The organism is Streptomyces alboflavus (assembly GCF_000716675.1).
GTDB classification, from domain to species: Bacteria; Actinomycetota; Actinomycetes; order Streptomycetales; family Streptomycetaceae; genus Streptomyces; species Streptomyces alboflavus.
Genome location: NZ_JNXT01000023.1, coordinates 1 through 56,462, shown reverse-complemented (window position 1 = coordinate 56,462; position 56,462 = coordinate 1). Strand labels below are relative to the sequence as shown.

The 56,462-nt window shown below is 73.0% G+C and carries 52 protein-coding genes, 1 pseudogene and 1 riboswitch (1 of these 54 running past the window's edge); of the genes and pseudogenes, 25 read left to right on the top strand and 28 right to left on the bottom strand.

Going from position 1 to position 56,462, the window contains the following annotated elements; genetic code table 11:
- Together tuf and OO63_RS19365 are read right to left on the bottom strand one after the other, a co-directional pair.
- Positions 1-240, bottom strand: partial view of an elongation factor Tu gene (gene tuf / locus OO63_RS19370; RefSeq protein WP_030358635.1) — the beginning only. 936 nt of this gene lie to the left of the window's left edge; 240 of the gene's 1,176 nt are visible here — the first part of the coding sequence; it begins with the start codon at positions 238-240; its stop codon lies beyond the left edge, outside the window.
- A 334-nt stretch (positions 241-574) separates the two neighbouring features.
- Positions 575-1,279, bottom strand: coding sequence for a DNA alkylation repair protein (locus OO63_RS19365; RefSeq protein WP_030358634.1), 705 nt, complete (start codon positions 1,277-1,279; stop codon positions 575-577).
- Between the two features lie 49 nt (positions 1,280-1,328).
- Between OO63_RS19365 and OO63_RS19360 the strand changes: the two genes are divergently transcribed.
- The gene (locus OO63_RS19360; RefSeq protein WP_030358633.1) at positions 1,329-2,036 is read left to right on the top strand and encodes a TVP38/TMEM64 family protein; all 708 of its coding nucleotides are present in this window, start codon (positions 1,329-1,331) and stop codon (positions 2,034-2,036) included.
- A gap of 251 nt (positions 2,037-2,287) precedes the next feature.
- Positions 2,288-3,160: an undecaprenyl-diphosphate phosphatase gene (locus tag OO63_RS19355; protein WP_030358632.1), complete on the top strand. Its 873-nt coding sequence runs from the start codon at positions 2,288-2,290 to the stop codon at positions 3,158-3,160.
- A gap of 651 nt (positions 3,161-3,811) precedes the next feature.
- On the opposite strand, the gene OO63_RS19350 is transcribed toward OO63_RS19355, so the two are convergent.
- The 3 genes from OO63_RS19350 to OO63_RS19340 all read right to left on the bottom strand — a co-directional run bounded on the left by OO63_RS19350 (position 3,812) and on the right by OO63_RS19340 (position 6,297).
- Positions 3,812-4,393, bottom strand: a complete 582-nt coding sequence (locus OO63_RS19350) for a hypothetical protein (RefSeq protein ID WP_157854015.1) — start codon at positions 4,391-4,393, stop codon at positions 3,812-3,814.
- A gap of 306 nt (positions 4,394-4,699) precedes the next feature.
- Entirely contained in the window at positions 4,700-5,122 is a 423-nt protein-coding gene (locus OO63_RS19345) for a peptidase inhibitor family I36 protein (RefSeq protein ID WP_051810996.1), read from the bottom strand.
- A gap of 155 nt (positions 5,123-5,277) precedes the next feature.
- Entirely contained in the window at positions 5,278-6,297 is a 1,020-nt protein-coding gene (locus OO63_RS19340; protein ID WP_030358629.1) for an ATP-grasp domain-containing protein, read from the bottom strand.
- A gap of 618 nt (positions 6,298-6,915) precedes the next feature.
- Here OO63_RS19340 and OO63_RS19335 point away from each other — a divergent pair.
- Positions 6,916-8,514 carry an NBR1-Ig-like domain-containing protein gene (locus OO63_RS19335; protein ID WP_051910168.1) on the top strand — a complete coding sequence of 533 codons (1,599 nt, stop codon included), beginning with the start codon at positions 6,916-6,918 and terminating at the stop codon, positions 8,512-8,514.
- A gap of 39 nt (positions 8,515-8,553) precedes the next feature.
- Here the strand turns inward: OO63_RS19335 and OO63_RS19330 are convergent, their stop codons facing one another.
- On the bottom strand, positions 8,554-9,096 hold the full coding sequence (locus OO63_RS19330) for a GNAT family N-acetyltransferase (protein WP_030358627.1): 543 nt from the start codon (positions 9,094-9,096) through the stop codon (positions 8,554-8,556).
- 209 nt (positions 9,097-9,305) lie between these two features.
- Between OO63_RS19330 and OO63_RS19325 the strand changes: the two genes are divergently transcribed.
- The gene (locus OO63_RS19325) at positions 9,306-12,122 is read left to right on the top strand and encodes an alpha/beta hydrolase family protein (RefSeq protein ID WP_030358626.1); all 2,817 of its coding nucleotides are present in this window, start codon (positions 9,306-9,308) and stop codon (positions 12,120-12,122) included.
- Here the strand turns inward: OO63_RS19325 and OO63_RS19320 are convergent.
- Complete coding sequence (locus tag OO63_RS19320) at positions 12,094-12,705, bottom strand: cupin domain-containing protein (protein ID WP_078619227.1); 612 nt, start codon at positions 12,703-12,705, stop codon at positions 12,094-12,096. The two genes, OO63_RS19325 and OO63_RS19320, sit on opposite strands and share 29 nt — an antisense overlap.
- 147 nt (positions 12,706-12,852) lie before the next feature.
- Between OO63_RS19320 and OO63_RS19315 the strand changes: the two genes are divergently transcribed.
- Positions 12,853-13,725 (top strand): LysR family transcriptional regulator, encoded by an 873-nt coding sequence (locus tag OO63_RS19315; protein WP_030358624.1) that lies wholly within the window; start codon positions 12,853-12,855, stop codon positions 13,723-13,725.
- 3 nt (positions 13,726-13,728) lie between these two features.
- On the opposite strand, the gene OO63_RS19310 is transcribed toward OO63_RS19315, so the two are convergent.
- Entirely contained in the window at positions 13,729-14,415 is a 687-nt protein-coding gene (locus OO63_RS19310) for a TetR/AcrR family transcriptional regulator (RefSeq protein ID WP_033264263.1), read from the bottom strand.
- A 68-nt stretch (positions 14,416-14,483) separates the two neighbouring features.
- Between OO63_RS19310 and OO63_RS19305 the strand changes: the two genes are divergently transcribed.
- The 4 genes from OO63_RS19305 (at position 14,484) to lnt (ending at position 19,058) form a co-directional block, all read left to right on the top strand.
- The gene (locus OO63_RS19305) at positions 14,484-16,067 is read left to right on the top strand and encodes an MFS transporter (protein ID WP_234311176.1); all 1,584 of its coding nucleotides are present in this window, start codon (positions 14,484-14,486) and stop codon (positions 16,065-16,067) included.
- Positions 16,068-16,362: 295 nt separating this feature from the next.
- Positions 16,363-16,542: a hypothetical protein gene (locus tag OO63_RS43625; protein WP_078619226.1), complete on the top strand. Its 180-nt coding sequence runs from the start codon at positions 16,363-16,365 to the stop codon at positions 16,540-16,542.
- A gap of 240 nt (positions 16,543-16,782) precedes the next feature.
- A complete protein-coding gene (locus OO63_RS19300) occupies positions 16,783-17,265 on the top strand; it encodes a nuclear transport factor 2 family protein (RefSeq protein WP_030358621.1) in 483 nt (160 codons plus the stop codon).
- Positions 17,266-17,369: 104 nt separating this feature from the next.
- Positions 17,370-19,058: an apolipoprotein N-acyltransferase gene (lnt, locus tag OO63_RS19295; RefSeq protein ID WP_078619225.1), complete on the top strand. Its 1,689-nt coding sequence runs from the start codon at positions 17,370-17,372 to the stop codon at positions 19,056-19,058.
- Here the strand turns inward: lnt and OO63_RS19290 are convergent.
- Together OO63_RS19290 and OO63_RS19285 are read right to left on the bottom strand one after the other, a co-directional pair.
- On the bottom strand, positions 18,982-19,887 hold the full coding sequence (locus OO63_RS19290; RefSeq protein ID WP_030358619.1) for a Gfo/Idh/MocA family protein: 906 nt from the start codon (positions 19,885-19,887) through the stop codon (positions 18,982-18,984). The genes lnt and OO63_RS19290 overlap by 77 nt on opposite strands.
- 10 nt (positions 19,888-19,897) lie before the next feature.
- Positions 19,898-21,136, bottom strand: coding sequence for an FAD-dependent monooxygenase (locus tag OO63_RS19285; protein ID WP_030358618.1), 1,239 nt, complete (start codon positions 21,134-21,136; stop codon positions 19,898-19,900).
- A gap of 114 nt (positions 21,137-21,250) precedes the next feature.
- On the opposite strand from OO63_RS19285, the gene OO63_RS19280 reads away from it, so the two are divergent.
- Positions 21,251-21,865 (top strand): TetR/AcrR family transcriptional regulator, encoded by a 615-nt coding sequence (locus OO63_RS19280; protein WP_030358617.1) that lies wholly within the window; start codon positions 21,251-21,253, stop codon positions 21,863-21,865.
- Positions 21,866-22,014: 149 nt separating this feature from the next.
- Positions 22,015-22,545, top strand: a complete 531-nt coding sequence (locus OO63_RS19275) for a hypothetical protein (RefSeq protein ID WP_234311175.1) — start codon at positions 22,015-22,017, stop codon at positions 22,543-22,545.
- Between the two features lie 117 nt (positions 22,546-22,662).
- On the opposite strand, the gene OO63_RS19270 is transcribed toward OO63_RS19275, so the two are convergent.
- From OO63_RS19270 to OO63_RS19240, 7 genes are all read right to left on the bottom strand, one after another.
- A complete protein-coding gene (locus OO63_RS19270; RefSeq protein WP_030358615.1) occupies positions 22,663-23,157 on the bottom strand; it encodes a hypothetical protein in 495 nt (164 codons plus the stop codon).
- 224 nt (positions 23,158-23,381) lie between these two features.
- Positions 23,382-24,065: a uracil-DNA glycosylase gene (ung, locus tag OO63_RS19265; protein ID WP_030358614.1), complete on the bottom strand. Its 684-nt coding sequence runs from the start codon at positions 24,063-24,065 to the stop codon at positions 23,382-23,384.
- Positions 24,066-24,179: 114 nt separating this feature from the next.
- Positions 24,180-25,766: an ABC transporter substrate-binding protein gene (locus OO63_RS19260; protein WP_030358613.1), complete on the bottom strand. Its 1,587-nt coding sequence runs from the start codon at positions 25,764-25,766 to the stop codon at positions 24,180-24,182.
- A gap of 172 nt (positions 25,767-25,938) precedes the next feature.
- Positions 25,939-26,694, bottom strand: coding sequence for an SDR family oxidoreductase (locus OO63_RS19255; protein WP_030358612.1), 756 nt, complete (start codon positions 26,692-26,694; stop codon positions 25,939-25,941).
- Positions 26,695-26,740: 46 nt separating this feature from the next.
- Positions 26,741-27,502 carry a 3-oxoacyl-ACP reductase FabG gene (fabG, locus tag OO63_RS19250; RefSeq protein ID WP_030358611.1) on the bottom strand — a complete coding sequence of 254 codons (762 nt, stop codon included), beginning with the start codon at positions 27,500-27,502 and terminating at the stop codon, positions 26,741-26,743.
- Positions 27,503-27,712: 210 nt separating this feature from the next.
- A complete protein-coding gene (locus tag OO63_RS19245) occupies positions 27,713-28,075 on the bottom strand; it encodes a DUF3037 domain-containing protein (protein ID WP_030358610.1) in 363 nt (120 codons plus the stop codon).
- 86 nt (positions 28,076-28,161) lie between these two features.
- Positions 28,162-28,938: a HipA family kinase gene (locus OO63_RS19240; protein WP_030358609.1), complete on the bottom strand. Its 777-nt coding sequence runs from the start codon at positions 28,936-28,938 to the stop codon at positions 28,162-28,164.
- Positions 28,939-29,036: 98 nt separating this feature from the next.
- Here OO63_RS19240 and OO63_RS19235 point away from each other — a divergent pair, with 98 nt between their 5' ends.
- Positions 29,037-31,424 (top strand): S9 family peptidase, encoded by a 2,388-nt coding sequence (locus OO63_RS19235; RefSeq protein WP_037631258.1) that lies wholly within the window; start codon positions 29,037-29,039, stop codon positions 31,422-31,424.
- A 383-nt stretch (positions 31,425-31,807) separates the two neighbouring features.
- On the opposite strand, the gene OO63_RS19230 is transcribed toward OO63_RS19235, so the two are convergent.
- Positions 31,808-32,452, bottom strand: coding sequence for a cysteine hydrolase family protein (locus OO63_RS19230; protein ID WP_031192529.1), 645 nt, complete (start codon positions 32,450-32,452; stop codon positions 31,808-31,810).
- Between the two features lie 188 nt (positions 32,453-32,640).
- On the opposite strand from OO63_RS19230, the gene OO63_RS19225 reads away from it, so the two are divergent.
- A complete protein-coding gene (locus tag OO63_RS19225; RefSeq protein WP_030358605.1) occupies positions 32,641-33,108 on the top strand; it encodes a pyridoxamine 5'-phosphate oxidase family protein in 468 nt (155 codons plus the stop codon).
- A gap of 51 nt (positions 33,109-33,159) precedes the next feature.
- On the opposite strand, the gene OO63_RS19220 is transcribed toward OO63_RS19225, so the two are convergent.
- The gene (locus OO63_RS19220) at positions 33,160-34,062 is read right to left on the bottom strand and encodes a LysR family transcriptional regulator (protein WP_030358604.1); all 903 of its coding nucleotides are present in this window, start codon (positions 34,060-34,062) and stop codon (positions 33,160-33,162) included.
- Between the two features lie 74 nt (positions 34,063-34,136).
- On the opposite strand from OO63_RS19220, the gene OO63_RS19215 reads away from it, so the two are divergent.
- Positions 34,137-35,171, top strand: a complete 1,035-nt coding sequence (locus OO63_RS19215; RefSeq protein WP_051810994.1) for a DMT family transporter — start codon at positions 34,137-34,139, stop codon at positions 35,169-35,171.
- Between the two features lie 60 nt (positions 35,172-35,231).
- Here OO63_RS19215 and OO63_RS19210 read toward each other — a convergent pair whose 3' ends face one another.
- Positions 35,232-36,572 carry an aminotransferase class I/II-fold pyridoxal phosphate-dependent enzyme gene (locus tag OO63_RS19210; RefSeq protein WP_030358602.1) on the bottom strand — a complete coding sequence of 447 codons (1,341 nt, stop codon included), beginning with the start codon at positions 36,570-36,572 and terminating at the stop codon, positions 35,232-35,234.
- Between the two features lie 77 nt (positions 36,573-36,649).
- On the opposite strand from OO63_RS19210, the gene OO63_RS19205 reads away from it, so the two are divergent.
- Positions 36,650-37,363, top strand: coding sequence for a pyridoxamine 5'-phosphate oxidase family protein (locus OO63_RS19205; protein ID WP_030358601.1), 714 nt, complete (start codon positions 36,650-36,652; stop codon positions 37,361-37,363).
- 7 nt (positions 37,364-37,370) lie between these two features.
- A complete protein-coding gene (locus OO63_RS19200) occupies positions 37,371-38,015 on the top strand; it encodes an FMN-binding negative transcriptional regulator (RefSeq protein ID WP_030358600.1) in 645 nt (214 codons plus the stop codon).
- Between the two features lie 67 nt (positions 38,016-38,082).
- Here the strand turns inward: OO63_RS19200 and OO63_RS19195 are convergent, their stop codons facing one another.
- The 3 genes from OO63_RS19195 to OO63_RS19185 all read right to left on the bottom strand — a co-directional run bounded on the left by OO63_RS19195 (position 38,083) and on the right by OO63_RS19185 (position 41,026).
- Positions 38,083-39,063 (bottom strand): DMT family transporter, encoded by a 981-nt coding sequence (locus OO63_RS19195; protein ID WP_030358599.1) that lies wholly within the window; start codon positions 39,061-39,063, stop codon positions 38,083-38,085.
- 264 nt (positions 39,064-39,327) lie between these two features.
- Entirely contained in the window at positions 39,328-40,353 is a 1,026-nt protein-coding gene (locus OO63_RS19190; RefSeq protein WP_051810993.1) for an EamA family transporter, read from the bottom strand.
- 130 nt (positions 40,354-40,483) lie between these two features.
- A complete protein-coding gene (locus tag OO63_RS19185) occupies positions 40,484-41,026 on the bottom strand; it encodes a Clp protease N-terminal domain-containing protein (protein WP_051810998.1) in 543 nt (180 codons plus the stop codon).
- A gap of 198 nt (positions 41,027-41,224) precedes the next feature.
- Between OO63_RS19185 and OO63_RS43615 the strand changes: the two genes are divergently transcribed.
- Positions 41,225-41,413, top strand: a complete 189-nt coding sequence (locus OO63_RS43615) for a hypothetical protein (RefSeq protein ID WP_030358596.1) — start codon at positions 41,225-41,227, stop codon at positions 41,411-41,413.
- 142 nt (positions 41,414-41,555) lie between these two features.
- On the opposite strand, the gene OO63_RS19180 is transcribed toward OO63_RS43615, so the two are convergent.
- Positions 41,556-42,332 (bottom strand): putative protein N(5)-glutamine methyltransferase, encoded by a 777-nt coding sequence (locus OO63_RS19180; protein ID WP_030358595.1) that lies wholly within the window; start codon positions 42,330-42,332, stop codon positions 41,556-41,558.
- 155 nt (positions 42,333-42,487) lie between these two features.
- Between OO63_RS19180 and OO63_RS19175 the strand changes: the two genes are divergently transcribed.
- Positions 42,488-42,916, top strand: a complete 429-nt coding sequence (locus OO63_RS19175; protein WP_030358594.1) for a type II toxin-antitoxin system Rv0910 family toxin — start codon at positions 42,488-42,490, stop codon at positions 42,914-42,916.
- A gap of 92 nt (positions 42,917-43,008) precedes the next feature.
- Here OO63_RS19175 and OO63_RS19170 read toward each other — a convergent pair whose 3' ends face one another.
- Positions 43,009-43,626, bottom strand: a complete 618-nt coding sequence (locus tag OO63_RS19170) for a PadR family transcriptional regulator (RefSeq protein ID WP_030358593.1) — start codon at positions 43,624-43,626, stop codon at positions 43,009-43,011.
- Positions 43,627-43,916: 290 nt separating this feature from the next.
- On the opposite strand from OO63_RS19170, the gene OO63_RS19165 reads away from it, so the two are divergent.
- From OO63_RS19165 to OO63_RS19160, 3 genes and pseudogenes are all read left to right on the top strand, one after another.
- Positions 43,917-44,531, top strand: a complete 615-nt coding sequence (locus OO63_RS19165; RefSeq protein ID WP_030358592.1) for a DinB family protein — start codon at positions 43,917-43,919, stop codon at positions 44,529-44,531.
- Positions 44,532-44,556: 25 nt separating this feature from the next.
- A pseudogene (locus OO63_RS43610) lies at positions 44,557-44,757 on the top strand (hypothetical protein); the annotation flags it as partial.
- A gap of 51 nt (positions 44,758-44,808) precedes the next feature.
- On the top strand, positions 44,809-45,636 hold the full coding sequence (locus OO63_RS19160; RefSeq protein WP_030358591.1) for a PhzF family phenazine biosynthesis protein: 828 nt from the start codon (positions 44,809-44,811) through the stop codon (positions 45,634-45,636).
- A gap of 55 nt (positions 45,637-45,691) precedes the next feature.
- Here OO63_RS19160 and OO63_RS19155 read toward each other — a convergent pair whose 3' ends face one another.
- Positions 45,692-46,492: a CPBP family intramembrane glutamic endopeptidase gene (locus OO63_RS19155; RefSeq protein WP_030358590.1), complete on the bottom strand. Its 801-nt coding sequence runs from the start codon at positions 46,490-46,492 to the stop codon at positions 45,692-45,694.
- A gap of 201 nt (positions 46,493-46,693) precedes the next feature.
- Between OO63_RS19155 and OO63_RS19150 the strand changes: the two genes are divergently transcribed.
- Positions 46,694-48,469: a substrate-binding domain-containing protein gene (locus OO63_RS19150; RefSeq protein ID WP_030358589.1), complete on the top strand. Its 1,776-nt coding sequence runs from the start codon at positions 46,694-46,696 to the stop codon at positions 48,467-48,469.
- A 102-nt stretch (positions 48,470-48,571) separates the two neighbouring features.
- Here OO63_RS19150 and OO63_RS19145 read toward each other — a convergent pair whose 3' ends face one another.
- The gene (locus tag OO63_RS19145) at positions 48,572-50,092 is read right to left on the bottom strand and encodes a glutamate-cysteine ligase family protein (RefSeq protein ID WP_030358588.1); all 1,521 of its coding nucleotides are present in this window, start codon (positions 50,090-50,092) and stop codon (positions 48,572-48,574) included.
- A gap of 483 nt (positions 50,093-50,575) precedes the next feature.
- Here OO63_RS19145 and OO63_RS19140 point away from each other — a divergent pair, with 483 nt between their 5' ends.
- Complete coding sequence (locus tag OO63_RS19140) at positions 50,576-51,160, top strand: hypothetical protein (protein WP_030358587.1); 585 nt, start codon at positions 50,576-50,578, stop codon at positions 51,158-51,160.
- A 359-nt stretch (positions 51,161-51,519) separates the two neighbouring features.
- Entirely contained in the window at positions 51,520-51,726 is a 207-nt protein-coding gene (locus OO63_RS19135) for a DUF5999 family protein (RefSeq protein ID WP_030358586.1), read from the top strand.
- A 91-nt stretch (positions 51,727-51,817) separates the two neighbouring features.
- On the opposite strand, the gene gcvP is transcribed toward OO63_RS19135, so the two are convergent.
- Positions 51,818-54,706: an aminomethyl-transferring glycine dehydrogenase gene (gcvP, locus tag OO63_RS19130; protein WP_030358585.1), complete on the bottom strand. Its 2,889-nt coding sequence runs from the start codon at positions 54,704-54,706 to the stop codon at positions 51,818-51,820.
- Between the two features lie 188 nt (positions 54,707-54,894).
- Positions 54,895-54,992: riboswitch (glycine riboswitch) on the bottom strand.
- A gap of 205 nt (positions 54,993-55,197) precedes the next feature.
- Between gcvP and OO63_RS19125 the strand changes: the two genes are divergently transcribed.
- Positions 55,198-55,560 (top strand): PRC-barrel domain-containing protein, encoded by a 363-nt coding sequence (locus OO63_RS19125; protein WP_030358584.1) that lies wholly within the window; start codon positions 55,198-55,200, stop codon positions 55,558-55,560.
- Positions 55,561-56,462: the final 902 nt, after the last annotated feature.

Here is a 56,462-nt window from a genome sequence, read left to right as displayed (position 1 = left end):
GACGTGGGCGTAGTGCCGGGTGTCGGTCTCGTACTCGACGTGCGCGATGTTGATGGTGATGCCGCGCTGCGCCTCCTCCGGCGCCCGGTCGATGCGGTCGAAGGGCACGAACGTGCCGGTGCCGCGCTCGCTGAGGACCTTGGTGATGGCGGCGGTCAAGGTGGTCTTGCCGTGGTCGACGTGGCCCATCGTGCCGATGTTGAGGTGGGGCTTGGTGCGGACGTATGCCGTCTTGGACATGGTGGTTCCTTCTCCGGAACTCGAAAGGTGTGGTCCGCGGCACGGACGGCCTGCGGACGGGGACCCCCGGGGGCCTGGCCGACCCTCCCCCTGCGGGGTCCGCCGGAATGTCCGGGGAGGGTCAGCTTCGGGCGCCGTCGGAAGGAAGTGCGGCGAGTACGGCCGGCGGTGCGGGGACCGCGAGCGGAGGGACGGCAGCCTCGACCGCGTCCGCGACTGCGGACGTGTGCGGGAAGGAGGCGTGCCGGAACATGTGGACGATCATTGCCGACACCCTGGTCGGCGTCGAATCATTTTCCGTGACACACCGGCCACACAGGGAAGTTGCGGCGCTTCAGCCCCCGATGTTCTTCAGCGCCTCACGCACGGACAGGGGCGCGAGGACCTCGCGGTGGCGCGCGACGAAGTCCCGTACGGCGTCGGGGTCGGTCTTCGCGTACTCCCGCAGGCACCAGCCGATGGCCTTGCGGATGAAGAAGTCCGGGTGGCCCGCCTGGCGTTCGCAGTACGCGAAGAGGCGGCCGGTGTCCGTGGCGTCCTTGTGGCGCAGCTGGTGGAGGAGCGCGGTCCTGGCCGCCCACAGGTCCTCGTCCTCGATCCAGGCGTCCATGTCGGCCCTCAGCGCGGGGTCGGCGGCGACGAGGCCGCCCACGACGTGCGCGGCGAGCGCGTCGACGGTGTCCCACCAGGGGCGGGTCGTCACCAGGTGGCGGGCGACGGGCAGGAAGCCGGACGAGCACCGCCGCACGTGCCGCCGCAGGTAGCCGACGGCGAAGTACTGGTACTCGCGCTCGGGCAGCTCCCAGCAGCGCAGGGCGATCGCGACGCAGTCCGTCTCGTCGGGGCGCGGGGTCCCGGCGAGGACGTCCCGGTGCAGGGCGCGGCGCACGGGCGAGGAGAGGCCGAGGAACGGCGCGATGTCCTTCATGTACGCCCGCATGTCCGCGGCCCGGACCGGATCGGCCGCCTCCGCGTACCGTGCGACGAGCCGTTCCACGACGGTGTCGGCCAGGGAACTCGGCGGCACTGTGACGCTCATGAGACGCACCATACGGCGATCAGACACATGAGCCGGTTAGTCTCTCCGGATGCTCGACACCGCCGCCGCCCCGACGCCGGGCCTCGCCGTGCGCTGCACCCGGGTGCTCCTGTCACCGTGGTCGCGGCTGTCCCTGCTCGTCCTGATGCTGGCCGCGGCCGGCACGGGCGTGCTGCTCTTCGAGCCGCAGCGGCTGCTCTCGGAGGGCTGGCCGCCGCAGCTGAACGGCGCCGCCGCGGTGTGCGCGTTCGCGCTGGCGTACGGCATGTGCACGGTCGCGTTCGTGCCGCGGCCGCTGCTCAATCTGGCGGCGGGCGCGCTGTTCGGCTCGCAGGCCGGGATTCCCGCGGCGATCGCCGGGACGGTCCTCGGGGCCGGGGTGGCCTTCGGGCTCGGCCGGGTCCTCGGGCAGGACGCGCTGCGGCCGCTGCTCCGGGGCCGCTGGCTCAAGGCGGCCGACGGCCAGCTGAGCAAGCACGGGTTCCGCTCGATGCTGGCGGTGCGGCTCTTCCCCGGCGTGCCGTTCGTCGCCGCCAACTACTGCGCCGCCGTGTCCCGCATGGGCTGGCTGCCGTTCCTGCTCGCCACCGCCCTCGGCTCCGTCCCGAACACGACGGCGTACGTCATAGCGGGCGCCCGCGCGTCGACGCCGACGTCGCCCGCGTTCCTGATCGCGATGGGGTTCATCGCGGTGACCGGTCTCGGGGGCGCGGTGGTGGCGTGGTGCAAGCGGCACCGGCTGCGGGGCAGGCACTGAGACGCCGCTTCCGGCACGTGGCACGGCCCCGTCGGCCATCGCCCGGAGGCCCCGGGCGAGGCCCTCGCACAAGCACTTCATCTTGTGCCGCTACGCTGCCCCCCGTCGAGGCACGTGATCGTCCCTCCCGGCCCCTCGCGCGACCCCGCGCACACCCGCATCACGCCTCGCCACTCCTGGTCCCCCGCCCACGCTTCTGACCGCCACCGCACGGGTCAGCACCCGATCAGTTACTGGACGGCGCAGTTTTCATGTCTTGGCTCGAATCGTTCATCCTCGGACTCGTCCAGGGACTGACCGAGTTCCTTCCGATCTCATCCAGCGCTCATCTGCGACTGACCGCGGCGTTCGCGGGCTGGCACGACCCGGGTGCCGCCTTCACCGCGATCACCCAGATCGGCACGGAGACCGCTGTCCTGATCTACTTCCGCAAGGACATCGGGCGGATCATCAGCGCCTGGTTCGGCTCGCTGATCGGCAAGGTGCCGCGTTCGGACCACGACGCGCAGATGGGCTGGCTGGTGATCGTCGGCTCGATCCCGATCGGCGTCCTCGGCATCACGCTCAAGGACCAGATCGAGGGCCCGTTCCGCGATCTGCGCCTGATCGCCACGACGCTGATCGTGATGGGCGTCGTCCTCGGCGTCGCCGACCGCCTCGCGGCCCGCGACGAGACCGGCGGCAAGCACCGTGCGGTACGCGAACGCAAGGGCCTCAAGGAACTGGGCGTCCGCGACGGCCTGATCTACGGCGTCTGCCAGGCCATGGCCCTCATCCCCGGCGTCTCCCGCTCCGGCGCCACGATCAGCGGCGGCCTCCTCATGGGCTACACCCGCGAGAGCGCGGCCCGCTACTCCTTCCTCCTCGCCATCCCCGCCGTCCTCGCCTCGGGCGCGTACGAACTCAAGGACGCGGGCGAGGGCCATGTCTCCTGGGGCCCGACGATCTTCGCCACGATCATCGCCTTCATCGTCGGCTACGCGGTCATCGCCTGGTTCATGAAGTTCATCACCACCAAGAGCTTCATGCCGTTCGTGTACTACCGCATCCTGCTCGGCATCATCTTGTTCATCCTGGTGGGCGCGGGCACGCTGAGCCCGCACGCGGGCGAGTCGGCGGGGTGACCGGATCCGAGATTCGGGCCGCTCGGCGACCTTCAACTGGTCACTGCGCGTAGTCACTTTGGCCTCACATGTCCCTCTGCTACCTAAAACGGCGACCTGGGCACGTTGTGTAGGCAAGGGGGGCGCTTTTTCCGCTCGATGGGTGCACGCTGGTCGTACGGGCGTATCCCCGGGCGGCCGCCGCCGGCTCGTCGGCGGGGGCGGCGGCCGCGAGGTGCGAGGACGTGGCGGCTCCCCCTCCGCCGGGCGTCCTCGCACCGCTGCCCTCTCCTCGGGGGCGGGCGGGAGCCTCCCCCGAGGAGAGGAGGAGCCGGGACCGCGGTGTCCGCTGCCTGGAGCGCGGCCCCGGCTGCCTCATCCCCTCTTTCGTGCGGCGTCCGTCACGAACAGCCGCCCGTCAAGGACCGTCGGCCCGCAGGGCAGCCGGTCGCCGAAGAGCGCCGCACGACCGCGTCCCCCGGGGCGGGGAGAGCGGGTGCGGCCGCATGGCGAGTCCTGGGAAATCCGTGACAAGTCCCGGGAATTCCGCGAGCAGCCCGTGGGACCTCGTGGAAAGTCCGTGGGGAGGTCCGTGGGAGATCCAAGGGGCTGTTCCTGGGCGATGCCCATGCCTCGGTGGCCGCGTCCTGACCATGCCTGTACCCACGGTAGTCAAACCAGTCCACGCAGTGAAGACCGCTGCCGCAAACGGGAGGCGATTCCTCCGCGCGCGGCCGCCCCACGCGGGTTTCTGTCTCCAACGGCCTCAACTCCCCCAGGAGTCGGCCCGGTGACGCCGCCGACAGCAGCGGCCTGCCCACCCGGCCCGCACCGCAGCACATGGTGCTCGCCGCTCAGCACCGGCCCGGTCAGCGTGAGGAACCGGACGTCCACCGTGACGTCAAGACCCCGCGCCCCCGCGGCGTGACGGCACGCGCCCAGTTCGTCCGTCGCCACCACCCAGCGCGGCCGCCCCAGCGCCGTGACCGCCCGGACCGCACGGCGGACTCCACCCGCGCCGTCGCCGTCATCGGCCCCGACCGCCTCATCGGCCTCCAGGACGACCAGTTGACGGGGAGCCACCACGGGAGGCAGCGCCCGCGCCACCGGCCCCTCCTCCGACACCAGCGCCACCGGAGCCCCGTCCCGGACCACCAGGCCGACCAGCTCCACGTACGGGCGCCCGCGCCGGGCCACCGCGAGGCGTCCGGTCCAGGCCCTTGCAAGGACCTCTTGGCACTCGGCCTCCGTCATGCGGCGCACGGTCCCCACAGTCGACCTCCTCGTGCCGCCGCGGCCCGGGAGGGGCGCGGACGGACAGGGACGACGCCCCCGAGCGGGGGCGGAGCCGGGGTCCGGGGCACTGCCCGCCGTCGGCCCCCTGCCCGGGGCGGGCGGGGCCTCGACGCTTCGGCTTTCTCTGCGTTCCTCACTTCTCTTATGCGCGGTCCGGCTCCGCTTATGCCCGCCGGGAGGAGACGGGCGCAGAACGGCGGAGATGCGTACGGGCCCGCCGCCCGAAGGCGGCGGGCCCGTGCCAGGCGTACCGGGGCGGGACGATCAGCAGCTCATGGCCCACGTGTGGGAGTCGCCGTTGTCGTTGGCCGCGCCGTTGTAGTTGACCTCCTGCCCGGGCGTGAGGCAGATGGTCATGTGGCCGCCCTGGTGGGCGCGCGAGTACACCTTGACGTGATCCTTCACGCCCGCACCCGAGATGCCGTGGTTGGCCCACGACGAGTCCTCGTCCGCGATCCAGCTCTCCCACCAGCCGTCGTCACCGGACCAGTTGGCGCGCTGGCCGTCGTAGTTGGAGTGTTCCCAGGTGCAGAAGTGGCCGCTGGGACAGTCGGCCGCCCCGGCCGGGGTGGCGACGGCGAGGCTTCCGGACACCAGGAGTGCCGCGGCCACGCCGAGCAGGGCCCGCCTGACGGTCCTCGCCCTCGGTGCGGACGCGGCGGTGTCGGAGGAGTGCTTCAGCGTCATGTCGGGTTGGTGCCTTTCCGTTCGGTGCAGCTGTGCCGTCGGGTCGCTGAGGAGCCCCCCGCCCGTGGACCGGGAAGCGGGCACGCCGATGCTGCCCCGGTGCGGATTCATGCATTCCGCCATTCACCCGAAGGAGGCGAAGCCGGTGTCGCCCGTTACGCCACGCGCGGCGTCCGGCCGTGGACCTGGCTGCCCCGCCGCCTGCCCCGGGCCGGATGACGCCCCCGGTGACTTCCGGCCGTCTGGGCGAGCGCGTCCAAGTGCGCCTGGATGTACGGCACGGCCACATGCTCCAGCTCGCCCTCGATGAAGGCGGGCTGGACGTTGACCTCGAAGACGACCCCGCCGTTCTCGATGGCCAGGTCGACCCCGGCGAAGGGCAGTCCGACCGACGCGGTGGCGGCGACGGCCAGTTCGGCCAGGCGGCGCGGCAGGTCGCGCGGGGCGATGAAGGTGGCCGTCGCGCCCTGGCAGGTGTTGCAGGGGGTGTCCGTCGCGGGCTGGATGTGCTCGCGGGCGTGGATGACGCGGCCGCCGAGGACGAACACGCGGAACTGGTGCCGGTGGCCGTCGGCGGTGATGTTGCCCGCGTCGCGCGAGAGCAGCCAGGCGCTGTTCCGACGGGCGTAGTACTCGGCCGCCTGTGCCAACTGCGCCTCGGAGGTGACGTGGAACGTGTCGCTGCCGCCGGTGCCGACGACCGGCCGGGCCCAGGTGTCACGGCCGAGCTCGTCGAAGGCGGCGGCCGCCTCCCGCGCGCCCGGCCGCGCGAGGACGACCGTGTCCATCTGCGCGATGCCGTCCCGCCGGAAGCGGTCGACCGTGCGGTCCTTCTCGGTGGCGGTCCGCCACGCCGTCACCCCGGTGCCCAGGGTCACCGCCCGGTGGTGGGCGAGGAGACGCTGGAACGCGGTGAGGGAGCGGCGCCGGTGCGGCGGGATCTCGTACAGGACGACCACGTCGGGCACCACCTCCAGGCCCTGGTCGGGCACGTCGAGGCGTAACCGGTTCCCGTCGCGGTCGCGGACGCGGCCGGTGCCGCACGGGGCGAAGTGGCGGGAGTCGATGCGGTGGGGCGGGGCGCCGGTGAGGAGTTCCACGGCGCGGGCCAGGTAGTCCCGGCATCCCTCGGGGGACGTGGGGTCGGTGATCAGGGCGACGCACGGTCCGGACACGGCTGCCTCCAGCGGCTCTCGGCGCGCACTCGGTCCGCGCGCACGTCGTGGCGCGGGCCCGGGCGGAGGTCACGGCGGGGCGGGGCCGGGCCGCGGCAGCAGGTCACCGGGTCCCGTACGGCGCCGCGTCCGCGCCCGCCGGTCGTCCCGGCGGTGGCGGGCCGGGGCGGCGCCCGGCCGGGGGTGTTCGTGACCGCGGGACGGGGCTGCGCCCTCCCCCGGCACGTGCCGCGGGGCCGTGGCCCCGTGTGCCGTTTCCGTACTCGGTTCCGTGTCCCTGCTCAGTTCCGTACGCGGATTCCGTGCTCGGTACCGCAGCGCCATGGGCCCCACACTGTAGGCGCGGGTCGGACCCCCGGCCAGTGCGCAGGCGCGCCGGTCCGCCGCGCCCGCTCTGCGCCTCGTGCGCCCGCTACGCGCCCCTCCCGCGCGCGGTCCACGCGGGGCGCCGGACCCACCGCCACCAGCACCCTCTTCGGCGGACCGGGCGCCGGTGCGGCCGGGTGCCCCGCCGAGCCTTACGTACCGCCCCCTCCGGTGGGACGCTCACAGCGGCCGCCGTGCGGAGACGTCCGGGCGCGCGGCGGCGGGACCGCACCTGTACTGGGGGGATCTGCCATGGATCGTCTGCTCGCCAGTCAACGGCTGGACGTCGGGGACGAATTGACCTCGCCCAACGGGCGGATACGCCTCGTCATGCAGGGGGACGGCAACCTGGTCCTCCACCGCACCGACGACGGCGTCCCGCTGTGGGCCTCCGACACCTGGCAGCAGCCCGTCACCCGCGCGGTGATGCAGCACGACGGCAACTTCGTCCTCTACTCGGAGGAGAACAAGCCCTACTGGGCGACGGACACCGACGGCAACCCGGGCTCCTGGCTCGTGGCGCAGGACGACGGGAACCTCGTCCTGTACGCCGAGTCCGGGGCGCCGCTGTGGGCCTCGGACACCGTGCAGCGCTTCGGGCCCGTCGCCGTGCCCGGGTTCCTCCCCTCGACCAGGGCACCGCTGTTCGGCAACAATCCGTGGCCGCCCGGGACGGCGCTCCGGATCGACGTGTTCGGCCTCCCCGTGGCCGCCGTCGACGCGACCGGCATGGGGCTGTGCGGCGGCATGTCGTTCCTGGCCAGGGACATCTTCGAGAACGGCACCCCGCAGCTGCGCGGCCGGTCGTCGCGGGAGGTACCCGTCGAGGTGGCCCAGCACATCCTCGGCCGGCTGCTCGACAGCTTCAAGGGGCCCGGGGTGGTGAGCCGTTGGCTCGGCGAGACCCAGGCCCTCGGCCACGACACCGTGTTCTGGGGGCACGGCCTCTTCCGCCGCACCCTCGCCGAGATCCCGGCGATCCTCGACGACATCGACAACGGGACCCTGAGCCCGCTCGGCCTCGTCCTGGTCCACTCCTACGCGCCCTGGGACGTCTTCCTGAACCACGTGGTCCTGGCGTGGGGGTACGAGCGGCACGGCGATGTCCTGACGCTGCGCACGTACGACTGCAACCACCCCGGCGAGGACGACATCGTCATCCGGCTCGACATCGGCTCCCCCACCCCTGCCAAGGTCATCACCACCAACGGGACCAGCGACGACGCCACCCCCGGCGAGATCCGCGGCTTCTTCCGCATCCCCTACATCCCCGCCGACCCGTCCCCCGCCTATGTCGACGGCGCCACCGTCGCAGCCACCGCGCCACCGCCGCCCCGGTTCGCGCCGGGCGCCCTCGCCCAGGTGACGCTGACGGTGACGAACACCGGCTCGACCACGTGGGCCGCGCGCGACCTCCACCGCCTCGGCAGCCAGGCCCCGCAGGACAACACCACCTGGGGCCCGGGCCGGGTGAACCTGCCGAAGGCCACGGTCGACCCCGGCGAGCGGATCCAGTTCCGGTTCACCGCGACGGCTCCGGCCGCCCCCGGCCGGTACGTGTTCTGCTGGCAGATGCTCCAGGAAGGGGTCAGCTGGTTCGGCCAGGCCAGTCCTCGGATCCGGGTGGCCGTCGGCGCCACGTCCGGGGTGTGCGAGCAGCTGCACGCGCGGTACGTGGACCTCGCCGAGCAACTCGACGACGTACGCGGGCAGATACAGCAGGTCGACTGGAGCGAACCGGACGAGGCGCGGCGGGAGCAGACGAAGCTCGTCCGGCAGGCCGGGAATCTGCGCAAGCACCTCGACATGGTGGAACAGGACGAGCGGACGCACGGGTGCGCGCCGAGCTGAGTCCGGGCCGCACCCCGCCCACCACGCACCCCTCGCCGCTCACATGGGGAACGACAGCAGCCGCACCTCACCCTCCGGCCACGGAGCCGCCTCGGGCCCCGTGCCCAACGGCGTCCACATCGTCCGCAGCGGCATGACCACCGGCCCGTCCGGCTGCTCCACGTGGACATCGCCCGTCAACTCCCGCCAGCCGAGCCGTTCGTAGAGGGCGACGAGGGGCGGGCGGCAGAAGAGGAGGGCGTGCCGGGGGCCCAGGGTGCGGGCGTGGTCGAGCGCCGCCGTGAGGACGGTCCGCGCGAGGCCCCGGCCCCGCAGGTCGGGCGCGACGGCCACGCCGCCGACGCCGATCACCTCCGTGGCGCTCCCGCCGATCGCCGTCGGCAGCCGCAACAGGCCCGCGTGGGCCACGAGTCGGCCCGCCGCCGACCTGACGCCGAAGTGCTCCTCCTTGGGCAGCCACGTCAGGCCGGTCTCCGAGACGCCGAACGGGTCGGCGCCGTCGCCGAGTATCTCGTTCTGGTCGGCCCGGGAGTACGCGTCGAGCCGGACCGCGGTCAGGGCCCCGAAATCATGATCATCCATCACCGCATGATGCGCGGCCGGGCGGCGCGTGGGCAAGGGCGGACGGCCCACGTGAGCAAGCGCGGCCGAGCGCGGCCGAGTACGGGCAAGTGAAGAGCGTGACACGAGGCAACCCCAGTAGGCGCGTTGTCATCCTCCAGGTCCGGGGCCCGGTGATCTCTCCAGGGATCCGGGGTGACCGACGAACAGGATGAAACCGGAGGAATGTCTTGATCCATGTCCCGCGCTCGGTGACCGCCGCGGCGGCGGTCCTCGCGCTGGCGGTGGGGGTGCCGGGCCTCGCGCACGCGCAGCCGTCCGCCGACCGAATACCGCCCGCCCCACCGATACCCGCCGCGCTGTCGGGCGCCTCCACTTCGTCAGGTGAGTCCGACGAGCAACTGCCCAAGGGCTGGCGGGTCGACGGGTCCGGCGACCGCAAGGAGCTGGTCTGGAAGGCCCCGGAGGCCGTGCCGATGGGCGACTCCCGGGTCGAGTTCTACTCCGGCGACCGGCTCATCGGCGTCCCCGTGCCCCACGACGACCGGCGGACCTTCCGGCTGCGGCTCGACAGCACGGACGTCGGTCCCGCCGCCGAGCTGCGGGCACAGGCCGGCGGCCGGCGTCTGGACGAGGGCGCGAAGGAGGCGCCGCGGATCTCGCCGCCGGCCGCGTCCGCCGAGGAGTCGGCCCCGCTGCCCGCGAACCGCGTCGACCCGGGCGTGCCGGGCAAGTACCGCACGGTGACCGGCGAGTACACGCAGAAGTCGGTGCGCCTGCCGGGCTTCCGGGCGCCGGTGGAGATGCGCGGCACCGTGGTGGGTCCGGTCGACGCACCCGGCAAGCGGCCGATCGCGCTGTTCCTGCACGGCCGCCACTACACCTGCTTCAACGCCCGCGGCGACGAGGGCGGCGGCTGGCCCTGCAAGGGCGGCATGAAGCCGGTGCCGAGTCACCGCGGCTATCTGCACGACCAGAAGCTCCTCGCCTCGCAGGGCTATGTGACGGTGTCCATCGCCGCCAACGGCATCAACGGCCAGGACGACGTGGCCGAGGACGGCGGCGCCGAGGCCCGTTCGTCGCTCGTGCGTCAGCACCTCGGCCGCTGGGCGGACTGGGCCGCGGGCCGCGGCGACGTGCCGAGGGCCGTGCGCGCCACCGCGCCCGCCGACCTGTCCCGCGTGCTGCTCGTCGGCCACTCCCGCGGCGGCGAGGGCGTCAACCGTGCCGCGCTCGACAGCCTGGCCCCGCCGCCCGCCGCCGAGGACGGGGCGCCGGGCCCGGCGCGCTGGAACATCCGCGGCACCGTCCTGATCGGCCCCACGATCTTCGGCCAGAACCCGGTCCCCGACGTGCCGTCGATGACCGTCCTGCCCGGCTGCGACGGCGACGTGTCCGACCTCCAGGGCCAGATCTACGCCGACGGGACACGCGGCGTCAGCCGCGGCAAGGCCCTGCACAGCACGGTCTACGTGGTCGGCGCCAACCACAACTTCTTCAACACCGAGTGGACGCCGGGGCAGGCCGAGGCACCCGCGGACGACGACTTCAGCTCCGGCAGCAGGCCCGACGCCGTGTGCGCCAAGGGCAAGCCCACGCGCCTGACCGCCAAGCAGCAGCAGAAGGCGGGCTCCACGTACATCGCGGCGGCCGCCCGCCTGTTCGTCGGCGGTGACGACCGGGTGCGCCCGCTGCTCGACGGCTCCGGCCGCCGTGCCCCCTCGGCGAAGCCCGCGCGCGTGCTCACCCACGCCGTCGGCGGCAGCCGCACCCCCGCGTTCGTGCCGAACTCCTCGGCCACGGTGACCGGCGGGCGGCTGTGCGCCCAGGTGGACAACAGGGCCTCCCGCTCCTGCCTCGCCCCCGACGTGCGCGGCGCCTCGCCCCACTTCGCGGCCTGGGGTCCCTCGCCCGAGGCCGGTCGGCACGCGGTCGCGATGCGCTGGACGCAGCCGGGCACCCCGACGAAGGTCCGGCCGAAGAAGCCCGTGTCCCTCGCGGGCGCCGACAAGCTGGCCCTGCGCGTGATCGTGCCGCCGAACACCACCGGCACCCGCTTCGACGTCGCCGTCACCGACGCCTCGGGCCACCGCGCGAAGCTCGGCCAGGTCCGCGTGAACGGCCTGCCGGGCACCGAGATGACCGCCTCCTACTGGGGGCGCGAGGTACGCGTGCCGCTGTCCGCCGCCGCCCGCGCCGGAGTCGACCTCAAGCAGGTCGCCTCCCTCGAGCTGACCCCGCGGAACCGGTCCGGGCGCGCCTGGCTGATGGACGCGTGGGGCTGGCGCCCGGGCACTCCGGACGCCGGGACCGCCGACCTCGCGCGGGTCGACATCGGCCGGCTCAAGGTCGACGAGGGCGACTCCGGGGTGCGCGAGTACCGGGTGCCGGTCCAGGTCTCCGGGCACGGCACCGGCAAGGTCCGTCTCTTCGTGACCGACCCGCGTACGCACAAGACCACGACCCGGACGGTCACGGTGCGCCCGGGCGGAGACACCGTCGAGGTGCCCGTCACCGTGCGGGGCAACAAGCGCTACGGCGCCGACGTGTCCCACGAGGTCATGGCCAAGGCGGTCAGCGGCGCGATGGTCGGCTCCCACCAGGGCGGGGTGCTCGTGCGCAACGACGACCCGATGCCCAAGGTCAGCGTCAAGCCCGTCGCGGACAAGGTCACCGAGGGCAAGTCCCTCAAGTGGCGCGTCACGCTGTCCGAGGCGGCCGACACCGACATCGAGGCCGGATTCGAGCTCCGCCGGGTCACCGGCGGCACCGAACTGTCCACCAAGGACGTCAGCAAGCGCTGGCTGAAGGAGACCTTCGACCGGTCGCCGAACCCGGCCCGCCGACTGTCCAAGGTGTCGGAGATGCCGTACATCCCTGCGGGCATCGCCGCGGGCAAGCGCAGCGTCGAGGTGTCCGTGCCCACCGTCAAGGACCGGGTGCGGGAGTCCAAGGAGACCGTGCGGCTGCGCCTCGTCACCTACGACCAGTCGTGGCAGCAGCACCGCGGCCCGACGGTCACCGGGACGGTGCGCGACCCGGCGTAGTCCGGCCGCGCGCCGCGTCCCAGGCGGCGGCGTCCGCGCCGCCGACGAAGTGCACGTCGTACCGGTCCTGTTCGGGCAGGAGGCTGTCGAAGGTGTCCAGGCCGTGCTGTATGCGGCCCAGGGCACGGAAGTAGCCGAACCGGTCGACACCCGGTGTCAGGACCGCGAGCAGTTCGGCGGTCGCACCGGCCGCCGCGCCGAATGCGTGCGGCGTCCCGGGCGGGATGACGACGAGACCCCCGCGGGTCACGGTCGTCATCCCGCCGTCCAGGGAGAACTCGACGGCTCCGTCGAGCACGTAGAACAGCTCCGTCGACCGCGCGTGGACGTGCGGCCTCGCGCCGTCCGCGCCCGCGCCGAGGGCCAGCCGGTTGGCTCCCAGGGCGCCGCCGGTGTCCACGGCGTCGGCCAGCAGGTCGAAGCCGCCGCCGTGCGGGAGGGGGATGTGCTCGGCTGTCCCGGCCGGCACGACGAGGGTGCCGGGCCCGCCGGGGGCGTTCAGGGCGTCTGGGGTCTCGGGGGTGCCCAGGGTCTCGGGGGCGTCCGGGGACTCGGGGGCGTCCGGGCGCGCTCGGTTCGTCATGGTCGGCGTTCTCCCTGTTCTCTCTGATCTCTCTTCCGGTCTCTCTTCCTGGCTCCCATTCGATCCGGGGAAGAAGCCGCGCACCAGAAGCAGTTGTTCCCTGCAGAAATCACCGATCGTGATGAATCGGCGCCGCAGGAGGAACCCGTGGAACTGCGCCAGCTCCAGTACTTCGCCGCGGTGGCGGACGCGGGCGGCTTCAGCCGGGCCGCCGAGCGGCTCGGCATCGTGCAGTCGGCGGTCAGCCAGCAGGTCCGGCGGCTCGAACGCGAGCTGGGCGTCGCGCTGTTCGACCGGTCCACGCGCCACGTCCGCCTCTCGGCCGCGGGCGAGCGCCTGCTGCCGGAGGCCCGCGCCGTGCTCACGGCGGCCCACCGCACCCGGCAGGTCGCCGCCGACATCGCGTCCGGCGCGGAGGGCCTGCTCCGCCTCGGCACCGTCCAGGGGCCGGGCGACCGGACGTACCGCCTCCTCGGCGAGCTGCGGCGCACGGCCCCCCGGCTCCGGGTGCGACTGCGTCGGCTGCCCCTCACCGAACGGCTCGCGGCGGTGCGCGCGGGTGAGCTGGACGCGGCCCTGGTGCGGGCGGCGACGACGGCTCCGGGGCTCGAACTGCTGCCGGTGTGGCGGGATCCGCTGTACGTCGCGCTGCCCGAGGATCACCCGGCAGCGACCCAGCAGCTTCGGCTCGAACAGCTGGCCGACCTCCCCCTGCGCCTGGCCCCACGCGAGCACAACCCGCCCTTCCACGACCTGGTGACCGGCGCGCTGCGGGCCGCCAGGGCGGAGCCGCCGCTCGGGCCGCCGTTCACCACCCTCCAGGAGACCCTGACAGGCATGGCCGAGCAGCGAGCCGACTCGCCGTCCTGGACGGTCTTCTACGACGTGTCGGGACTGCCGTCGGTGCCCCACGTGGCCGTACGACGCCTTGCCGCGCCCGAACTCACCACGTCGCTCGCCGTGTTGCCCGGCCCGCCGGGACCACCGCTGCGCCAGCTCCTCCAGGCGCTGCGGACCTGAGGCTCAGCCGGTCGGCCCGCCCGGGCGCGGGTCGTCCTGGTGCTGCTCCTTGTAGTGGCCGCGCCAACGCGGCGTCGCCGCGCCCTCCATGAGCACCATCACGACGTCGTGGGCCAGTGAGTCCGTCACCGGCAGATGCCCGAAGAGCACCCGGTGGTACGTGGTGGCGCCGAGCATGTCCAGGAGCAGGTCGATGTCGGCGTCGGGCCGGATGTCGCCCCGCTCGATGCCCCGGCGGAGCGCCGCCTCGGTCGTGGCCCTGCGGGGGCGGAAGAGCGTCTCGGTGAAGACGCGGTCAAGATCCGGGTCGTCGGCCAGTTCGGCCACGAGCGCGGGCAGCGTCCGGCGTCCCAGCGTCCCGCCGAAGGCCTGGCTCAGGGTCTCGACGCCGAGGATGAGGTCGCAGTGCGTGCAGCCGGTGTCGGGGGTGGGCGCGGTGCCCACGGTCTCCGCGAGCGCGGCGATGACCAGGTGCTGCCGGGACGGCCAGCGGCGGCGGATGGCCGGCTTGGTCGTACCGGCGCGGCGCGCGACGCCCTCCATCGTCAGGCTCGGGTATCCGGACTCCTCGAGGAGCGCCAGCGTCGCTTCCAGGATGGCCTCGTCGAGCCGTGCGTCACGGGGGCGCCCCGTCCGGCCGGTCTCACGGGCGGAACGGGCGGCAGAGGCCACGGACTCGGGGGTTGCCATGACGGTCAGTATAGGTAGCATCTACTTTCGTTCCGTTCCGGATCGAAACGCAAGAAGGAGGGTCGACCTTGCCGTCCGAGCAGGAAGCGACCACGCAGGAACCGCCCGCCCAGGAGTCGTCCGCGCAGGATCCGTCCGCGCACGATCCGTCCATGCACGATCCGTCCGTACAGGACTCGTCGGCGCGGACGCCGTCCGCCCGGGAGTCGCCCGCGCAGCCATCGGGTACGCGGCAGGCGCCCGCGCCGGACGCCCGCCCCGAGAGCGCCTTCCGCGCCCCCTATTCCGCCCTCACCTGGGGCATCGTGCTCTCCGTCGGCCTCGTCGCCTTCGAGTCGATGGGGGTCGCCACCGTGCTGCCCGAGATCGCGGGCCGCCTCGGCGGACTCAACGCTTACGGCTGGGGCCTGTCCGCCCTGATGCTGGCCAACCTCATCGGCACCGTCGCCGCGGGCGTCGCCGCCGACCGGCACGGCCCGGCCCGACCGCTCGCCCTCGGCCTCGCGGTCTTCGCCGTCGGCTGCGCGCTCGCCGGGGCCGCGCCGAACTGGCCCGCCTTCCTGGCCGGGCGGTTCCTGCAGGGGCTCGGGGTCGGGGCGGTCATGGCCCTCGCGTACACCGCCATCGCGCTCGCCTATCCGCAGCACCTGCGTGCGCGCATGTTCGCCCTGGTCTCCGGCGCCTGGACCGTGCCGTCCTTGGTGGGACCGAGCATCGCCGCCGTGATCTCCGACCATGTGTCCTGGCGCGGCGTGTTCGTGCTGCTGCTGCCCCTGATCGCGGCCGCCGCGACGCTCGCGCTGCCGCAGCTGCGCCGCCTCGGCCGCCCCGGGAGCGCGGAGGAGCGGGAGGCCCCGGCCCCAGCCGCCGAGGCGACCCCCTGGTGGTCCACCCCCGTCGCCCGCAGCGTCCTGCTCGCCGCCGGGACCGGCGTCCTCCTCGCGGGCCTCCAAGTGCGCCAACTCGCCCTCCTGATCCCCCTGGCCGCCGTGGGCGCCGCCACGGCCCTGCTCGCGCTGCGCCGGGTCACACCGGCGGGCACCCTGTCCGTGCGCCGCGGCGTACCCACCGGCGTCGTCCTGCGCTTCCTGCTCTGCGGCGCCTACTTCGGCAGCGAGGCGTTCCTGCCCCTCGGCCTGGTCAAGCTGCGCGAACTGAGCGCCACGGAGGCCGGGTTGGGGCTCTCGGCGGGCGCCATCACCTGGGTGCTCGGGGCGACGTGGCAGGGCCGGGCCGACAGTCGCTGGAGCGGGCGGTCACGGGCCGTGCCGATCGCCGCCGGTTTCGCGGTCCTGCTCGTGGGGATCGCCGTGATGGCGCTCGGCGTCCTGGTCGACGCGGTGCCCGCCCTGACGGCCGTGGCGGGCTGGGCCATCGGCGGCGCGGGCATGGGCGTCGCGTTCAACGCGGCGACCACCGACGCCATGGAGCAGGCGGCCGCCGACCGGCAGGGCGAGGCAAGCGGCTCGATGCAGCTCGCGCAGACCCTAGCGGTGGCGGTCCTCAGCGGCCTCGGCGGCGCCGCCGTCACCCTGTCCGCGGCCCACGGCGGCTCGGTGTCCCTCGCCCTGACGGTGACCTTCGCCCTCACCGCCGCGCTCGCGGCCGCCGGAGTCCTCACGGCGCACCGCATCAGGCCGAGCGCCGCCTGACGCGCGCCGGACCCCGGTCCAGAGCCGGTGATGCCGCTGTCCGACAGCGGCATCACCGAACGCGGGCGCCCGACGCGCCAAGTGACGTACGGAATCGTGCCGTCCATCACGGCCCGAGCCCGTCGCACCGCGCCCCAACCGGCCTCAAAGGCCTCCCTTTGCCCCGCTGACCAGCGCTCCCGCTCCAACTCGCGCCGGACGCGCGCGCCTTGCGGCGCCCCGGCGCGATCACGTGCCGCAGGTGTGCGGTAGCTGACAGTTCCGATTGTCAGGGCTATCCCCTAGGCTTGACGTCATGCCCCTCACCCCTCAACCCCATGGTTCCGTGCGGTCGTCGGCCGAGTTGAACGAGCGGATACGCGGCCTGTGGCTGCGTGCGGGCGGCCGCCTCTCCGTCGAACAGCGGCGGGAGTACGAGCAGTTGGTGACCGAGTGGGCCGAGGCGGTACGCGCGGAGATCGTGCAGGCCGCGTAAGCGGCACACAACGGGGGCAGTACACACGCATCTTCCGCGCGTGAGCCGTCCATCGGCGTCACCGCACCGGAGGCCCGCCCTCCACCGAGGAATTCCTCAGCGCGCGAGCGACCACGACCGCTCGCGCGCACCCTCACCACCCCTCCCGTACGGACACATCGAGCCACCCCGGCCCCTCGCGGCACAACGACTCGCGCCCGGCCTCTTGGCTCCGCACCCCCGGTGCCCAAGACTGATCCGATGACGCAGCGCGTGGAACTCGCCGCAGTCCTTGACCGGTTGGCCATCGACGCCCTCATCACCGACTACGCCATCACCGTCGACGACGGCGACTGGGACGCCTACCGTCGGCTCTTCGCACCCGACGGACGCGCCGACTACCGCTCGGCCGGAGGCATCGAAGGCCCCGCGCCCGAGGTCGCCGACTGGCTCACGGAGTCCCTGCGGATCTTCCCGGTACGCCAGCACCTCATCGTCAACCGCAGGATCCACTTCGACATCCGCGACCAGGACATCGGCGACACCGCCCGGATACAGGCCGACTACACCAACCCCATGCGGCTCGCCGACAAGGCGGAGGGCTCCGACAGCGCCGCGCCCGACTTCGAGTGCGGCGGGCGCTACGCCTTCACCGCCGTCCGCACCCACAACGGCTGGCGGCTGCGTCAGGTGGTCGTCCAGGAGAAGTGGCGCAGACAGCACTGGTCCGACCCGGTTACATGAACCAGGCGCCCCCTGTCCTAGATCGTCAGGGACGCGCACACTGAACGTACGACGGCGGGGGGCGCGGGCCGCGTCGGACGGATCGGGGCAGAAAGGCGCGCTGCATGGACACACTCGGCAGCAAGCGGCGGCACCGCTGGGTGCCCCGGTGGGCGGACGCGAAGGCATGGCGGCGCGGTGGCCGCTCCGCCTCCGGGCAGCGCACCGCCCCGTGGCGGCGTGTCGACCTCGCATCGCCGTGGCAGCGCGGCGCCCTCGCCGCCCTCTGCGGCGCCCTGCCCGCCCTGGCGTTCCCCGCGCCGTCCTGGTGGTGGTTCGCGTACGTGGCGCTGGTGCCGTGGCTCCTGCTCGCCCGCTCGGCCCCGACGGGCCGCCGGGCCGCCCTGGACGGATGGCTCGGCGGGCTCGGCTTCATGGTCGCCGTGCACCACTGGCTGCTGCCGAGTCTGCATGTGTTCACGCTGGTCATCGCCGCACTCCTGGGCCTGCTCTGGGCGCCGTGGGGCTGGCTCGTACGCCACCTCCTCGGCGGCACGCCCGCCCCGGCGCGCGTCGCCGCCGCGCTGCTCGTGCTGCCGTCCGGCTGGCTGATGGTGGAACTGGTGCGGTCCTGGGAGGGGCTCGGCGGGCCCTGGGGGCTGCTCGGCTCCAGCCAGTGGCAGGTCGAGCCCGCGCTGCGGCTCGCGTCGGTCGGCGGTGTCTGGCTGGTCAGCGCCCTGGTCGTGGCCGTGAACACGGGAGTGGCCGTGCTCGTCGTCCACCGCGGCGCCCGCGTTCCCGCCGTCGCGGGGCTCGTCGCCGTCGGCGCGGCCACCGCGGCGGCCTGGACCTGGTCCCCGCGCCCCGAGCCCGCGGGCCACATCCGCGTCGCCGTCGTCCAGCCCGGCGTCATGAACGGCATCGACAGCGCCGACCAGCGGTTCGCCCGCGAGGAGCAGCTGACCCGCTCCCTCGCGGGGCGCGATCTGGACCTCGTGGTGTGGGGCGAGAGCAGCGTGGGCCATGACCTCACCGAGCGGCCCGATCTGGCCGGGCGGATCACCGCGCTGTCCCGGCAGGTCGGCGCCGACATCCTGGTGAACGTCGACGCGCGCCGCTCGGACCGGCCGGGCATCTTCAAGAGCTCGGTCCTTGTCGGCCCCGACGGGCCGACGGGCGACCGCTACGACAAGATGCGCCTGGTCCCCTTCGGCGAGTACGTGCCCGCCCGCTCCCTGCTCGGCTGGGCGACCTCCGTCGGCAAGGCCGCGGGCGAGGACCGCAGGCGCGGGGACCGGCCCGTCGTCATGACCGTCGGCCAGGGCCAGGGGCAGGGCAAGGACCTGCGCGTCGGGCCGCTGGTGTGCTTCGAGTCGGCGTTCCCCGACATGAGCCGCCACCTCACCCGCGAGGGCGCGCAGTTGCTGCTCGCCCAGTCCGCCACGTCGACGTTCCAGCACAGCTGGGCACCCCAGCAGCACGCCTCGCTCGCGGCGGTGCGGGCCGCCGAGACCGGCCGCCCCATGGTGCACGCCACCCTCACCGGCGTCTCGGCCGTCTACGGCCCGAGCGGCGAACGCGTCGGCCGGCCGCTCGGCACGTCGGCGTCGAGCACCGCCGAGTACGACGTGCCGCTGGCCACCGGCACCACCCCGTACGTGCGCTTCGGGGACTGGCCGGTGCACGCGGCCCTCGTCGTGCTCGCCCTGCTGTGCGCGGCCGAGGGCGCGCGGGCGTTCAGGCGCCCTGCTCCTGAACGGCCCGCACCACCCGCTCGCACAGCTCATGGCTCGCCAGCGCGTCCCGCGCGCTGAGCACCTTGCCCGCGCGCACGGAGTCGAGGAAGGCGAGCACGACCTGCTCGATGCCGCGCTGCCGCGCCACCGGCACCCAGTCGCCGCGCCGCCGCACGGTGGGCTGACCCTTGTGGTCCACGACGTCGGCGAGGTTCAGGACCTGCCGCTTGGTGTCCTGACCCGAGACCTCGAGGACCTCCTCGGTGGACCCGCTCAGCCGGTTCATCACGCCGATCGCGGTGAACCCGGCGCCCCCGAGCTGCAGCACGACGTGTTCGAGCAGGCCGTTCTCGACCCGGCCGCGCACACTCACGTCGTCGATCTGGCCGGGCACGAGGAAGCGCAGGGTGTCGACGACGTGGATGAAGTCGTCGAGGACCATGGTGCGCGGGTCCTCCGGCAGCCCCACGCGGTTCTTCTGCATCAGGATGAGCTCGCGCGGGTGCTCGACGCACTGGGCGTAGCCGGGGGCGTGGCGACGGTTGAAGCCGACGGCGAGGCTGACGTTCCGCTCCTCGGCCAGGTCCACGAGGCGCTCGGAGTCGGCGAGTTCGTACGCGATGGGCTTGTCCACGTACGTCGCCACTCCCGCCTCCAGCAGGCGGCCCACGATCTCGGGGTGGACGGCGGTGGGCGCGTGCACGAAGGCCGCGTCCAGGCCCTGGGCGAGCAGGGAGTCCAGGGCGGTGTGGCGGCGCTCCCCCGGCACGTGGTGGACGGCGGCGACGCGCTCCAGGGTGGCGGGGGTGCGGGTCTGGAGGTGCAGTTCGACGCCGGGCTGCGCGGCGAGCACCGGGAGGTACGCCTTCTGCGCGATGTCGCCGAGTCCGATGCAGCCGACCTTCACCAGTGTCTCCCTACCGTCGTGCCGGTTCACGCTCCTGCGCCCCCGAGCCTGTTCCCGCAGCATACGGGGGCTGGGGCGGCCGCCAGTCGGCGATGGCGGCGAAGCCCCGCGTGATCATGTCCGGGCCGAGCCGGGACGCCGTCCGCACCAGGGTGTCGCGCACCGCCCGCAGGGGGCCGCTGGTGAGGTGGTTGAGGCGGGCGGTGCGGGCGGCCTGGCGCACGATCGCCGTGGTCCGCGGCACGCGTACGGCGCTGTGCGCGGCGAGTCCCGCGAAGAGGTCGGCGCCCGGTGCCACGTGGTGGGCGAGCACGACGGCGTCCTCGATGGCCTGGTTGCCGCCCTGGCCGAGGGTGGGGGCCATCGCGTGCGCGGCGTCGCCGAGGAGGACGGTCCGGCCGCGGTGAAATACGCGCAGCGGGTCGATCAGGTGGCGCACGTCGTTGCGCAGGACGTCCTCGGGGCGGGCGGCGGCGATGATCTCGGGGATCGGGTCGTGCCAGCGGGCGAAGCGCCGCTCCAGTTCGGCCTTCTCGTCGTCAGGGGCGCGCCCGCCCTCGGGGACGAGCGCGGTGGCGTACGCGTACACCCGGCCGTCCTTGAGCGGCTGGGTGCCCCAGACGCCGCCGCGCCCCCAGGTCTCGTGCGGCGCGAAGGGGCGCTTCGGCGCGGGCACGACGAGCCGCCAGGCGGTGAAGCCGGTGTACGTGGGCGCGGGGTGCGCGGGGAACAGGGCGGTGCGGACGGCGGAGTTGATGCCGTCGGCGCCGACGACGAGGTCGGCCTCGATGTCGCCGTCGGGGGTCGTGACGACCGCCTTTCGGCCGGGGCCGCCGGGGTCGGCGAGGCGGGCGTCGACGCCGGTGCGCAGGCAGTCCGCGGGCAGTTCGGCGACGAGCAGGTCGACCAGCGTCGCGCGGTGCAGCAGCACCAGCGTGCCGCCGAACCTCCGCGCCGTCGCGGCCGCGCTGGTCCGCACGATCCAGCGCCCGTCCTGCGCGCGCATCCCGCCCTCCCCCTGCCACGCGGCCAGGTCGCGCACCCGGTCGCCGAGGCCGAGCACGTCGAGGGCGCGCTGGGCGTTGGGCGCGAGGCCGATGCCGGAGCCGACGGGCTCCAGGGACTCGGCGCGCTCCAGGACCGTGACCCGCCATCCGGCCTTGTCCAGGCCGATGGCCGCGGTGAGACCGCCGATCCCACCGCCGATGACGACGGCGTGGAGCTCGGGAGACTTCGCTGTTCCGGGCATGATCTCTCCTTGTCGCGCGCGTACTTGGCACAGGCGGCACCACGGAGAACTACAGGTGTAGTGCCCACACCCAAACGCTACTACACCTGTAGTGAAACCGGTAGGCTGGGCCACATGCCTGTACGTGCCACGGGGACAGCCCGCACCGAACTCATCGCCGACACCGCCCTCTCCCTGCTCGCCGAGCGCGGCATGCGCGGCCTCACCCACCGGGCCGTCGACGAGGCGGCGGGGCTCCCTCCGGGTTCGACGTCGAACCACGCCCGCACCCGGCTCGCCCTCCTGGAGGCCGCGGTCCGGCGGCAGGCCGAGCGCGAGAACGACGTCCTCACCCCGAGCGAGCTGCCCGACCCGGCGGGCGACCGCGACACCCTGATCTCCGGCCTCGCCATGGCCCTGCACCGCTTCCTCACCGGCGACGACCACCGCGGCCTGCTCCTGTCCCGCTACGAACTGGCCCTGGAGGCGACCCGGCGCCCCGAACTCCGCTCGTACTACGACGCCGCGGGCGCCCAGTTCCGGGAGCCGCTGCGCGAGCTGATGGTCGCCGTGGGCTCCAAGGAGCCGGAGCGGCACACGCTGTCCCTGGTGGCCTGGTGCGACGGCATGATGTTCTCGTGCGTCGCGGGTTCGTACCACGCGACGACGCCGACGATGGCCGAACTGCGGGACGGCTTCACGGAGTTGCTGCGGGGGATGCTGGACGGGGACACGCGGGGAGCGGAGTAGGCCGGGGAGCGGAGTAGGCCGGGAGCGGTGTAGGGCGGGAGCGGTGTAGGGCGGGGCTTTGGCCGGGGCGGCGCGCGGGGGTCACCCGTGCGGGGCATGCGGACGCGTTCGGCGCCCCGGGGCACGCCGGGGGCAGCAGAGTGGCGCGGGTGCAGCGATCGACGACCGCCTCGGTGCTCCTTGTGTCCACGTCCGTGGCCGTGCTTGCGCTATCCGGGTGCATGGGGGTGGAGCGGGGGGCGGCGGGCCGGGGCGCGGTGTCGGCGGGCCCGGCGACGCCCGCCCGGGCACCGTCGGGCCGGCCCCCGCGGGCGGTGCAGGACCCGGCGCGCGACTCGCTGGAGCGCGGCGGCCCGGCGGACACACCGTCCCGCACCGCTTTCCCGCGAGCGCAGGCCACCCCGTCCGACCGGCCCTCGACCGCGTCGCCCTCCCCCTCGCCCACCGACGACGCCACCGCCCGCGAGCACGGCAGGCACAGCGGGAGCTTCGACCCGCCCCCGCACCATCAGGACGGCCGCCCTCAGGCCCCCGCCCGCGACGACGAGCGGGCACCCCGGTCCGACGCGCCGCCGCCCGCCCTCGTGGAGGTCGACCTGTGCGTCCTCGGCCGCGCCCACGGGGGCTGGGAGCCGGACAGCAAGGAGGCGGCGATCTGCCGGGCGGCGTACGGGCGTTGAGCCGACCGCGGCGTGCCCGCGTCCGGGGCGTGCCCACGTCGGTGCCCGCGTCCGGGACGTGCCCCCGACCGAGCCTGCCCGGCCCCCGTGCTGGCCCCACCCGCCCCAGGCGATCCGCTACTCCTCGACCGCCCCCTCCCCCACCTGCGCCTCAAGCCGGTCAAGGGCTGCCCTGATGCCGTCCCCATAGCCGTCGTCGCCGAGCGCGCCCACCGCGCCGCGGGCCAGTCGCAGATGGCTGCGGGCCGCCTCGGGGCGGGCCAGCTTCACATAGTCCGCCGCCAGGTTGAGGTGCAGCGAGGGGTAGAAGCCGCGCACCGCGAGGGACTGGTGGTGGGCGCCGACGCGCTCGTCGGTCAGCTCGTGGGCCGCCGACAACGCCCTGAGGTCCCAGGCCAGTTCGTCGGCCGGGTCGTCCTGGGTGTCGGCCATGTAGTGCGCGAGGGTGCAGCGGTGCAGGGCGTCGCCCTCCTCGCCGATCTCCGACCAGAGCACCAGGAAGCGGGTCCTCGCCTCCTCGCGGTCGCCCGCGTGCTGGAGCATGACCGCCTGCCCGATCCGGGTCATCATGGCGTCTTCGTCGTCCGTCGTCTGTTCCTGCCGCTCCGCCACCGCGTCGCCCTCCGCGCCGCCGGACGTGCCGCGGGCCGGGCGGGGCCCCGCGGCAGGTCCGACGTCAGTCCGTCGTCAGCTGTCAGTCGATCCGTCGGTCGTTCGTCCGCCGTGGGGCCGGCGGCCGCCGTCCGGCCGTCGGCCCCACGAGTCGGTTCCGACGCTAGCGGCCACCACTGACAATCGCGGTCAGGCGCGGTGCGAGGCGGGGCGCTCCCGCCTGCTCAGCCCAGGTCGGGGATGCGCCAGTCGATGGGCTCGTGCCCCTGGGCCGCCACCGCCTCGTCGATCTGTGTGAAGGGGCGGGAGCCGAAGAACTTCTTCGCGGACAGCGGCGAGGGGTGCGCGCCCTTGACGACGACGTGCCGCTCGGTGTCGATGAGGGGCAGCTTCTTCTGGGCGTAGTTCCCCCACAGGACGAAGACCGCCGGGTCCGGCCGCTCGGCCACCGCGCGGATCACGGCGTCGGTGAACTTCTCCCAGCCCTTGCCCTTGTGCGAGTTGGCCTCGCCGGAGCGGACCGTCAGGACCGCGTTCAGGAGCAGCACGCCCTGCTTGGCCCACGGCATCAGATAGCCGTTGTCCGGCACGGGGTGGCCGAGCTCCTCCTTCATCTCCTTGTAGATGTTCCGCAGCGAGGGCGGGGTCTTCACTCCGGGGCGGACCGAGAAGCACAGGCCGTGGCCCTGGCCCTCGCCGTGATAGGGGTCCTGGCCGAGGACGAGGACCTTGACCTCGTCGAACGGCGTGGCGTCCAGCGCGGCGAACACCTCGTCGCGCGGCGGGAAGACCGGCCCCTTCGCACGCTCCTCCTCGACGAACTCGGTGAGCTCCTTGAAGTAGGGCTTCTGCAGTTCCTCGCCGAGGACTCCGCGCCAGGACGCGGGCAGCATGGCGATGTCGGTCACGTCAACAACCTCCGGGGTGCGTTCAGTTCTGCACCACAGAACCTACCGGCGGCCACTGACAATCCCCCGCCACCGGACCGCCGCCCGGCCCCGCACCCGCGTGGCGGGCGCCGCCTACCAGCTCGTCTTGCGCCCCAGCTCCCACATCATCATGATCGCCGAGGGGTCGAGGGCCCGCTCGGCGCCCGAGATCTCCTCGCTCGCCATGACGTACTGCTTGCCCTGCCACACCGGAAGCAGCCGCACGTCGTCGAGGAGGATCCGCTGGGCGCGCTCGAACTGGTCCACGACGTTGCTCCGGTCGGCCTCGCGGCGCGAGAGCGGCAGCAGGTCGTCAGTGAGTTCCCGCGACGGGTAGGGCAGGTTGTGGACGTTGCGCTCGCCCACGAAGGGCGCGATGAAGTTGTCCGCGTCCGGGAAGTCCGGGAACCAGCCGCGCCCGAAGACCGGGTACTCACCGCGCTTGTAGGCCGCGTCGAACTCCTTCCACGGCCGCCCCTTGACGGTGATCTCGAACAGGCCCGAGGCCTCCAGCTGGCGCTTGATCTCGGCGAACTCCGGCGCGGTCGCCGAGCCGTAGCGGTCCGTGGTGTACCAGAGGGTGAGCGGTACGCGCTCGGTGATGCCCGCCGCCGCAAGGATCCGCCGCGCCTTGGTCACGCTCGGGTTGCCGTAGGTGTCGAAGAAGCCCGTGCCGTGCCCGGTGACACCGCGCGGGACCATCGAGTACAGCGGCTCCACGGTGTCCTTGTAGACCTTGTGGGCGATCGCGCCGCGGTCGATCACCTGGGCGAAGGCCTTGCGCACGGCGGGCTTGCGCGCCCACGGGTCCTTCGGGTTGAACACCAGGTAGCGGATCTCGGTGCCCGCGCCCTCGACGAGCCGGATGTCGCTCTCCTTGTCCGGACCCTGCTGCGCCACGATGTCCCGCGCCGCGAGACCGCGGAAGGTGACGTCGAGGTCCTTGTCACGCAGTGCCTCGACCATGGCGTCGGAGTCACGGAAGTAGCGGATGGTCACGGCGTCGTTCTTGTGCTCGGCCGCGCCTTCGTAGTGGCTGTTCCTGGCGAGTTCGGCCCGGTCACCGGCCTGGTAGGACTTCAGGGTGTACGGCCCGGAGCCGTTGATCTCGTCGCCCTCGCGTATCTTGTCGGCCGGGTACTCGCGCGGGTCGACGATCGACATGGCGGGGGTCGCGAGGACGAACGGGAACGTGGCGTCGGGCTTGCGCAGCCGGAAGACGACGGTCCGGTCCCCCTTGGTCTGCACGGTCCGCAGCGCGCCCAGAAGTCCGGCCGGACCGCCCTTGACGTCGATGCGCCGCATCCGGTCGAAGGAGAACTTCACGGCCCGCGCGTCCAGCGGGTGACCGTCGGAGAACTTCAGGCCCGCGCGCAACGTACACGTGTAGATCATGCTGCTGCCGTCGGTGAAGCGGCAGCGCTCCGCCGCGTCGGGCTGGGGCTCGGTGGCGCCGGAGGGGAAGCTCAGGAGCGTCTGGAAGATGTTCCGGTACAGCTCCCACGAGCCGTCGTAGGCCGCGGCCGGATCGAGGGTGCTCGGCGCGCTCGTCGTACCGACGGTGACGGTGTCCCCGTCGTCCGAGCCCTCGGAGGACAGCACCCCGCAGCCGGCGACGAGGGACAGTGACGCGAGCAGGGTGACCGGCCGCCGACGACGCGGGGAAACTCTTCTGAACACGTGCACGCTCCTCGGTCTGCCGTGCCATGGATCGGCAGACCATACCGCAGTGCCCCGCCGTGCCAACCAGGCTCACCGACGGGGCACTTCATGCGGGAGAACATCACGTACGGACGGAAATCCAGGTCTTCCTCACGGTTCCTCCGGATCCGGTGACCGATGTCCGGTTCCGTCAGCCGACGCCCGCGTTGAGGAACATCCCGCCGTCGACCTGAAGCGTCTGACCTGTGATCCAGTCGGACTGCTCGGAGGTCAGGAACGCCGCCGCGCCGCCGATGTCGGAGGGCACCCCGAGCCGGCCGAGCGGGTAGGCCGCCGCGGCCTCCTCCTCGCGGCCCTCGTACAGCGTCTGCGCGAACTTGGTCTTGACCACGGCCGGGGCGATGGCGTTGACCCGCACCTTCGGCGCGAACTCGTGCGCCAGCTGCAGGGTCAGATTGACCATGGCGGCCTTGCTGATGCCGTACGCGCCGATGAACGGCGAGGGCGCGACGCCCGCGATGGAGGCGATGTTGACGATCGCGCCGCCGTGCTCGCTCTGCCAGGCCTTCCAGGTGAGCTGGGCGAAGCCGAGCGCGGAGATCACGTTGGTCTCGAAGACCTTGCGGGCCACGTTCAGGTCCATGTCGGCCATCGACCCGAACACCGGGTTCGTACCGGCGTTGTTGATGAGGAAGTCGACGCGGCCGAACGCCTCCATGGCGCGCTCGACGGCGACCGCCTGGTGGGCCTCGTCGTGGGCCTTGCCCGGGACGCCGATGACGCGGTCGGCGCCGAGCTTCTCCACGGCCTCCTTGAGCGCGTCCTCGTTGCGCCCGGTGATGCACACGCGGTCGCCGCGGGCGACCAGCGCCTCCGCGATGCCGTAGCCGATGCCGCGGCTCGCTCCGGTGATGAGCGCCGCCTTGCCGCTGTCCTGCACTGCCATCTGTCCTGGTCCTTTGCGCTTGATCCGGTGCCTGTCGGGCGGGCCGCTAGTTCAGCGGTCCGCCGGCCACATACATGACCTGCCCGGACACGAATCCGGCCGCGTCGCCGGTGAAGAAGGCGATGGCGTTGGCGATGTCCTCCGGCGTGCCGACGCGCTGCACCGGGATCTGGGTGGCGGCCGCGGCCTGGAAGTCCTCGAAGCCCATGCCGACGCGCTCCGCGGTGGCCTTGGTCATCTCGGTGGCGATGAAGCCGGGCGCCACGGAGTTGGCGGTGATGCCGAACTTGCCGAGCTCCTTGGCGAGCGTCTTGGTGAAGCCCTGCATGCCCGCCTTGGCCGCCGCGTAGTTCACCTGGCCGCGGTTGCCGAGCGCGGAGGAGCTGGAGAGGTTGACGATGCGGCCGAAGCCCGCGTCCACCATGTGCGCCTGACAGGCGCGAGACATCAGGAACGCGCCGCGCAGATGCACGTTCATGACCGTGTCCCAGTCGCTCGCGCTCATCTTGAACAGCAGGTTGTCGCGCAGCACGCCCGCGTTGTTGACCAGGATCGTGGGCGCGCCGAGCTCGGCGGCGATCCGGGTGACGGCGGCCTCGACCTGGGCTTCGTCGGCCACGTCGCAGCCCACGGCGATCGCCTTGCCACCGGCGGCGGTGATCTGCGCGACGGTGTCCTTGCAGGCGGCCTCGTCGAGGTCGATCACGGCGACGGCGCGGCCCTCGGCGGCGAGCCGGACGGCGGTCGCCGCGCCGATGCCTCGCGCTGCTCCGGTCACGACCGCGACGCGCTGCTCAGTGGTGGACATGCTGGCTCTCCTCGCCCTTGGGGTGCGGCTCTCATGCCGTGCGGATCCTCTGGAGGTGCGGTGTCGCGGCACACTCCCAGGTGAGCGACCGCTTAGTACCTTCAGCAGACGAGACGCTAGAAGCCCTGACACCCGGTGTCAACGGCCCCCCGGCCACTGTGACTCATTACGTCTCCCACGGGCCCCGAACCGGTCGGCCCCGACCTATGGTCAGGCAGGCCCCAGCACCAGCAGTTCCACCAGGCGCTCCACCTCGGCCTCGGGGTCGGACGTCAGGCCCGTGTGCACCGGCCCCGGCTGGACCACGGTGGAGCGTGGCGCGATCAGCCAGCGAAAGCGCCGCCCGGCGTCGTCGCCCGCCGCCTGCCCGGCCGCCGCGCCGCCCGCGCAGACGCCCTCGACGGCCGACAGCGCCGCGCGCACGCCTGCCGCGTCGGCCCCGGGGTCCAGGGCGTGCAGCTTCGCCTCGTCCAGGTGCGTGCGGGCGGCCACGTAGGACTTGGCCCGGCAGTAGAGCACGACGCCCGCGTTGAACTGCTCGCCGCGCTCCACGCGCGGCACGACGCGCAGCAGCGCGTACTCGAAGACGTCCCGCGCGGGGGCGCCGTGGGGCTCGGTGACGTCCCGCGCGGGGGCACGGTTCGGCTCGGTCGGTTCGGTCACTTCGCGGCGCCTTCCAGGGTGATGCGTTCGTGGATGCTCTCCGCGCGCGGGAGCAGCGTCTCGGCGTACGCGCGCCGCACCTCGTCGGGCGTGTCGAAGCCCGCCTCGTCGGTGAGCCACGCGTCGGGGACGTCGGCGGTCACCTCGGCGAGCAGGTCCGCGGTGACCCGGGGGGCCAGGTCGGCGGCGGCCGCGGCGAGGTCGGGGGCGTACCGGGCGAGGACGTGGTCCGTGGCGTCGTACGGCTTGCCGGCCGCGGCCGCTGCGGTCGGCCAGTTGTGGTGCCAGATCATGCTCGCGCCGTGGTCGATGAGCCAGACGTCGCCGTGCCACACCAGGAGGTTCGGATTGCGCCAGGAGCGGTCCACGTTGTTGATCAGCGCGTCGAACCAGATCACGCGCCCGGCCTCCAGCGGGTCCACCTCGAAGGCCAGCGGGTCGAAGCCGAGGGCTCCCGGCAGGTAGTCCATGCCCAGGTTCAGGCCGCCGCTCGACTTCAGGAGCTGCTGCACCTCCTGATCCGGTTCGCCGAGGCCGAGGACCGGGTCGAGCCGGATGCCCGCGAGCCCGGGGACGCGCAGCCCGAGGCGGTCGGCGAGGCGCCCGCAGATCACCTCGGCGACGAGCGTCTTGCGGCCCTGGCCCGCGCCCGTGAACTTCATGACGTACGTCGCGTGGGCGCCGCGGCCGTCGTCGGTCTCGACGAGCCCGGGCAGCGATCCGCCCTCGCGCAGCGGCGTGACGTACCGGACGGCGGTGACTTCGGTGAGCATCGCCCCAGGTTACTGCCGAGGTCCGCCCCTCCCGCGGCTCCCCCGGAGCCCTCGCCCACCCCCTGCCGAAGCGCCCCCGTGGTGCCTACAGTCACCCCATGAACTCCCCCGACCTCCCCACCCAGTTCGCCCGCACCCACCGCTACGCGTTCGGCGTGCCCCGCGGTTTCACCGTGTCGCGGGACGGCGCGCGTGTGCTGTTCGTGCGCTCGACGGCGGGCGACGACCCGGTCAGCAGGCTCTGGCTGTACGAAGTCGGGGCGGAGGCGGGGGAAGAGGGCGAGGGCGGGTCCGGCGGTGCGGGCGGGTCCGGGGGCGAGGACGGGTCCCGGGGTGCGGGCGGGTCCGGGGGCGAGGACGGGTCCCGGGGTGCGGGCGAGTCCGGGGGTGAGGCCGTGTCCGGGGCGGAGCGCATGCTCGCGGATCCGCTCGCGCTCGGCGCCTCAGGGCCGGTGCCCGAGGCCGAACGCGTGCGCAGGGAACGCGCGCGGGAGGCATCCCAGGGAGTGGTGTCCTTCGCCACCGACACCTACGCGCGCGTAGTCGCCTTCGCGGTGTCGGGCGCCCTGTGGACGGTCCGCACGGACGGCGGCGCGCCGCGCCGGATCGGGACCCCGGGCCCCGTGGTCGACCCGCGCCCCTCGCCCGACGGCTCGCTCATCGCGTACGTCAGCCGGGGCGCGATGCGCGTGGTGGGCGCGGACGGCACGGGCGACCGGGCCCTGGCCGAGCCGGAGGGCGAGGAGGTGACGTACGGCCTCGCGGATCATGTCGCCGCCGAATCCATGGACAGGCACCGGGCGTTCTGGTGGTCGCCGGACGGCGACGCCCTGCTGGTCGCCCGCGTGGACACCGCACGCGTACAGCGCTGGTGGCTCTCCGACCCGGAGCGCCCGGAGCGGCCGCCGCGCTCGGTGCCGTACCCGGCGGCGGGCACCGACAACGCGGAGACGACCCTGCACCTCCTGCGGACGGACGGCTCGCGCGTCGCCGTCCGCACGCCGACGAAGGCACCGGAGCAGGCCTCGCACGCCTCACGCATCTCGCACGCCTCACGCATCTCGCACACCTCACAGATCTCGCACACCTCACATACCCCGCACACCCCGCACACCTCGGCGCCCGCGCGGGACGACGCGGAGCCCGCGTGGACGGACACCGCCTTCGACTACGTCCCCCGGGTCTCCTGGGACGCGCACGGTCCCCTCGTCACCCTCCAGACCCGTGACCAGCGCACGGCGTGCGTCCTGGAGGTCGACCCGGAGAGCGGCGAGTGCCGCCTCGTCGACCAGCAGCACGAGAGTCCGTGGCTGGACCTCGTTCCGGGCACCCCGGCCCGCCTCGCCGACGGCACGCCGGTGCTGCACCGGCTCGTCGACCCCGACACGGCGGGCCTGTGCGCGGGCAGCACGCAGACGCCTCCAGGGCTGCAGGTGCGCAGCGTGCTCGCCACCACGGGCGACCGGGTGTGGCTGACGGCGTCGGAGGAGCCCACGGAGACGCACGTCTGGTCGTTCTCCGCGGGCGGTGAGCCGGACGGCCCGGTCCGCACCGCCGCGCCGGTGCGCCTCAGTCAGGGTCGGGGCGTGCACACGGCCGCCGTCGGCGGGGACACCGTGGTCCTCGACAGCAGGACCCCGGACGGGCACACGGTGACGGTGCTGCGCGGCGGGCGCCCTGTGGGGCGGATAGCCGTGCTCTCCGAAGAGCCCGTCGTGAACCCGAAGCCCCGTCACCTCACCCTCGGCGAGCGCGCGGTGCGCGGCATGCTGTTCCTGCCGTCGTGGCACGAGCAGGGCTCCGGGAGGCTGCCGGTCCTGCTGTGTCCGTACGCGGGTCCCTCCCTGCAGCTCGTGGTGCACGCGCGCGGCTGGTGGACGGTCGTCGCCCAGTGGTTCGCCGAGCAGGGCTTCGCGGTGCTCGTCGCGGACGGGCGGGGCACGCCGGGGCGCGGGCGGGCCTGGGAACACGAGGTGTACGGCGATCAGTTGACGCCCGTGCTCGACGACCAGGTGGACGCGGTGCGGGCCGCGGCCGAGCTGGTTCCCGACCTCGACCTGAAGCGGGTGGGCATCCGTGGCTGGTCCTTCGGCGGGTATCTCGCGGCGGGCGCGGTGCTGCACCGTCCTGACGTGTTCCACGCGGCGGTGGCCGGGGCCGCGCCCTCGGACCTGCGGCTCTACGACACCCACTGGAAGGAGCGCTTCCTCGGGCACCCCGACGTACAGCCCGCGCACTACGAACGCTGCTCCCTGGTGGCGCACGCGCACCGCCTGTCGCGTCCGCTGATGCTGGTCCACGGCCTGTCCGACGACAACGTCCTGCCGGTGCACACGCTGCGCCTGTCGTCGGCGCTGCTCGCGGCGGGGCGACCGCACACGGTCCTGCCGCTGCCCGGAGCGAGCCATCTGGTGGCGCGGGAGGACGTTGCGGCCAATCTGCTGAATCTGGAGCTCGACTTCCTGAAAAAGTCCTTGAACGCCTGAACAACCCGGCGCCGCCGTCCGTACCATCCGGCATGACTGCTTCCAGGGAAGACAGGGCCGAGACCGCCGCGCCGCTCCTGCCGACGGCGGACAGCCCCACCACCCCCCTCCCCGCACGCCCTTCAGGCCTCTGCCTGAGCACCTCACCGAACCCCGCCGGATCCCCGAGCCCCACCCGTCGCACCGTCGTCGCCGCGGTGGGTGCCGCGGGCCTGGCCGCCGCGCTCGTCGCCTGCGGCTCGGACGACGACAAGAGCTCGTCGGAGGAGCCCGCCGGTGAGGCCTCGGAGAAGGAAGAGGGAGGCGGGGGCGGCGGTGCCGTGCTCGCCAGGACGGCGGACATTCCCGTGGGCGGCGGCAAGATCTTCAATCGCTCCGGGGACTCACCCGGAGCGACGCGGCCCCTGCCATGCGCCCAGGAGCTCATCCGTCGTGGTGACGGTGGCGACCAGGGCGAGGGTGTTCTGGACGACGGCGGGTGTGTACTCGGCGGGGACGCCCGCGATGGCGTCGGCGGGCACGACGGCGGTGTAGCCGAGGTTCACCGCGTCGAAGACGGCGTTCGGTATCGCCACGTTGGCCGAGACGCCGGTCACGACCAGGGTGCGGCAGCCCAGGTTGCGCAGCAGCGCGTCGACGTCGGTGCCCGCGATCGGCGACAGGCCGTGCAGGCGGCGTACGACGAAGTCCTCCTCCGCGACCTCGATCGGCGGCGCGATTCGCACGGCCGTCGTGCCGGACAGCTGCTGCACGGGCAGCCGTTCGGCGGCGCGGAACAGCCGCGCGTTGCGGTTCGCGCCGCGTCCGTCGGGGCGGCGCTCGGCGACGGCGTGCACGACCTGGACGCCGCCGGTGTGGGCGGCGTGCACGAGCCGGGCGACGTTGCCGAGCGCGCCGGACGAGCGGGCCTCCTTGGCGAGTTCGGGCAGCGCGCTGTCGGTCCCGACGACGCCCTGTTGGCACTCGACGGTCATCAGGACGGTGTGCGCGGGGTCGACGATCTCCTTGAGCTGTGCGTACGACGGCATGCTTCCCCCTGTCGCGGACCACGGGCCGACCGGTGCGGCGCGCCTGCGGGGCCCGGTGCCCCGTGGGCGGAGATCGCGGTCCGCGGGAGGCTAACCGGCATTGCGTCACGAAGGAAGACGCCTCATGCTTCTCTGACGCTCAGTCAGTTGTGCACGGGGACGCCGACTACGCAACGGGAGGACGACGCATGGCCACCACACAGCGGCGCGGTCGCCGGATCATGATGACGCCGGACGAGGTGGACGCCTTCCTCGCCGCCGAACGCACCTGCCGCATCGCGACGGTGTCCGCCGACGGCGCCCCGCACGTCAGCGCGCTGTGGTTCGCGTGGGACGGCACTTCCCTGTGGCTGTACTCGGTCACGCGCAGCAAGCGCTGGGCCGAGCTGCGCCGCGATCCGCGCGTCGCCGTGGTCGTCGACGCCGGTGAGCAGTACGGGGAGCTGCGCGGCGTGGAGCTGACCGGCACGGCGGAGGTCATCGGCGAGGTGCCGCGCACCGGGGAGCCGCGCCCCGAACTCGACCTGCCGGAGAGGCTGTTCGCCCGCAAGAACTTCGGTATGGAGGAGATGGTGCACGACGGTCGGCACGCGTGGCTCCGGCTCACGCCGGACGCGATCGCCTCGTGGGACTTCCGGAAGCTGGCGCGGCTCTAGGCGCCGACCCGGGCCGCCCCGAGCACCCCCACCCAGCCGCCCGAAGCCCCCTCACCCCAGCCCAGCCCCCGCCACCCGCAGCGCCTCCACCGCCGCCCGGATCGACGGCCGCCGGTCGGCGTCGGCGCGCCACACCACGTACACATGCCGCCGCACCCGGTGCCGCACCGGAACCGTGCGCACGCCCGCCGGCATCGGGTCACGGCCGAGCCGCGGCGCCACGCACACCCCGAGCCCCGCGGCGACCAGCGCGAGCTGGGTGTGGTGCTCCTCCGCGCGGTGCCCGATGCGCGGCTCGAAGCCCTTCGCGCGGAGCGTGAACATCAGCCACTCGTGGCAGAACTCGCCCTCCGCCCACGTGATCCACTCGTCGTCAGCGAAGTCCTCCAGGTCCACCTCGGCGCGGTCGGCCATCGGGTGGGCGACGGGCATCGCGACGTCCGCCGGGTCGTCGATGAGGGGCGCCTTCATCAGGCCGTCCGGCACCGGCAGCGGCTTGTTGTACCAGTCCAGGACCACCGCCAGGTCCAGGTCGCCGCGCACCACGCCGTTGACCCCCTGCTGCGGCTCAAGCTCCTGGGCGCCGACGCGCAGGCCGGGGTGGCGCACGCGCAGGGACGACAGCGCGGCAGGAAGGAGTCCGCGCATCGCCGTCGGGAACGCGGAGATGCGCAGCTCGCCGACCACCTGGCCGCGCTGCCGCTCCAGGTCCGACTGGGCCAGCTCGACCTGGGAGAGGATGCGCGCCGCGTGCTCGGCGAGCAGCCGTCCGGCGTCGGTGAGGCGCACGCCGCGGCCGTTCTTCGCGAGCAGCTGCTGGCCCACCTCCCGCTCCAGCTTGGTCATCTGCTGGGAGACGGCGGACGTGGTGACGTGCAGGCCCGCCGCGGCGCCGCTCACCGATCCGTGCCGGGCGAGGGCGTCGAGGGTCCGCAGGCGCTCCAGGTTCAACATGTAAGCGATGCTACGCGATACCGGGCAAGAAATCTCGCTTGTACTAAGACGTCGGATGCCCGAAGGTGGCGTTCATGAGCACCTCCGCGGCCCCTTCCGTGCCGACGTCCGTCCCCGAGCCGACCACCCCGTCGGACCCACGCACCACGCCCGGCACACACGCCGTGTCCACCACATCCAGGGAGTCCGCCGGGCGCCGTGCCCTGGACTGGCGCATCCGCTTCGCCGTCCTGTCCCTCATCTGGGGCTTCAGCTTTCTCCTGATCAAGGTCGGCACGGACGGGTACGCCCCGTTCCAGGTCACCTTCGGACGGCTCTTCTTCGGCACGGCGGTGGTCGCGGCGGTCCTGGTCGTCAAGCGCGAGCGGCTGCCGCGCTCCGCGCGCACCTGGGCCCATCTGTCGGTGGCGGCCCTGCTGCTCAACGCCCTGCCGTTCTCCCTCTTCGCCTACGCCGAGCTGACGATCCCCTCGACGCTCGCGGGGATCTGCAACGCGACGTCGCCGCTGTGGGGCATGGTCCTCTCGCTCGCGGCGCTCTCCGAGGACCGCCCGACGCGGCGCCGGGTCGCGGGGCTCGCGCTCGGCTTCGTCGGGGTGCTCACGGTGCTCGGCGCCTGGCAGGGCTTCAGCGACCTGGAGCCGCGCGGCACGGCGATGGCACTGCTCGCCTCGCTGAGCTATCCGATCGGCTGGATCTACGTCCGCCGCACGCTGGCGGGCTCGGGCCACTCGAACCTCTCCCTGTCGGGCGCGCAGTTGCTCGTGGCCACGCTCGAACTGGCCGTCGTGACCCCCTTGTTCACGTCCATGCCGTCCCACCTCCCGATGGTGCCGCTGCTCGCGATCGTCGCCCTCGGCGCGCTCGGCACGGGCATCGCGTTCCTGATCCAGTACGGCATCGTCGCCGAGGTCGGCCCGACGACGGCGCAGATGGTCACGTACTTCGTGCCGGTCATCGCGACGGCGGCGGGGGTCGCGGTCCTCGGCGAGTCGCTGACGTGGACGACGCCCGTGGGGGCCGTGGTCATTCTGGCGGGCGCGGCACTCACCCAGTCGAGGCCACGGGCTCGCACGCCCCAGGGGACGAGGGCTCGCCGGGGGACGTAACGCACCCTCGCGCCCCCGCGCCCTCCCGACCCCCTTCAGCCCGGCCTCCGCGCGGCCCCCTCAGCCGTATCTCCCGTATCTCCGCGCAGGCACAGGACCGACAGCCGCCGCGACCGCTTCGGCCACCGCCTCGAAGTCGTCGCCGGACAGCGTCGAGACGGTGATCCGCACCCCGGGAGGCGAGTCGAGGCGGTACCTCGCGCCGGGCGAGACCATCCAGCCCGCGTGCAGCAGGCTCGCGACCACGCCGGTCTCGTCCGGCACCGGCACCCACACGTTCATCCCGCTGCGGCCGCGCGCCGCGACCCCGCGCGCGGCGAGCGCGTCGATCAGCGCGTCACGTCTGCGCCCGTACGCCGCCGCCACCTCCCGCGCGTCCACCGCCCCGTCCTCCCAGAGGCGCACCACGGCCCGCTGGAGCACCTTGCTGACCCACCCGGGGCCCAGACTGATCCGCCCCTGCACCCGGTCGACCGTCTCCGCGTCCCCGGTGAGCACGGCGAGCCGCAGGTCCGGGCCGTACGCCTTGGCGGTGGAGCGGACGAAGGCCCACGCGCGCGTGGCGCCCGACAGCGTGTGCAGCGGCAGGTCGACGATGCCGTGCCCGTGGTCGTCCTCGACGACGAGCGTGTCCTGGTGCGCGGCCAGGACCTCGCGGACGGCACGCGCGCGTGCGGCGCCGATGACGGCCCCCGTCGGGTTCTGCGCGCGGCTGGTGACGACCAGGGCCCGCGCGCCGGACCTCAGCGCCCGCTCCACGTCGTCGGGCAGCGGCCCGTCGTCGTCCACCCGCACCGGGACCTGCCGGAGCCCGAGCCCGGACACGAGGTCGAGCACGCTCCCCCAGCCCGGGTCCTCCACGGCCACCGCGTCGCCCATCTTGAGGCGCGCGGCGAGCACCCGCTCGATGGCGTCAAGGGCCCCGGACGCGAGGGCGACCGGCCCGTCCGGCACCCCGTCCGCGTCCAGCGCCGCACGCGCACGGAGCTGGAACTCCGGCAGCACCGGCGCCTCCCCGTACAGCGCGGGAGCGCGGTCCGACTGCGCCGCGGCCGCCGCGAACGCCCCGGCCAGGGGCGGAAGCAGGGCCGTGTCCGGATTGCCGCTCGCCACGTCGCGCACGCCGGGCGGCACGTCGAGGCGGACGTAGTCGCGGGCCGTCGTGGCGGGCTTGCTGCGCACGCGGCTGCCGCGCCGACCCGCCGTCTCGATCACACCGCGTTCGCGCAGCGTGCGGTAGGCGGCCGCGACCGTATTGGGATTGACGCCCAGCTGCACCGCCAACTCCCGCATCGGAGGCAGCGATTGACCCGGCTCCAGCGCGCCGCCGCTCACCGCGCGCTCTACGCTCGACGCGATCTCAGCTGCGCCGCGCCCCTCGATCGGATAGTCTCCTAGCACAAAGCACATTATGCACTAGTGCAAAAGCGTCCGCAAGGCGCAGCAAGATGACCCCGACCGCAGCACCCTGCGAAGCGATGGAGAAGGCCATGGAGACGACGACGCAGCCGGCCGCGCCGGCCGGCGCCCCCTACACCCCGACCGACCGCACCGTCCCCACGCGGTCCCGCGACCGCGCGGCATACGACCGCGAGCTGGTGCACGCGATACTGGACGAGTCGTACGTCTGCCACCTGGGCTTCGTGCGCGACGGCGCCCCCGTGGTCCTTCCGACGCTGTACGGCCGGGTCGGCGAGCGGCTCTACGTACACGGCTCGACCGGGTCGCGGCCCCTGCGGATGGCGGGCGCCACTGCGGACAGCGAAGCGGATCCGGGCCTTCCGGTGTGCCTGACGGTCACTCACGTCGACGGTCTCGTCCTGGCCCGCTCGGCCTTCCACCACTCGATCAACTACCGCTCCGTGGTGGTGCACGGCATCGCGCGGCAGGTCACGGACCCCGAGGAGAAGCGCACCGCCCTGGACGCCCTCGTCGACCACGTGGTGCCGGGCCGCTCCGCCGACTCCCGCCCGGCCAACGCCAAGGAGCTGGCCGCGACCGCCGTGCTCTACCTGGACCTCGACGAGGTGTCGGCGAAGATGCGCACGGGCGCCCCGAACGACGAGCCGGAGGACATGGACCTGCCCTACTGGTCCGGTGTCGTCCCGCTGCGCAAGGGCTACGACCCCGTCATCCCGTCGGACGACCTCGCCCCCGACATCGCCGTGCCCGACTATCTGCCAGAGGCCTGACATGGTGATGCTGGTCCATCCCTGGGACGCACCGGCCTCCGACGCCGAGTGGCAACGATGGCTGGCCCAGCACGACTTCGGCCAGCTCGCCGTGAACGGCCTGCCCGGCGAGCCGCCGCACCTCCAGCCGACCCACTTCGTGTACGACGCCGACTCCGGCCCGCGCGGCCGCGTCCTGCTCCACCTGGCGCGCCCGAACCCGCTGTGGGCGGCCCTGGAGGCGAACCCGGACGTCGTCCTGAGCGTGGTCGACGACTACGTCTTCGTGCCGGGTCCATGGGGCGCCGCCCCACAGGCCCCGCCCGAGCACGGCGTGCCGACCAGCTTCTACGCCGCCGTCCAGCTCCACTGCACGGCCCGGATCGTGGACGACCCCGCCGCGAAGGCCGAGCTTCTGAACCGCCAGGCCGGCCACTTCCAGCCCGACGGCGGCTCGGCGCCGACGGCCGTGGGCGAGGAGCCGTTCGGCAGGCTGCTCTCCGGCATCCGCGGGGTGTCCCTCGACGTCGTCGACGTACAGGCGAAGTTCAAGTACGCCCACCACAAGCCGCTGGAGGTGCAGGACCGGATAGCGGCGGGCCTGAAGGAGCGCGGCGGCCCGCGTGACGCGGCCGCGCTGGCCCATCAGTTGGGCGGGCGTACAGCGAAGTAGCCGCAGGCGGGCGGGAGGAGCGAGGGCCGGCGGGGGCGCGGCGCACCCCCGCCCCCCCGCTACCGCGTCACGCCCCTTCCTCCCGCCCGCGCGCGGCCCCTCGCGCCTCCGCCCCCGCGAGCCCCGTGACCGCCGCGAGCATCAGCAGGGTGCCCGCGACGGTCGCCGCGTTCAGCTCCTCCCCGAGCAGGGCGACGGCGATGGCGGCCGCGCTCACCGGCTCCAGGAGCATGATCACGGAGACGGTCGCGGACCGGACGACGGCGGCTCCGGCGAAGTACAGCGCGTACGCGAGCGCCGTCGGCACGGCGGCGATGTAGAGCAAGCAGGCCAGCACGCGCGCGGGTTCGGCCGTGTGCGGCACGAGGCCTTCGGCGGCGGCGAGCGGCAGCAGGCACACCGACACGACGGCGAAGGACCACATCGTCGTGTCGCCGGAGGAGTCCGCCCCGCCGTCGCGCCCCCACCACCGGGTCAGCAGCGTCATCACGGCGTACCCGGCCGCCGACACCAGCGCGAAGGCCACTCCCCAGGGACGTACGGCCGCGTCCCCGCCGCCGACGAACAGCACGGCGAGCCCGGCGAGCGCGCCGCCCACCGCGCAGCTCCCGCCGAGCCCGAGTCGCTCCCCCAGGGCGAGACGGGCGCCCAGCGCGATGAGGACGGGCCCCGCGCCGAGCGTGACGACGGTGCCGACCGCGAGCCCGGTCGCCTCCACGGCGGCGAAGTAGGCGGTCTGGAAGACGGCGAGGGCCACACCGAGGGCGGTGACCCGCAGCGCCCGGCGGCGAAGCGGCAGACCGGATCCGGAGCGCGCGCCCCGGCGCGGCCGCGCGAGCCGTGCGCCGAGGAGCAGCAGGAACCCTCCGGCGCAGCGCCAGAAGGAGAGGGCGACGGGCCCCATGTCGCTGGCCGAGAAGACCAGCGACGCGGCGGCCCCGGCGGTGCCCCAGGCGGCACCGGCGATGCCCAGGTACAGGAGGCCGCGCCGGACGGAAAGACCGGAGGCGGCAGGTGAATCGGTCGACGCGGTGGACGCGTTCGACATGCTTGACACGCTCGACACGTGGAATTCTCCGCAGAGGTTCAGGAGGAAGACCGCGTCACGGGCGCACCGGCACCCGTACAGAGCTGTGGGTGCGTGGACTGGCTCGGAAGAAGAAGCCGCGAAGCCCGGTGACGCAGGTCCTTGACTGGCGTCTGCGGGCAGCACCGTCCACCCGGCCGATGGCCGGGCGTGATCCGTGGGAGGCCCGCGCGCTAGGCGGCGGGAGGCGGAAGGACGAGCGCTCGTGCGTGCATGATCGCCACCCTAGGCGGCGGTGCCGCTCGTCGACAACTCCTCTTCGGAGTCTGAGACGCGGACCACGGAGCTCTCCGTCTTCGCGGGTGTCGCCGACTGGGCGATGAACGCGCCCACCAGGACGACGGCTCCCCCGGCGAGCTGCGGCGCCGAGAGCTGTTCGCCGAGCATGACCCAGGCGAGCACGGTCGCTATGACCGCTTCGAGGCATGCCACGACGCCCGCGACCTGCGGCGAGAGCCTGCGTACGGACACGACTCCGGTGAGGTACGCGACGACGGTGGCGATGAGCACGATCCAGCCGATGAGGGCCCAGGCGGGCACCGCGGAGCCGTCCATGTCGGCGCTCCCTGCGAGCACCTGCCAGTCCATGCCCCAGGGGCGTGCGATGACGGTGAGCAGGGCCGTGCCGACGAGCAGTCCGTAGGCGATGACGCCGAACGGGTCCGGTGCCTTCTCACCCGCGTCGCTGCCCTGGTCGGACAGGACGAAGTAGCCGACCTGGCAGCAGGCGGCACCGAGCGCGAGCAGCAGTCCGACGGTGTCGAAGCTCAGGCCCGACCACACCTCGACGACGCAGGCGAGCCCGCCCACGGCGAGGACCACGCCGAACGCGGCGGCCTTGGTGACGGGCCTGCGCTGCACGAACCGCACCCAGCCGAGGACGAGGGCGGGCGCCAGGTATTCGACGAGCAGGGCCACGCCGACGGGGATGCGGGAGATCGAGGCGAAGTAGCAGGCCTGTACGCCGGCGACGGCGAGGAGCCCGAAGCCCGCGAGCAGCGCGGGCCGTTCCCGCACCAGCGCGCGGTGGCGCCAGGCGACCGGCAGCATCACCAGGGCCGCGCCCGCCACCCGCAGCCACACCACGTGCAGCGGGTCGAGGCCCGCCTCGATCAGCGGCTTGGCCGCGACACCCGAGCCGCCGAACGCGAACGCCGAGAGGAGCGCGAGGCCGAGACCGAGCCCCCGCCCGCCCCCGGCACGCCCCTGCGGGTTCCCCTGCGACTTCTCCTCAGACCCAAGCACCGGCACATGATGACAGGCGAGGTCATGACCGTCACTCTCTTTGACCACTGTCTCAACGGGCGGACAGCGGGCACCCACGGGGGCCTCAAGCACCCCGGCACCCCAGGTCATCGAGCCCTGCGAGCGGGCCCTCGGCTCACCAGCCGGACTCGCGCCCCGTCTCGCACTCGCTCTCGATGCGCACGAGCAGCGCGTCCACGTCCACGCCCGCGCGGCGCAGCACCTCCACGGCCCGGCACTCGGCGTCGGCGGCCAGGGCCGCGAGCAGGTCCACGCCCTCGGCCTGTGCCTGACCGCGCAGCGTGGCGCGGTCGGACGCGGCCTCCATGGCACCGGCGGCCGCGGGCGAGAGAACCGTTTCCTTGGCCGCGGCCACCAACGGCACGGCCCCGGAGTCCTCGACGGTGCCCTGCCACTGCAGTCCGTAGCCGATGCTGCGCTGGACGAGATAGCCGAGCAGCCGCGCGACCTGCGGGCCGCCGTCGAAGACGGACCGTACCGGCGGCTCCTGCTCCAGGAGCGAGTGCAGCAGATGCGCGGTGTCGACCTGCCGGTCCCCGTCACGCACGGCCCGTCGGCGCGCGCCGGCCATCACCGAGGCCAGCGCCACGCTCAGGCTGGATTCGATGTCTGCTCGGTTCGGGCCGGGTTCGGCGCCCTGGGGGGTACGGCTTTGCACATCCCCCACCCCATCAGTCTCCGGGGGCCACGGCATCGGCGGCGGGAAGCATTTCCCCGTCCGACACAGGTTGGGGATGGCCGAATAGGTTGTCCTCCTTACGGATGACATCTGACTGTTTTCCCAGGTGGGGCGCGCGCCGCCTTGCTTCACGCCGGGTGCGCAACCGCCACGCACCGGCGCTCGTCTGTCAGAGGCATGGAGAGCAGGTGCTGGATGGTCGCCCTCCTGGCCATCGACGGCAGGCAGTACGTGTACCGCGTGTACGCCCCCGCGGACGCGCTGCCCGCCGACTTGTTCTGGGACGCCTGGCACTGCCACGACGAGGGCCCCTTCCCGCGGGCCCTGGACCTCTTCGACGCGGCGGTGATACGGCGCGTGGGCTGAGGCGGAACGCGGTGGCGGCGGCCCGGACGGGCCGGGACCGGCTGCGCGCGCCCGCTCGGCGACGCCCACGCCCGCTCCCCACCACCCATGCCTACACCTGCTCCCCCTGTCCGCGCCTACGCCCGCTCCCCACCACCCATGCCTACGCCCGCTCCCCCACCACCACGGTCGCGTACAGCTCGTCATCCGTGACCACCTTCGCCACGAGCCCCGCCGCTCCGACGGCCTCGACCGCCGACGGCACCTGACGCTCGCTCGTCTCGAACAGCAGCCGTCCGCCCGGCGCCAGCCACGCCCTCGCGTCCGCGGTCACCCGCCGCAGCACGTCGAGCCCGTCCACGCCCCCGTCGAGGGCCACCCGCGCCTCGTGCTCGCGCGCCTCGGCGGGCAGCAGGGCGACCTCGTCCGTCGGGACGTACGGAACGTTCGCGAGCAGCACGTCGACCCGGCCCCGGAGCCGGCCGGGCAGCGCTTCGTAGAGGTCGCCTTCGTGGACGTGCCCCCGGGCCGCGGCGACATTGCGGCGGGCGCAGGCCACGGCGGCCGGGTCGATGTCGGCGGCGTGCAGTTCGACGTCTCCGAGGGCGGCGGCGAGCGCGGCGCCGAGCGCGCCCGAGCCGCAGCACAGGTCGACGACCACGGCTCCGGGCCCGGCGAGCGAGGCCGCCTCACGGACCAGGAATTCGGTGCGGCGGCGCGGCACGAAGACGCCCGAGTCGACGGCGACGCGCAGACCTGCGAACTCGGCCCACCCGACGACGTGTTCCAGCGGAAGCCCGCTCACGCGTCGCGCGACCATCGCGTCCAGCTGGTCCGGCCCCTCGGCGGCGGCGAGCAGCAGATCCGCCTCGTCCTCGGCGAACACACAGCCCGCGGCACGCAGTCGTGTCACCACGGCGGAGTGGTCTGACCAGGACATAGAGGGCCTTCCTGCGGTGCGGGCAAAGAAGCCAACCCTACCCGGGCCCACAGATCTGACGATCCATCAGTATTGAATGTTCCGAGGCCTGGGGATACGTTCCGCGACACCGTGGCTGCGCCCGGCGCAGCACCCGACGAGAAGGGGTGGTCGCAATGGCCGAAGTCAGCGCGGAGGCACGCATCGAGGCACCGGCGGAGAAGGTCTGGGCGCAGCTGACGGACTTCACCTCGTACGCGCAGTGGAACTCCACGCACACCAGCTTCCCGAAGGGCGGCCCCGAGACCCTCGAAACGGGCGGCACCTTCACGGAGAACATGAAGCTCATGGGCTTTCCGGCCGAGGTCGCGTGGACGATCGTGGAGGTGGAGACGGCCCGCACCTTCGCGATCAAGGGCAAGGGCCCGATGGGCGTCGACGTCAGCACCCGCTACACGCTCGAACCCGACGGCGAGGCGACGACGATCCGCGCGAACGGCGAGTTCTCCGGCGCCGCGGTGAGCCTCATGGCGGGCAAGCTCAAGGACTCGGCGACGGCGGCCATGAACGAGTCGCTCCGCAAGCTGGGCGCACTGGTGACCTGACCTCGCGCGCGCCGGGGGCACGACAGCGAAGCGCCCCGCGCAGCACGCGCGGGGCGCTTCACCAGCGGTGCGGGCGGCGGGCCCGCACCGCGTCAGTCCTCATCGGCGAGGATCAGATACAGCTTCTTACGGGCGTCGTTGATGACCGTGAGCGCCTTCTCTCGCTGCTCCTTGGAGCCGGTCTTCCAGACCTGGCCGAACGCCTCCATCAGGCCGAACCCGGCCTGCCGGATCTCGGTGAGCGCCTCGAAGTCGACGCCGCGCCCGGCCTCTTCCCAGGGTGCGTCCGGGCCCTCTTCCGCCGCCTCGCGGCCGGAGTCGGTGAGCGCGAACAGCTTCTTGCCGCCCTCGCTCTCGCTGGCGATCAGACCCTCGTCCTCCAGGAGCTGGAGGGTCGGGTAGACCGAGCCGGGGCTGGGCTTCCACGCCCCGCCGCTGCGCTCGGCGATCTCCTGGATCATCTCGTAACCGTGCATCGGCCGGTCCTTCAGGAGGGCCAGGATCGAGGCGCGCACATCACCGCGCCGCGCCCTGCCCCGGGGCCCGCCCCGGCCTCCGCGCCCGCCGCCCCAAGGGCCGCCGAACCCGGGACCGAAGGGCCCGAACGCAGCGCGCCTGCCCTCGAACCCGCCCCGGTCCTCACGACCGGGTCCGTACGGGCCGCGCCCGCGTCCATGACCGTGCTTGTGCTCAAAACCGTGGGAACGCATAGCGATCTTTCCTTTCCTGGTGACCCACCCTTGCGGCGAGTCCTCCCGCGACAAACGACGATCAGGTAGAGACATCGTTGACCAGTCGCGATGCTTCAACGATATATCGGAACTGTTCAGTCGGCAACCCCCATCGAGGCGTGCTTGTCGTTCACGTCGTCGGCTGCGCCGGCATGACGGCGCGGAAGCGCGGCGCGCCTCGGAGTCCTCCACCCGTCACGATCGACACCAACTCGACAGCTACGGGCGCGGGTTGAGCCCGCCCACGGCGCATGGCAGGCTCATGTCCCGTGATCGATGACTTCGCGAAGGAGTACCTGCACAGCGATCTCCGAGAGATGCGCGAGGTGATGCTCTGGGAACTCGACGGGCTCGGCGAGTACGACGTCCGCCGCCCCCTGACCCCGACGGGCACGAACCTTCTCGGCCTGGTCAAGCACCTGTCGATCTTGGAGTCCAGGTACTTCGGGGAGGTCTTCGACCGGCCGTTCCCCGGGCCGCTGCCCCGGTGGGACGCCCCCGGGGAACACGGTGCCGACATGTGGGCGACCGAGCACGAGACGCGCGACGAGATCGTCGGCCGTTACCGTCGCGCCTGGGAGCACTCAGACACGACGATCACCGCCCTCGCCCTCGACTCCTCCGGCCACGTGCCCTGGTGGCCACGGCCCGACGTGAAGCTGTTCAACATCCTGGTCCAGATGCTCACCGAGACCAGTCGGCACGCTGGACACGCCGACATCCTGCGCGAACAGCTCGACGAGTCGACCGGCACGACAGCCCGGTACGCGACTCCGCAGCGGAACGCGACCTTCTGGAATGCCCAGCGCGCCAAGATCGAGCGAGCCGCACGGGCCGCCGTCGCCCCATCCGACCACGCCGGATCCCACGGCTCCACACTGTGAAGCGGCACGCGCACGACCGACTTCCTGGCTCGACGGCGCGCCCGCGGGCCGGTTCCAGATCGACGGGAGGCCGACCGCGATGAGCCTCGTACTGGAGGACGGCCGGGTCACCCGGATCCACCTCATGCGGAATCCGCAGAAGCTGACCCGCATCGACGAACCAGCCGAAGGCGCCGGAACACCCGGAACGCTCACGGTGCCGAAGGTGGGAAACCAGGTCCAGTAGAGGCCGATTGGCCTTGGCGGCATCTGCGATTGGCCTTCTAACGTCGCCCCCATGACGACAGCACCGAGCACGCGGATCCGTATCGTCGACGCCTTCGCCGACCGCCCGTTCACCGGCAATCCCGCCGGGGTCGTACTCCTCGACGCGTTCCGGGACGACGCCTGGCACCAGCACGTGGCCCTGGAGGTCAATCACGCCGAGACGGCCTTCGCCCACCCCCTGCCCGCAGGCGGCGAGGCGGACTGGGCGCTGCGCTGGTTCACGCCCGCCACCGAGGTCGACCTGTGCGGCCACGCCACGCTGGCCACGGCCCACGTCCTGCACGCCACGGGCGCCGCCACGGGCCCCGTGCGCTTCGCCACCCGCGCGGGCGTGCTCCGCGCCACCGCCCACGCCGACGGCACCCTCACGCTCGACTTCCCGACGGCCCCGCTCACCCCGGCCGAGCTGCCGGAGGCGGCGGTCCGGGCCCTGGGCGCGCGGCCGGTCGCCGCGTACGACACGGGCCCGCACCTCGGCGACCTGCTGGTCGAACTGGCCGACGAGAAGGCGGTCCGCGCGCTCACGCCGGACCACCGGAGCCTCGCCGAGCACTCCGAGCGCGGCGTCATCGCGACCGCGCCCGCCGAGGATCCGAGCCGGGGGTACGACTACGTCTCGCGCGGCTTCTTCCCGCGCGTCGGGATCGACGAGGACCCGGTGACGGGCAGCGCGCACACCGCGCTCGCCCCGTTCTGGAGCGAGCGGCTCGGCCGCACCGACCTGACCGGCCTGCAGGCCTCGCCCCGCTCCGGCTTCGTCCGCACCTCGGTGCGCGGCGACCGCACGCTCCTGACCGGCCGCGCGGTGACGGTCATCGAGGGCGACCTGCTGGCATGACGACGGCTCGCGCGCTCGCGGGCAGGACCGCGGCGGAGGCGCGCCGCCGCGCGCCTCACGCCGTGGGGAGCCACCCCACCTTGCCCGCGAGCAGCGCGTATCCCACGAACGCCCCGATGTCGAGCAGCGAGTGGGCGACCACGAGCGGCCCGACGCGGCCCCACCGCCGGTACAGGTACACGAACACCACGCCCATCGCCATGTTCCCGATGAACCCGCCGATGCCCTGGTACAGGTGGTACGAGCCGCGCAGCACCGAACTCCCGATCAGCGCCTTCGTCGGACTCCAGCCCAACTGGTCCAGCCTGCGCAGCAGATACCCGACGACGATCACCTCCTCCAGGATGGAGTTCTGCAGCGCGGAGAGGATCAGGACGGGGTACTTCCACCACACGTCGGGCAGGTCCTCGGGCACCACCGTGAGGTTGAAGCCGAGCCCGCGCGCGGCCAGGTAGAACGCGATGCCGGTGGAGCCGATGACGGCGGCCACCGCCGCACCCCGCCCGAGGTCCGGCCACGGGCGGCTCCGGTCGAAGCCGATGGCCCGCAGCCCCGAGCCCTCCCGCAGCAGGAAGTGCGCGACCAGGGCCACCGGCACCAGGGCGGTCGTGATGCCGAACAGCTGCCAGGCGAGATCGAGCCATGGACGCCCCGGCGCGGCCGACGAGTTGAGGGTCGCCGCCTGGTCCTTCAGACCGCCCGGCCTCGTGACCGAGCCGACAAAGCTGATCAGCGCGGACACTCCGCTCGCGCCCAGTGAGAGCGCCAGGACGAGCACCGTCTCGTCCCGCAGGAACCGCCGCGATGGCCCCGCCTCAGGAATAGAACCGGCCATTGGCCCCGGCTCCGCTTGCACTCCTGCCTCCAGTTGAGTAATCCCGCCTCATCCCCGTCCCCGTGCCGCTAGGGTCTCGAAAGAACTTACGAACCACGTGCGCGACAGGCCGAGGGGACGGACGCCGACCGTGGCGCGCCGCCCCCTCATCCTCGTCCATCCTCATTTGTTGCTTTTCATCACTTCGTCGCAGCTTCATCGCACGGGGAGGGGAGCACCGCCATGGGACGTCACAGCTTGCCCGATGGACGCAGGACGGCGGCATCCGACCCACGTCCACGGGGTCGCGGCCGCGCCGTCGCCCTGGTCACAGCCCTCGTCCTGGTCGTCGTGGCGGGCGCGGCGGTGGCGGTGCGCGCCGGGTTCCTGCCGCTCGGCGCCTCCTGCCGCGACGACGCGGTCCGCCTCGACGTCGCCGCCGCGCCCTCCGTGACACCCGCGCTCAAGGACGCCGCCGACCATGTGCGCGACCGGGACATCACCTCGGACGGGCACTGCATGGACATCCGCGTCGCCGCACGCGAGCCGTACGAGGTCGCGGACGAGATCCGCCGCGACAGCGCGAAGGCGACGTACGACGTGTGGGTGCCGGACTCCCAGGTGTGGGTGCGGCGCGCCGGGATCGGCGGCAACCAGGCGCGGGTGTCCCCCGCGGGGAACGTGGCCTCCTCGCCGATCGGCGTCGGCATGCTGGAGTCCGCCGCGGAGGAGCTGGGGTGGCCCCGCAAGACGTACACCTGGAGCCGGCTGGCGGGCGTGTCGGCCCGCGAGGACGCGCCGCGGCTGGGCGCGGCGGATCCGGCGCGCAGCGCGAGCGGGCTGCTCGCCCTGACCCGACTCGGCGTCTCCGCGCGGGCGTCCGGCGCCGAGGACGCCGACACCCGGGCCGCCGCGACGGCCAAGGCCCTGGCGTCCCGCACGTCCGACAGCGACAGCAGGCTCCTGGACACCCTGGCCCGCGACTCCTCCGGCGCCGAGCGCGGCGACCCGCGCCGCAACGAGGCACTGATCCTGTCCGAGCAGGCGTCGTTCACGCACAACGCGTCCGCCGACGAGGAGCACGAGCTGGACCTCTTCTACCCCAAGGACGGCTCACCGGCCCTCGACTATCCGTACACGCTGATCCGCGAGAACGACCTCTCCACCGACGAGAGCCGGGCGGCGCTGCGCTTCATGACCTTCTTCGGCGAGCGGGCGGGCCTGCGCATCCTCGCGGAACACGGCTTCCGCACGACGGACGGGGCACGGCCGTCGGCGGAGCTGGTCACGGCGGCGGGCGGCCGCACCCCGCAGCCGTACGCGCGGGAGCCGGACGAGGCGCCCTCCGACAAGGAGGTGCAGGAGGCCCTCGGCATGTGGACCATCACGGTGCAGAGCGCGCGGTTCATCACCGTCGTCGACGCCTCGGACTCCATGCGCCGGCTCGTGCCGGGGCGCGGCGAGTCCCGCATGGACGTCACGAAGGCCGCCCTGCTCCAGGCCCTCGCGGGCTTCACGGACGACGACGAGATCGGCCTGTGGGAGTTCGCCGCCCGACTCGACGGCGCGCGCGACCACCGCGAGCTGGTGCCCACCGGACGCCTCGGCGACCGGAAGGGCGACGGCACCCAGCGCGACCGCCTCACCAAGGCGTTCGGCGCGCTGCGCCCCGTCCCCGGCGGGGCGACCGGCCTGTACGACACGACACTGGCCGCGTACGAGAAGGCCCACGAGGGCTACGCGCCCGGCAGGTTCAACACGCTCGTCCTGCTCACCGACGGCGTCAACCAGGACCCGGGCAGCATCTCGCGCTCCGGACTGATCTCCCGCCTGCGCGCCCTCGCCGACCCGGAGAAGCCGTTGCCGATCATCGCCATCGCGGTCGGCCCGGACGCCGACGAGCGGGAGGCCGACCAGATCGCCCGGGCCACGGGCGGCTCGGGCCACGAGGTCGACGACCCCGCCCAGATCCACTCGGTGATCCTCAAGGCGATCGTGCAGGCGGGCGCCCGGCAGTGAGGCGCGGGTGGGAGGCGGGTGGGAAGCGCGCGGGACGCCGACGAGGCGCGGGCGGCACGCCGCTGAGGCACGAGTGAGGCGCGGCCCCGCCCGCCGCACCCCCTAGCCCAGCGGCAACGCCAGTTCCGGCAGCCCCACCGGCCACGTGTGCACCGGCTCGCCCGTGTGCATCAGCTCGCAGTAGCGCCGCGTGGTGGCCGCGAGCGCCGCGTCCCGCTCCAGGCCGCGCTCCAGGGCCCGGTGGTAGGTGGCGGACTGCCAGGAGGCTCCGTTGACCCGCCTGCGACATCGCTCCTCGATCACGCCGAGGTACAGGTCCCGGTCGGCCGGCTCCACCCCCCACGCGTCGAGCCCGGCGGCGGCCAGCGGAAGCAGCTCGTCGCGTACGAGATCGACGGCGGCCACCTGTGTCGTGCCGCCGTACCGCCCGCGGCGCGGCCACTCCAGGCGCGCCTCGATGCCGTACCGGCAGGCAGTGTCGAAGTTCCGGGCCGCCGCGTCGAACGGCAGCCGCGACCACACCGGCCGCGCCTCCTCGGCGAGCGCCCGCACCACGCCGTAGTAGAAGGCGGCGTTGGCGATCACGTCGGTCACCGTGGGCCCGGCGGGCAGCACCCGGTTCTCCACGCGCAGATGCGGTACGCCGTCGGCGATGCCGTACACCGGACGGTTCCAGCGATACACCGTGCCGTTGTGCAAGGCGAGTTCCGCCAGCTGCGGCACCCCTCCGGCGTCGAGCACGCCAATCGGGTCCTCGTCCTCGCACAGCGGGATCAGGGCCGGGAAGTAGCGCAGGTTCTCCTCGAAGAGCTCGTACGCGCTGGAGATCCAGCGTTCGCCGAACCAGGTGCGCGGCCGCACCCCCTGTGCCTGGAGCTCGGGCGGCCGGGTGTCCGTGGACTGCAGGAACAGCGGCGGCCTCGACTCGCTCCACAGCTCACGGCCGAACAGGAACGGCGCGTTGGCGCCCACCGCGACCTGCGCCGCGGCGACGGACTGCGCCGCGTTCCACACGTCGGCGAACTTCCCCGGCGTGACCTGGAGGTGCAGCTGCACCGACGTGCAGGCCGCCTCCGGCGCGATCGACGAGGACGTGCAGGTGAGGCGCTCCACCCCCTCGATGTCGAGCGTGAAGCTCTCGCCGCGCGCCGCCACGATCTGGTCGTTGAGCAGGACGTAGCGGTCCACGTCGGAGAGGTTCGCGGAGACCAGGTCCTGGCGCGAGAGCGTCGGCAGAATGCCGATCATCACGATGCCCGCGTCCACCTCGTTCGCTTTTCGGTGGGCATAGGCGAGGCCGGTGCGCAGCTCTTCGGCGAGCCGGTCCAGAACACGGCCGCCCAACCGGTGCGGGGCAATGTTCACTTCCAGATTGAACATTCCGAGCTCGGTCTGGAAATCACGACTCGCGATGCGCTCAAGAACTTCCGCATTCATCATTCTCGGCATGCCGTCGGGCCCCGCCAGATTCAGCTCTATCTCCAGGCCCATCAGATTCTTGGGCCGGTCGAACCGCTGCTCCTCGAGGAGCCGGGCCAGCGCCGTGAGGCACTGCCGGAGCTTGATGCGGTACTGGTGACGATCGGACAGGTCGAACGTTCCTGCCACGACCTTCTCGCCCATCGAAGCGTCCCTCCTCGGAGCGGCCGCCGGCGACCCGGCCGCTGTGTACGGGGGATGATGCCCAGCCGATGTGATCCATAACGCCCCGTGCGGGACCATGGACAAGTACCCTGGAGGGAGTTGCCGCGCGGCACATTCACCAGGCATGACGAAGTGCGCAGTTTCCGGTCCTCGTGTTGTGGTGAAGAAAACGAACGAGAATCGGCCGACCGCAGTCGCGGGGAATGCCGAGGTCATCGCTCGGGAAGCGATCCGGAATCGGGAGAAAAGCCCCAGCAGGGCGACCGGATTGCGACTTGTCCGCGATATTCGGAGCGGCTAGGCGAAACACTCTCAGAACACCCGTCGTATAAACTCCGCGGTTGAGGCAGAGAGTTGGCGCTCGCGGTCCCCCTGCCCCCGCCCCTCTGACCCAGAGCTGACAGCGCCGTCCGCACCTGCCCCCGCTCCACTGTGCCTGTCGAATGAGAGAGGCGACCCACTATGCCCCTGTCTGTCCCCCCGGCTCCCGCGCCCGCCCTGCGCAGCGTCCTCGCGGCCCTCGGTTCCCCGACCGCCGTCCGCGGGGCCCGCACCCCGGTCCTGCGCGCCACCCAGGGCCCCACGAGTGCGGAACTGCCGCTGCCGGTCCACGAGCTGGACCACGTCACGGCGACGGGCACGTCCCCGACCAAGCTCACCGGGTGGCGCTTCCTGATCCGCTGCGGCGAGCGTGCGGTCGCCGCGGCCGACACGATGCTCACGCCGGACGGCTGGGCGTTCTCGCACTTCTGCGAAGGCCCGTACATCGCGTCCGCCGAACTGGCGCTGCGGCACGCCGAGGCCATGCCGAAGCCCTACCAGCCCCGGCTGCTGTCCGTACCCGAGCTGTACATGCTCACCCTGTGGCTGCACGCCGACTGCTCGGACGACGGCGCCGGCGGCCCGCTCGCGCCCACAGACCTCCTGGTGCCGCTCGCCCCGGCACCCCCCGGCATCGCGGCCCACCGCCCGCACCGCGCCGCCGACCTGCTGCCCGTGCTCACCCACCGCCTGACCCCGGCGCCGCTCCTGGGCTCGCCCGCCTGACGCCGCCGCCCTCAAGCTCCGCCGTGCCCCGCCGCCCCGCCCGGGCCGCGGGGCACGGCCGCGAACGGCCCGGTCGCCGCGGGTCAGGGCCTCGTCACCGCCCGTACCACACCGCCCAACCGGACTAGCCCACTTCGGCTATCACGAACCACCCGAAGAGACAGGGGAGTTGGGCTGAACCGTCCGGGCGGGTGATACGTCATTAAGCAGTAGGAACCGCTGCGGCAAAATCCCTGCGGAAACACGCCCGTAGGGCAACACTGGACCGGACCGACAAAAAACGGGGGGCGGCGATGAACACAGCATCGAGCCGCGAGTCAGACGTCACGACCATCACCACGCAGCGAAAGAACCCTTCCATGTGCCAGCACCAGCCACCGTGCCCGACAGCCGAATCCGCCGACCGGGAAGCCGCGTTCCTCGTGGCACACCACCCGGAGCAGGGATGGAGTCTGCTGTGCAACGGCGTTCTGCTCTTCGAGGACACCGGTGAGCTGCTGCCGAACGGGGAGATCATCGCCCCGCACCGGCCGCTGGGCACCAACCAGGTGATGACGGCCGCCTGAGCCGTCCACCACGCACAGCAAGGGCCGGCCCGGACTTCCGTCCGAACCGGCCCTGACTCATGTGCGCCGCATGTGCCCCGGCGCCGCGATATCAGTCCTCGTACGCATCCAGCGGCGGGCAGGAGCAGACCAGGTTCCGGTCGCCATACGCCTGGTCGATACGGCGCACCGGCGGCCAGTACTTGTCCGCCGCCACCACTCCGGCCGGGAAGACGGCCTCCTCGCGGCTGTAGCCGTGCTCCCAGTCACCGCCGAGCGCGGCGGCGGTGTGCGGGGCGTTGCGCAGCGGGTTGTCGTCGGCGTTCCACTCGCCGCTCGCGACCTTCTCGATCTCGCCGCGAATGGCGATCATCGCCGCGCAGAACCGGTCCAGCTCGTCCAGGTCCTCGCTCTCCGTCGGCTCGATCATCAGCGTCCCGGCGACCGGGAACGACATGGTCGGCGCGTGGAAGCCGTAGTCGATGAGCCGCTTGGCGATGTCGTCGACGCTCACGCCCGTGGACTTGCTCAGCGGGCGCAGATCGATGATGCACTCGTGCGCGACGAGCCCGCCCGGGCCGGTGTAGAGCACCGGGAAGTGCGGCTCCAGGCGCTTGGCGATGTAGTTCGCCGAGAGCACGGCGACCTGCGTGGCGCGCTTGAGCCCCTCGCCGCCCATGAGGCGGACGTACGCCCAGGAGATCGGCAGGATCCCGGCGGAGCCCCAGGGCGCGGCGGAGATGGGCCCGACGCCCGTCTCGGGTCCTGCCGCGGGCTGCAGCGGGTGGTTGGGCAGGTACGGGGCGAGGTGCTCGCGCACGGCCACCGGGCCGACGCCGGGGCCGCCGCCGCCGTGCGGGATGCAGAACGTCTTGTGCAGGTTCAGGTGCGAGACGTCGCCGCCGAAGTGGCCGGGCTTGGCGAGGCCCACCAGGGCGTTGAGGTTGGCGCCGTCGACGTAGACCTGGCCGCCCGCGTCGTGCACCTGCGCGCAGATGTCGGCGACGTGCTCCTCGAAGACGCCGTGCGTGGACGGGTAGGTGATCATCAGGACGGCGAGCTGGTCGCGGTGCTGCTCGATCTTGGCCCGCAGGTCCTCGACGTCGATCTCGCCGTCGTCGGCGGTCTTCACCACGACGACCTTCATGCCGGCCATCACGGCGCTGGCGGCGTTGGTGCCGTGCGCGGAGGACGGGATCAGGCAGACGGTCCGCTGGTCGTCGCCGTTGGCCCGGTGGTAGCCGCGGACCGCGAGCAGTCCGGCGAGTTCACCCTGCGAACCCGCGTTGGGCTGCAGCGACACCTTGTCGTAGCCGGTGACCTCGGCGAGCCGCTCCTCCAGCTCCCGGATCAGCGTCAGATAGCCCTGCGCCTGCTGGGCGGGCGCGAAGGGGTGCAGCTGGCCGAACTCCGGCCAGGTGACCGGCTCCATCTCCGTGGTGGCGTTGAGCTTCATGGTGCAGGAGCCCAGCGGGATCATGCCGCGGTCAAGGGCGTAGTCCCGGTCGGCGAGGCGGCGCAGGTAGCGCAGCATCGCGGTCTCGGAGCGGTACTGGTGGAACACGGGGTGCGCGAGGAAGTCGTCGGAGCGCAGCAGGGCGGCGGGCAGGCTGTCCGGGGCGGACGCGTCGAGCGCCTCGACGTCGGCCTCGACGCCGAACGCCGTCCAGACCGCGGCGAGCTGCGCCCGCGTCGTGGTCTCGTCGCACGCGAACGACACCTGGTCGGCGTCCACGAGGTGGATGTTCACGCCGCCCTCGCGGGCCGCGGTCACGATGTCGGCGGCCTTGCCCGGCACACGGACGGTCAGCGTGTCGAAGTACGCCTCGTGCACGACCTCGACGCCACCGGCCTTGAGGCCCGCGGCGAGGATCGTCGCGTAGCGGTGGGTGCGCCGGGCGATCGCCTTGAGGCCCTCGGGCCCGTGGTAGACGGCGTACATCCCGGCCATGACGGCGAGCAGCACCTGCGCGGTACAGATGTTGCTGGTCGCCTTCTCGCGGCGGATGTGCTGCTCACGGGTCTGCAGCGCGAGGCGGTAGGCCTTGTTGCCGTCGGCGTCGACGGACACCCCGACGAGGCGTCCGGGCAGGCTGCGGGCGAACTTCTCGCGCACGGCCATGTAGCCGGCGTGCGGGCCGCCGAAGCCCATCGGCACGCCGAAGCGCTGGGTGGTGCCGACGGCGATGTCCGCACCGAGCTCGCCCGGCGAGGTGAGCAGTGTGAGCGCCAGCAGGTCGGCGGCCACAGAAACGATTGCGCCGAGGTCGTGGGCCTGGTCGATGAGCGCCTTGATGTCCCGTACGGCACCGGAGGCGCCGGGGTACTGGATCAGCACGCCGACCACGCCACGCTCGGCGACGTCGGCCGGGATGCCGTCCGTGAGGTCCGCGACGACGACCTCGACGCCGGTCGGCTCGGCGCGCGTCTGGATCACGGCGACGGTCTGCGGCAGCACGTCGGCGTCGACGAGGAAGACGCCGTTCTTGACCTTGCCCAGGCGCCGGGAGAGCGCCATGGCCTCGGCGGCGGCGGTGCCCTCGTCGAGCAGGGAGGCACCGGAGGTGGGCAGTCCGGTCAGGTCGGCGACGACGGTCTGAAAGTTGAGCAGCGCCTCCAGGCGGCCCTGCGAGATCTCCGGCTGGTAGGGCGTGTACGCCGTGTACCAGGCCGGGTTCTCCATCACGTTCCGCAGGATCACCGGCGGCGTGAACGTGCCGTAATAGCCGAGCCCGATCATCGAGTCGAGCACCTGGTTGCGGTCGGCGAGCGAGCGCAGCTCGGCCAGGACCTCGGCCTCGGTCCGCGCGCCGGGCAGCTCGAGGGCCTCGGCGTTCTTGATCACATCCGGCACCGCTGCGGCCGTCAGCTCGTCGAGGGAGCCGTACCCGACCTGGGCGAGCATCTTGGCGCGGGCTTCTGCATCGGGTCCGATGTGCCGCTGTTCGAAGGGGATTCCCTGCTCCAGCTGCGAAAGCGGAGTACGAGGAGTGGCGGTCATAGCGGAGGCCTCCTGGTCTGACACGACCTGCGAGGGGCACCACGGCGCGGGTACCCGGACGGCCTCCCCCTCTGTCATCTCAACCTGAGAGCTTCACAGCACCGCCCGAGGACAGCACTGCTTTCACCGTCGGTGAGGAAGGGTTTCGAACGTGCCCGCCCGACGCCCGCCCTGCTTTCCAGAGTGACCTCGTCCGTGCGGTACATGGGCCTGAGAGATTCCGGGGAGGAGTTGCTCCTTCGGCGCCTCCGGTGCTGCCACCGAAGAGCTCTCCCGCACGGGGTCAACAGCCACTCGCCAGCCTACCAGCGAGGACCGCGACCGATCCCTCGAGTGGCCGCCCGCCTCGATGTGCTCTTTCGTAGTGATGACAGGCACATTCCGGACGAGTATGTACGAGCAGGTACTACCAGGTACGTCCAGGCACAAGTAAGCAGAACCGGGTACGAGCGGGAACGAGCACGAACGACTCGCGACCAGTTGGAGGGCCCGTGCAGACCGACATCGATCCGCGCAACCTGATCGGCCGCAAGGCGTTCGACCGCGACGGGGCCAAGATCGGCACAGTCGACGAGGTCTATCTCGACGATGCCACCGGTGCGCCGGAGTGGGCGGCCATACGGACGGGGCTGTTCAGCAGGGACGCCTTCGTCCCCCTGGAGCCCAGCGAGCTGGTCGACGACGGCACCCTCCGGGTCCCCTTCGAACGCGCCCTGATCAAGGACGCCCCGGACTTCGGCGTCGGCCGCCATCTGTCCCCGGAGCAGGAACTCCAGCTCTACCGCCACTACGGCCTGGACCTGGCCCCGCCGCCGCCCCCGCCGGACGCGGACTTCGGCCAGACGTCCGCGTAGCCGACGCGGCGGGGCTGCGGCGGTGGGCCGCCCCGGGGGTACGTCGCGGCAGCGCCGCTGGTCCGCCGTGGGGCAATGCGGAGGCTGCGCCCGCCGACCCGTCCCCGGGGCACGTCGAGACTGCATCGCCGGCCTGCCCACGGGCACGCCGAGACCGCGCCCGTCGGCTCACCGCTGGGGGCACACGCGTCACCCTGGGGGCACACAGGTCTCACCCCCGGGGCACACAGGTCTAACCAGCGCCCGCAGCCCACCCCTGGCTCGCTCGGCCCACCCCTGGCTCACCCGGCCCACCCCTGGCTCGCGGGGCTCGCCGTAGCCTGCTGCGGCCCGCTGCTGTACGTACCCCAGGCCCCAGAGAGAGCCCTCGGCGCTCACGGCGCCCCCGACACCTCCGGCGCCCCGGCCACCCCAGGCTCCCAGGTACCCACAGCATCCTCAGCGGCACCGACCTCCACGGCCGCCCGACCACCCTCGCCAGGCCCCGAAGCCACCAACGGCAACGGATCCGACGCCTCCAGCTCCGGATCATCCGTCCGGAACGTCCGCACCCGCCCCGGCGCCGACCCCGGCGTCTCGAACCGCACCGTCACCCGCCCCAGACCGCTCCCCTGCACCCACCCCGCCCCGTGCACCGCGTGCCGCACGTCGTGCCCGGCCGACCACCTGCGCTCGGCCAGTGAGGCGGACTCCGCACCACCGGCCGCGTCACCGCTGGCCCCGTCACCGCTGGCCCCTTCACCACCAGCCTCACCCCCGCCCGCGGCTTCACCCCGCCCGTCCCCGTCCAGCGCCTCACCCCCCCCCGCCTCCCCCGTCCCAAGCCCCGCCCCGCCCTGGGCCCCCACACCCGCCCGCACGCCCGCCTCAGCCCCGACCACGCACTCAGCACCCGTCCCAGC

Bases quoted from the DNA above. Each gene is read 5' to 3' on its own strand.
- OO63_RS19365 (WP_030358634.1), bottom strand. From the start codon at position 1,279: ATGAGCGTCACAGTGCCGCCGAGTTCCCTGGCCGACACCGTCGTGGAA.
- OO63_RS19360 (WP_030358633.1), top strand. From the start codon at position 1,329: ATGCTCGACACCGCCGCCGCCCCGACGCCGGGCCTCGCCGTGCGCTGC.
- OO63_RS19355 (WP_030358632.1), top strand. From the start codon at position 2,288: ATGTCTTGGCTCGAATCGTTCATCCTCGGACTCGTCCAGGGACTGACC.
- OO63_RS19350 (WP_157854015.1), bottom strand. From the start codon at position 4,393: ATGACGGAGGCCGAGTGCCAAGAGGTCCTTGCAAGGGCCTGGACCGGA.
- OO63_RS19345 (WP_051810996.1), bottom strand. From the start codon at position 5,122: ATGACGCTGAAGCACTCCTCCGACACCGCCGCGTCCGCACCGAGGGCG.
- OO63_RS19335 (WP_051910168.1), top strand. From the start codon at position 6,916: ATGGATCGTCTGCTCGCCAGTCAACGGCTGGACGTCGGGGACGAATTG.
- OO63_RS19330 (WP_030358627.1), bottom strand. From the start codon at position 9,096: ATGGATGATCATGATTTCGGGGCCCTGACCGCGGTCCGGCTCGACGCG.
- OO63_RS19320 (WP_078619227.1), bottom strand. From the start codon at position 12,705: ATGACGAACCGAGCGCGCCCGGACGCCCCCGAGTCCCCGGACGCCCCC.
- OO63_RS19310 (WP_033264263.1), bottom strand. From the start codon at position 14,415: ATGGCAACCCCCGAGTCCGTGGCCTCTGCCGCCCGTTCCGCCCGTGAG.
- OO63_RS43625 (WP_078619226.1), top strand. From the start codon at position 16,363: ATGCCCCTCACCCCTCAACCCCATGGTTCCGTGCGGTCGTCGGCCGAG.
- OO63_RS19300 (WP_030358621.1), top strand. From the start codon at position 16,783: ATGACGCAGCGCGTGGAACTCGCCGCAGTCCTTGACCGGTTGGCCATC.
- lnt (WP_078619225.1), top strand. From the start codon at position 17,370: ATGGACACACTCGGCAGCAAGCGGCGGCACCGCTGGGTGCCCCGGTGG.
- OO63_RS19285 (WP_030358618.1), bottom strand. From the start codon at position 21,136: ATGCCCGGAACAGCGAAGTCTCCCGAGCTCCACGCCGTCGTCATCGGC.
- OO63_RS19280 (WP_030358617.1), top strand. From the start codon at position 21,251: ATGCCTGTACGTGCCACGGGGACAGCCCGCACCGAACTCATCGCCGAC.
- OO63_RS19255 (WP_030358612.1), bottom strand. From the start codon at position 26,694: ATGGCAGTGCAGGACAGCGGCAAGGCGGCGCTCATCACCGGAGCGAGC.
- fabG (WP_030358611.1), bottom strand. From the start codon at position 27,502: ATGTCCACCACTGAGCAGCGCGTCGCGGTCGTGACCGGAGCAGCGCGA.
- OO63_RS19240 (WP_030358609.1), bottom strand. From the start codon at position 28,938: ATGCTCACCGAAGTCACCGCCGTCCGGTACGTCACGCCGCTGCGCGAG.
- OO63_RS19235 (WP_037631258.1), top strand. From the start codon at position 29,037: ATGAACTCCCCCGACCTCCCCACCCAGTTCGCCCGCACCCACCGCTAC.
- OO63_RS19230 (WP_031192529.1), bottom strand. From the start codon at position 32,452: ATGCCGTCGTACGCACAGCTCAAGGAGATCGTCGACCCCGCGCACACC.
- OO63_RS19225 (WP_030358605.1), top strand. From the start codon at position 32,641: ATGGCCACCACACAGCGGCGCGGTCGCCGGATCATGATGACGCCGGAC.
- OO63_RS19220 (WP_030358604.1), bottom strand. From the start codon at position 34,062: ATGTTGAACCTGGAGCGCCTGCGGACCCTCGACGCCCTCGCCCGGCAC.
- OO63_RS19215 (WP_051810994.1), top strand. From the start codon at position 34,137: ATGAGCACCTCCGCGGCCCCTTCCGTGCCGACGTCCGTCCCCGAGCCG.
- OO63_RS19205 (WP_030358601.1), top strand. From the start codon at position 36,650: ATGGAGAAGGCCATGGAGACGACGACGCAGCCGGCCGCGCCGGCCGGC.
- OO63_RS19200 (WP_030358600.1), top strand. From the start codon at position 37,371: ATGCTGGTCCATCCCTGGGACGCACCGGCCTCCGACGCCGAGTGGCAA.
- OO63_RS19195 (WP_030358599.1), bottom strand. From the start codon at position 39,063: ATGTCGAACGCGTCCACCGCGTCGACCGATTCACCTGCCGCCTCCGGT.
- OO63_RS43615 (WP_030358596.1), top strand. From the start codon at position 41,225: ATGGAGAGCAGGTGCTGGATGGTCGCCCTCCTGGCCATCGACGGCAGG.
- OO63_RS19180 (WP_030358595.1), bottom strand. From the start codon at position 42,332: ATGTCCTGGTCAGACCACTCCGCCGTGGTGACACGACTGCGTGCCGCG.
- OO63_RS19175 (WP_030358594.1), top strand. From the start codon at position 42,488: ATGGCCGAAGTCAGCGCGGAGGCACGCATCGAGGCACCGGCGGAGAAG.
- OO63_RS19170 (WP_030358593.1), bottom strand. From the start codon at position 43,626: ATGCGTTCCCACGGTTTTGAGCACAAGCACGGTCATGGACGCGGGCGC.
- OO63_RS19160 (WP_030358591.1), top strand. From the start codon at position 44,809: ATGACGACAGCACCGAGCACGCGGATCCGTATCGTCGACGCCTTCGCC.
- OO63_RS19150 (WP_030358589.1), top strand. From the start codon at position 46,694: ATGGGACGTCACAGCTTGCCCGATGGACGCAGGACGGCGGCATCCGAC.
- OO63_RS19145 (WP_030358588.1), bottom strand. From the start codon at position 50,092: ATGGGCGAGAAGGTCGTGGCAGGAACGTTCGACCTGTCCGATCGTCAC.
- OO63_RS19140 (WP_030358587.1), top strand. From the start codon at position 50,576: ATGCCCCTGTCTGTCCCCCCGGCTCCCGCGCCCGCCCTGCGCAGCGTC.
- OO63_RS19135 (WP_030358586.1), top strand. From the start codon at position 51,520: ATGTGCCAGCACCAGCCACCGTGCCCGACAGCCGAATCCGCCGACCGG.
- gcvP (WP_030358585.1), bottom strand. From the start codon at position 54,706: ATGACCGCCACTCCTCGTACTCCGCTTTCGCAGCTGGAGCAGGGAATC.